The following is a 57,671-nucleotide window of genomic DNA, read 5'->3' as shown; positions in this document are numbered from 1 at the left end:
TTGAACCATCGTAGGTCCGATGGTCGAACCGATGGAGGCCTTCAGCTTCGTCAAGGTATCATAATAGGAGCCCTGATAGACAGCCTCCACCTGGATATCCTTATGAGTGGCATTAAAGCCGTTCACCAGCTTGTCCACCACTTTGCCGTTATCGCCGCTCATCGAGTGCCACCACAGAACTTTTTGAACCTCCTGCACGGGCGAATCCTGTCCGTCTCCGGGCTCCGAGCCCCGAACGACGGCTTGTTTGCCCCATATCGAATAGGAGATGCCTACCAGACTGAAGAGCACAATAATAAATAAAAGATACACCGGTATCGAAATTGTACGTTGGAACGGTTTCATGTTATCCCTCCTATGCCTAATCATCATAGGAGTCATATGTTATTGCACTATTAATGCCGTGTAAATGGATTGTAAATTATCCGCTAGAGCCTCAGGAGGAAGAGCGGTCGAGCTTCCTTGAGATACTCCTGCGGAACTCACCGGGTGAAACCCCGTACAATTTGTGGAACAATCGGTAAAAGGATCTTGACTCCATACCAACATTCTCAGCAACCTGTTCAACCGTCATTTCTCCAGCTTCAAGTAAATAAGCCGCCTGTTCCAATTGTACTTTTAAAATATATTGATAAACGGAAAACCCTAATTCATTCTTGAATAATCGATTCAAATGCTGCGATGTGTAGCCGAACATGCGCGACAACTCTTTCAAAGTAGGCTTGCTGGCGTAATGAATAAAAATATAATTTACAAGCTTCTCAATGGTTATTTGGGGATTGCTTACGCTTCTGTGTATACCTGCCGTTTGAAATTTAGCCTCCGCCAATACCGAATAGATGATTTCCGACGTTTGTAATGTCCTGCTTCTGGGGTCGCCTTCAGATCTGCATAGCACATCAATCAACGTTAATAGTCGATTAGGCGAGTTAATCATCGTCAGTTTGTTCAATTTTAAGCGAAATTGCATAAGGAGCGCCAGGTTGCATCCGAATCGTACCGCAGCAATTTCCCACATTTCATCCAGAGGTCGATACTCATAATTGGTTTGAGGCGTGACAATAAGCATCTGATTAGCCTGAATCATACATTCCGGTTCATTGTTAATGCGAATCTTTCCTCTCCCTCGTATACAAACAATGATTTCGCAATGATCCCCTCCCACGTGATATCGCCATGTCGGGTTGAGAACATAGCCTGCCGAGCTCAGGCGGAATGGAAGAGACAGATGCGGATAGCCTAACTCTGAATAAAAATCTTGTGAGAAGAATGGAATGACCCCCCTTATGTAAATACCGCTTTGAAGCTTGCACCCAATCGATGATGTGTCTACCTTTCGTTTAACGAAAGCATAGCATTTTAAACGAACTGATATGGATTCATTTTTATGCAATTATTTCAATTTTTTTCGATTTTCTGAACTTTTTGACCAAATAGATACAGCATGTCTTCTCCGAGACATGCTGTACGCTATTTCTAATTCAATACCATAACATTAATTACTTACGACTACCCTGGTGCTTGTTGTTTTGCCGTTAGGCGCAACTGCTGTCAGCGTAAAGCTTCCGCCAGTGATGCCTGAATTGTAAGCAACATTGACCAGATTATCTACACCTTCCGAGCTCGCTGAGAGACTCACTGTCAATCCTTGTGAAACATCGTTAATTGTATAGATCACAGGAACTATTTCCTTATATATCGCGATATTCTCGTTTTTGAATTCATCGCCGTACTGATCTTTCACAGCCACATCGCCCATAAGTCTCCAAGCGAGTGCGCCGTCGGCACCTTGCGTTTTAACTGTAATACCGTCGGTGTCGATGACCGTTGATCTTGGGAACGTCTTGCTCGCACTGCTTGTAATCGATTGAATGGCGATAGGATCGCTCTTCACCGTTACGGAGGTTGCCAAGATCTTCGACTCTCCTAAGGCATTCGTATATACCACTGTAATATTTGCTTTGCCGGCTTTATTGCCCAGCACATAGGCTTTGCCTGCCGCCACACTCGTACGAGCTACGCTGTTGCTGTCGGACACCGCGGAAGTGATCGTATTGAGAACCTTCACCTCGGCCGCCGATTCATCCTTAGCTGAAAGCGCCAGCTCCGCGGCGAATTTATTCGATGAGCCGATCACTTGAGCTGCAGCAATATTTTTGACGGTGCTATCGTCCAACGCTCCGAACAACTCCCTCGGGCTGTTTAAGCTATAGGTTAATTGGACTTGAGCAGGATCGATGACAGTGAATTTCTTCGTCACCGAAACGACAGCGTCATTGATCACATTTCCGGCAGCGCCTCCCGTGAACTCTCTTTTGCGGAGGTTGAACTTCACGGATAAGGAAGAATTCCTCGCTGAAGCCGTCGGCGTAAATTTAAACTCCTTGTCGCTGAATTGCCCGATCGTCAGCACCTGAGATCCGGAAGCAAGCGTCAAATCGCCCGAGTAGGTACCGGCATAATCCGATGAAGGCGTAACCGTCGCATACACATCGTAGGTAACCGCTCGGCCATTGTCCACGAGCTCGATCATACTTCCCGATTGATTCGTAGCAAGCCCGGTGATTGTATCTCCGTATTGGTCGATCAATTGAAATTTCCCGTTAACGGTGGCTGTGTCTACCACTTTCTCAGCAACATTGGTTGCAGATTTGAAGCTAACGGGATAGCGGGCCGCAACGAGCGGGATATTGATTTGCGATTGGCTGTTGACACCGACTCCGAACATCGCAATAAACACATTAGCGTTGCCTTTCCCTTCCACTTTCTTCACATACAATTTCCCTTTATTCGGTCCTTCCGTTACAATGAGCCCTTTGGTATCCAGCATTGTTGCCGGCACGTCCGTAGAAGGGCCGGTTATCAAGTTATTGGAGAGCGAGATGGTGAACCTGCCGTCCTTCGCATTCTGTGCAATATCATCCGCCGTTAGAACGGCGCCCTCTGCATCATACGCCGTAATTTGGATGTATTTATTGCTGTCTCCATAAGCCCATGTATCGCTCGGTGAAGCTAATTCCACCTTATGTGCTACTGCCGTTGATTTGAGAGCTATTTTGGCCGTAGCTGTCGACCCTCCACCATATACGGATAGGGTATATTCCCCGTTTGTTTCAATTTTTGAAGTTACTTTAACAACTACATCATCCATACCGTCGCCATTCTCGTCCGTGATTTGCGCATTCAACTTCTGTTCATAAGGCGTGAGCGAAACCGTTGGGGGAATTAGCGCATCGGAGTCTTTGGTAATGACAGTGCCGTACTGATCGTATTGCGTTAGGGAAGCAACCGCCGTTTCGCCGCTCGCGGATAATGCTGTTTTCCCGCTCTTGTATGTGAAAGCGCCTAGCTCAACCTTGGTCAGGATCGGACGGTCGCCTATCTTAAAGCTCTTGTTCACCGTCATGTGCTGTTCATTATCATAGATGCTTACAGTCACCTGACTGTTATTCGAGATTAATGCCGAATCACTCGTATTTAATTGAACGAATAATTTCCCATCCTCTGTTTTCAACAACGTCGGTGCTTGGGTTGTAGATGCGATAACCGTATAGTTCCCTGCTTGGAAAGTGGCTGTCTCGCCAAATTGATTCGTTGGTTTCACTTCGACGCGAACTTTCGGAGACTTCGCAATCGTGTCGCTCGCGCTCACGAACTCAATCTTGGTTAATTTCTCAACTTGTCCTTTAAAAGATCCTTTGGCTTGATCTACGGCTTCGGCGTCCAATCCGCCTAAGGTAACGGAATAGTCGCCATCGATAATCTTCACATCCGTGAGCGTCAAAGTTGCAGAGCGCTTATCCTCCGACCATTTTACCGTTGTGGCAATGCTCGTGGTCCCTCTCATTAAAGCTAAAGTTGCTTTCGCGGTATCTATGTCACGGTCGAAAACGACGGATACCGTTTTGGCACCGGCTTGTTTAACTTCTTTCACAGAAGCTTTGGCAGGTTTATTCGCATTGGCGAATACCTGATCTGCGAGATAGGAGCCGTTAACAAGATCGGTTCGAGTCGCGTTCCTGGCACCGTCCGTGCCAAGATCCACCCCGTTTGCCTTCGCAACGTCCAGATAGCCGTTATACCAAGGACTTGTCGACTTTACCTCGGAAGCTTTGCCCAGACCTTTCACGAACAAAGCGGCCAATTGGCCTATTGTCACTTCATCCTTCGGGCTATAGGTCGTATCGTCTATACCGTCGATAATCCCTTTGGATTTAGCCGCTTCGATGAAAGGAATCGCCCAGCTAATCGACTCATCGCTCTTATCGACATCGGCGAAGCTCGAGAAAGCCTTTTCATCAAATGGTAAAGCAAAAATCTTGGCTACGAGTTTGGCGGCTTCCGCCCGAGTCATACTTCCCGTAATGTCAAAGTTTTCGCCTTTCCCCTCCATGTAGCCCTGCTTGAGCAAGACGTCGATTCTCACTCTCAGATCGGCATCTATATTCGCCAGATCTTTGTAATCGGCAGTCGTTTTCACCACCGCTGTCGGTGTAGCATTCTGTGGATCTGCGGCTATCGCGGCAGTTGAAAACAGGGACCATGCTAGCACGACTGAAGTAATAGCTGTTAATCTCCTCTTCATAAACGTGTTCGTTCCTCCCCCATAATGGTTACAACGTCGATATCAAATAAGCGATATTTCGACTGAATACAACAAGTTTATCGAAATATGGGGGTTTACGTTATGTATAGAGTGAGCATAAAAGTGGTGATTATGAAGATGAAATCTTCATTTTATTCATAGAATACCTCTCTTTCTGACATGTTATTTAACTGAAAAGATATCTATAATATGGACATACCTATCGGTATTACAGCGCCTTCTCCTCCTTTGAATGCGCTTTCCCAAACTCCCCTTACAGGGAGTTTTTTTATTATGCTGTCGGACCGAGCCCCCAAAAAAAACTCCTACGAAGTAGGAGGTTTGGTAGAAAACTATTCCATTTTGAGCTTCGTTCCTTCCGGTACGATCTGCACCCAGGTGTTGCCCGGCAGCAGCGGCACTTCCTTGCCGCTATCGTCGAAGGCGCGCAGGAGTCCGTTCTTGCGTTCCCATGTGATCTGCTGGGACTTGCCCTCTTGCAGGATGACGCCTTTGTTCGGGCCGAAAACGTCGACTTCACGGCGCCCCTCTTTGTCTACGATCTTATGCTTGCTCTCCAGAACGAGCAGGTTCTTGGCCTGCAGCTGCTTGCCGCTTTCTTTATCCAGATGAGGCTTGCCTTCCATGGAACGCATATACACTTTCTCTTGCGCATTGTACTCATACGAAGCGAAGTAGCCTTGGATATACGGGATAAAAATATAATGAACGGCCGGCCCGGTCAGCTTGCTTTGGCCGTCCTTGGCGAACGTCAACAGCGGCCCGTTCCACTCCGAGCGGAACTTGCGGGCTTCGGCGCCCTGTTTCATTTTGGCCACGGAGGTGTAGAGATTGTGCGGTGCTTTACGTTCGGTCGAGCGCCAGTAGAAGGCGCCGTCGCCGTACACCTCGTCGAGGTGAGCCAGCTTGCGGCCGGCCATTATGTCCATTGCTTCCTGGCTCCAGCCGGCGTGGACGATGACCGCATCGAGCGCGTCGCCGATCTCCACGAAATACGGCCGGATGCTGCGTACGGGACCGATCACTTCCGCCTCATGGCTCTGGAACACGGACACGAATCTAGTAATCTCGCCCTCGGCGAGAATTTCGTAGACGATGTCCGCTTGATCCAGACCGGTTTGCGGGCGGGCTTGCGGCGCATTCTCGACCATGACCATGAAGGGCCTGCTCTTCACCTCTTGGGCGGACGGAAGTCCGGTCAGCGGGAATTTGTACGGCAGCTCCGGATCCGCCGCCGAAGCGGCGGGCTTGGAGGCGGGCGCTGAAGCTGTCGGAGTCGCTGCAGCCGTATCCGGGCTGACGGAAGGCATCGACGCAGGCGTGTCGCTGCAGCCGATGAGCGTAATCACCGAACAGCCGAGAACGAGCCAGGCGCTGAGGAATTTGGTACGGCGGGATAGGGACAATGATTTCATCGATAGGCACCTCTTCTCTTCTTCTATTGTTCTACGAGATATATATGCTAGGCAATAGATATGTAGAAGTATTTTCGGATAAGTGCTCGAGCTGGGGATGCGGTGGATAACATGTTGATGAGCCTCGTTATGAAACTGGCGTGAGTGATGAACCTGTGGATGGACGCGTACGGCTGCCGGTAGAATCCACTAAAGACCTGCTAACTCATTATATAGACGCTGCTCCGCTGTGTACGGTTGGGATAAGTGTGTGGACGACTTGAGGCGGATGAAGCAGGTAGTCTGGATAACTCGAAGGTCTATCGGGGTCTTGTGATTATGTGGACGATTGGAACTGACGGCGGATGGAGTTATGAACATGTGGATGAGTGCGCCAGCCTCGATAATTAGGTATAGTAAGAAATGTGGATATGTGCAGATGCGGCTAACAGCTCGCCGCCGCGACCGCAACAATCCGGCATAGCGAAATGAAGGAGGCGATGCTCCATGACTGAGCCTGACAACAAAGCCGAAGCCGTCATTCTCTTCGACGGCGTCTGCAATCTATGCAGCGGAGCCGTGCAATTCATTCTGCGGAACGACCCGAAGGGCTACTTCCGCTTCGCGTCGCTGCAGTCCGCTGCCGGGCAGAGGCTGCTGGAGCGGCACGGGCTGCCCGTGTCCACGATCAGCACCATCGTGCTGATCGAGAACGGGCGCGCCTACACGCGCTCCTCGGCCGTGCTGCGCATCGCCCGTCGGCTCCGCGGCGCTTACCCGCTGGCGTACGCAGCCATCGTCATTCCGGCGCCGCTGCGGAATCTCGGCTACGACTTCGTCGCGCGGAGCCGCTACCGCTGGTTCGGCCGGGCCGAACAGTGCATGCTGCCCAATCCGGCCTACAGGCAGCGCTTCCTGGAGTAACGGCCGCTGCTGCAACAGCTGCCTCCCGCGGACGCGGCGGTCGTTCGCGGCTAGCTGGAGCTTAACGCCTGCCGCCCGCCGAACATCCAGCAGCTGAGGCTGAGCGTACTCATCTGGAAGCTGTGATGCAGCAGCTTCGCCCGGCGCGCCTCGTCGGCCGCCCCAAGCGCCAGCAGCAAGGGCGCGAAATGCCCCGGCGACGGCACCGCCTCCGCGGCATGCGGCGCTCGTTCGTCGTATCTCAGCAGCGCCTCGAGATTCCACGTGTCGAGCTGCTCCGCCAGCCACTCATCGAACGCCACCGCCCACAGCTGCGGCACCGGATCGTTCCGGTCCAGCCTCCGCAGATTGTGCACCGTGCCTCCGCTGCCCAGAACGAGCACGTCCGCCTCCCGCAAAGAACCGAGCGCCGCACCGATGCGGTAATGCTCTTCCGCCGCCAGACGCGGATTCACCGAAAGAGCCACGACCGGAATCTGCGCAGCCGGGTACATGTGCGACAGTGGTCCCCACACGCCATGATCCAACCCCCACTCATCATCGAGCTCACAGCCGATGCCTTCCGCTTCGAATAACTGCCGAATCTGCAAACTGAGCGTCAAATCGCCCCGTGACGGGTATTTCATGTCATGAAGCTTTGGCGGATACCCAGCGAAAGTGTGGAGAGTCCGCGGATGAACCGCCGAGCTTATTCGCTGTACAGGGCTCTCCCAATGTGCGCTGAAGACAGCGATAGCTCTCGGCAGAGGAAGGCTCTTCCCCAGCTTCTGCAGAAACTCGGTGTAAGCATGCTGCTCAATCGCCAATCCCGGCGTCCCATGCGCTATATAAAAAGCCGGCAGCATCACCGCACCTCCTCCCGTCTGGAAATTCATTGCCAGTATTCTACATTATACGCTATCCGCCAGAAATAAAACCTCTTCCCGCGCATAGGCGGCGACAGAGGTTTGGTCTGTACAAACACGGGAACCGAAAGTCGCGGCGGAACGGCTCGGCAGACGAGTGCCGTCTGCCCATGCATGAAACCCGCGGCTCCTGCCAAAACTATCCTTAAGATTAACCCTGGGAGGCAATCGCATGAGTAACCTCTGGACGTTCATTCAGCATCACTGGATTTCACTGGCGCTCATCCTCGGCGCCATTCTCGCCGTCTGGTACGTGTACAAGAACAAAGACAAATACATCCGCGGCTCAAGCGGCAAGTAACACTTCAGCACGCCGAAGCCCGCATCAAGCAAAAACACAGCCCCTTTCCCGCAAAGCAATCTGGCAAGAAAGGCACTGTGTTTTTTTTCATTCCTATTTCAAAGCTTTCATCGCAATATCCGTCCGGTAATGCTTCCCTTCGAAATGAATCCGGTCCGCATCCGCATAAGCTTTCTGGCGGGCTTCGATAATATCTTTGCCGATTCCGGTGATACCCAGAACGCGTCCGCCATTCGTCACGATCTGCCCGTTCTCCAGCGCCGTTCCGGCATGGAACACCAAGGCATCCTGCACGTTCTCCAGGCCTGTAATCGGCAGACCTTTCGGATAAGGGCCCGGATAGCCGCCGGAAGCGACGATCACGCACACCGCTGCATCTTCGCTCCACTCGATCGGCTGCTCAGCCAGCGTTCCTTTGTTGATCGCCAGGAAGATATCCAGCAGATCCGTCTTCAACCGAGGCAAAATCACCTGCGTCTCCGGATCCCCGAAGCGCGCGTTGAACTCGATCGTCTTGACGCCGTCCGGCGTCAGAATCAGACCCGCGTACAGCACGCCCTTGAACGGACGGCCTTCCTTCACCATCGCATCCGCCGTCGGCTGCACGATGTTCACAAGCGCTTCCTGTACAATGGACTCAGGAACGTGCGGCAGCGGCGAGTAAGTGCCCATTCCGCCCGTGTTCGGCCCTTTGTCGTTATCGAAAACAGGCTTATGATCCTGCGAAGGAACCATTAAGCGAACCGTCGATCCGTCAACGAAAGCAAGTAGCGACATCTCTTGGCCAGTCAAAAACTCTTCAATCACGACGCTCGCGCCGGACTTGCCAAACACTTGATCCACCATGATGTCGCGCAGCGCCGCTTCCGCTTCTTCCATCGTTTGCGCGACCGTCACGCCTTTGCCGGCAGCAAGGCCGTCGGCTTTGATGACGATCGGAGCCTTTTGTGAACGCAGGTAAGCCAGCGCAGGCTCATACGCGTCGAAAGTTTCATAAGCGGCCGTAGGGATGTTGTATTTCTTCAGGAGCTCCTTCATAAATACTTTGCTGCCCTCGATGATCGCGGCATTCGCGCGCGGTCCGAACGCTTCGATCCCTTTGGACTCCAGGTGGTCCACCAGACCCGCCGCTAATGGATCGTCAGGAGCGACCATAACCAGATCAATCGCCTGCTCCTTCGCGAACGTGCTGATCTCCTCAAATTGCAGTTCCGTAATCGGCACGCATTCCGCCAACCCGGCGATGCCGCCGTTCCCCGGCGCGCAGTAAAGCTTGCTGATCTTCGGGCTCTTGCTCAGCGCCCATACAATCGCATGCTCGCGCCCGCCTCGTCCAATTACTAGTACACGCATCTATGCCACCCGTCCCTTTCATAGGGAATGCCCACGGTCCCTATTGAATCGTGAGCATTCGCTGTTGTTTTAGTGTTTGAAATGACGTACGCCCGTCATAACCATCGCAATCCCGTTCTCGTTCGCCACGCGGATAGACTCTTCGTCTTTGATCGATCCGCCCGGTTGAATGACCGCCGTGATGCCTGCTTTTGCCGCCATTTCCAGCGTGTCCCCCATCGGGAAGAACGCGTCGGAGGAGAGCACCGCGCCTTTGGACTTCTCGCCGGCTTGCTCAATCGCGATTTTGGCCGCGCCGACACGGTTCATTTGCCCTGCGCCTACGCCAACCGTCATATCGTCAGCGACAAGTACGATCGCATTGGATTTCACATGCTTAACGACTTTCCATGCAAAAAGCAGCTGCTTCATCTCTTCTTCCGTCGGCTGACGCTCGGAAACGACCTTCAGATCGGCTTCCGTCAGTTGGTAAGCATCGCTATCTTGCACGAGCATGCCGCCCTCAACCGTTGTCACGACTGGCTCTGCCTTGCGGCCAGCCACTGTATCTAAGCCGACTACTTTCAGCAGGCGGATATTTTTCTTTTTGGACAGGATCTCAAGCGCTTCCGGTGTAAAATCAGGCGCAATGACGATTTCCAGGAAAATCTCATGCAGCAATTGCGCGGTCGCTTCATCGATCGCACGGTTCGCAGCAACGATGCCGCCGAAGATGGACGTAGGATCCGCTGCGTATGCTTTCTTATAAGCTTCCAGTACGTTCGTCCCGATGCCTACGCCGCAAGGATTCATATGCTTAACCGCAACGACAGCAGGCTCGCTGAACTCTTTGACGATTTGGAGCGCTGTGTTCGCATCGTTGATGTTGTTGTAGGAAAGCTCTTTGCCGTGAAGCTGCTCCGCCGTTGTGATGTTGCCGGCAGCCGCGTTCGGCTTGCGGTAGAAGGCCGCGCTTTGGTGCGGATTCTCTCCGTAGCGAAGCTCCTGCATTTTCTCATACGTAACCGTATAACGCTCTGGGTAAGGCTCGCCCACTTGCTTGGACAAGTAGTCGGCAATCAAAGCATCGTAAGAACCGGTGTGGCGGAACACTTTGGCCGCAAGGCGTTTGCGTGTTTCGAGCGTCGTATCGCCTGTTTCCTGCACTTCTTCCAACACCTTCGCATAGTCAGCCGCATCCACGACGACGGATACGAATGCGTGGTTCTTCGCTGCGGAACGAAGCATGGTCGGACCGCCGATATCGATATTCTCGATCGCGTCCTCGTAAGATACGTTCGGCTTCGCAATAGTCTCAGCGAAAGGATACAAGTTCACGACAACCAGATCGATGTAGTCCAGGCCGAGCTCTTTCATGCTCGCTTGGTGCTCTTCGTTGTCACGAACGGCCAGCAGACCGCTGTGAACAGCCGGGTGCAGCGTTTTGACGCGGCCATCCATGATTTCGGGGAAGCCTGTCACTTCGGAGATCCCGATAACCGGCACTCCTTTGTCCTTCAACAAACTTTGCGTACCGCCTGTAGAAATAATCTCAACGCCCAGCTTTGCCAACTCGCTCGCAAACTCAACGATCCCCGTTTTGTCGGATACGCTGATCAGTGCTCTTTTGATTGCCACGATTCTTCCTCCCAGAAAATGAATTTATAGTAGTTAACGATGTGAAATAAATGCTCTTCTCCGCTACAGCCGCACGCTCACCCTGCGGCCATCCAGGCTGACGCGATTCTCGCGCAGCCAGCGGATGACCTGCGGCAGCAGCACGTGCTCGGCCGCATGAATCCGCTCCGCGAGCGATTCCGCCGTCTCGTGCTCGTGAATCTCCACGGCCCGCTGCGCAATGATCGGCCCGGAGTCCAGCCCGCCGTCGACGAAATGCACGGTGACGCCGGTCTGCTTCACGCCGTACTCGACGGCTTGCTCGATCGCCCGCACGCCGGGGAACGACGGCAGAAGCGACGGATGCACGTTGATCATTCGGCCGTAGAACGGCTCCACCAGCACATTCGTAATAATGCGCATATAGCCCGCCATCACGACCAGATCCACCTGCCGGTCCTGCAATTCCTTGAGAATAACCGCTTCATAAGCCTCACGGTTCTCATACTCCTTCGGGCGGAACGCGAATACCGGCACCTTCGCTTCCTTCGCACGCTCCACCACGTAAGCCTGCGGACGGTCACAGACAAGAAGCTCGATGCTGACATCAAGCTTCCCCTTCTGTACCTGATCTACGATGGCTTGGAAATTCGAACCGCTGCCCGAAGCGAAGATCGCTATCCGGTACGGCTGCATTACACCACAGCTCCTTGAAACGTCACCACACGCTCGCCTTCTGTAACGACGCCCAAGCGGTAAACTTTCTCGCCTTGCGCTTCCGCAGCGGCAATCGCCTTCGCCGCGTCGTCGGCCCCAACGATGATGACCATCCCGATCCCCATGTTGAAGGTACGGAACATATCGTTATTGGAAATGGCGCCCTCACGCTGCATCAGCGAGAAAATCGGCAGTATCGGCCATGAGCCGTATTGGATCTCTACGTTCACGCCATCCGGCAGAACGCGCGGAATATTTTCGATGAAACCGCCGCCTGTAATATGCGCCATTCCTTTGATCGCTACATCTTCGAGCATCGCCAGAATCGGCTTCACATACAGCTTCGTCGGCTCCAGCAGCACGTTGCCCAGCTTATCGCCCAGCTCTTCTACATGCCCCTGAAGCGTGTACCCTTTCTCTTCCAGCAGCAGCCTGCGCACAAGTGAGAACCCGTTGCTGTGCACACCGCTCGATGCCAGTCCTAACACCACGTCTCCGGGACGGATCGTTGTACCGTCGATGATCTTTTTCTTGTCGACGATTCCAACCGTAAAGCCGGCAATGTCATACTCCCCTTCTGCATACATGCCCGGCATTTCCGCCGTTTCCCCGCCGATGAGCGAGCAGCCCGACTGCGAACAGCCGTCAGCGATCCCTTTGATGATCGATTCGATTTTCTCCGGCACGACTTTGTCGCAAGCCAGATAATCCAGGAAGAACAGCGGCTCCGCGCCCTGAACGATAATATCGTTCACGCACATGGCGACCGCGTCGATGCCGATCGTATCGTGCTTATCCATTGCAAAAGCAATCTTCAGCTTCGTGCCCACTCCGTCCGTACCTGATACGAGCACAGGCTCCTCATACTTGTCTTTGTTCAAGCTGAACAGCCCGCCGAAGCCGCCGAGGTCAGTCAACACTTCAGGACGGAAGGTCCGTTTGACGTGTTTTTTCATCCGTTCTACTGCTTCGTTTCCCGCCGCGATATCGACTCCAGCCTTTTTGTAAGCATCCGACACTTCGCAACCACTCCTTATTTTTGTCTATGTAGAGGGAGGCCCGCAGGCCATCCCGCTCTATTTAATCGCAAGCACAGCCAACCTTCGTGACATCCACGATTTCCGTCGGATAGCTGTTATCGAAGCAAGCCGTACAATAGCCGCTTTCCGACCCTGCCGAACCTTGACCGATAGAATCTAACAAGCCTTCTTTGGTTAAAAAATGCAACGAATCCGCATTAATCGCTTTGCGAATCTCCTCGATGGAGTTCATCGCGGCGATCAGCTCTTTGCGGTCCGGCGTATCGATACCGTAGTAGCACGGATTCATGAACGGCGGCGAAGAAATCCGCACATGCACTTCCGTCGCGCCGGCTTCGCGCAGCAGGTTGACGATCCGCAAGGACGTTGTGCCGCGAACGATGGAATCATCGATCATGACGACGCGCTTGCCTTCGACCACTTTGCGAACGGCGCTCAGCTTCATTTTGACACCTTGCTCGCGAAGCTCTTGACTTGGAATAATGAACGTCCGGCCCGTGTAGCGGTTCTTGATCAAGCCCAGCTCATACGGGATACCCGTCTGCTCGGCGAAACCGATCGCCGCCGAAATACTGGAATCCGGCACACCTGTTACAACATCGGCGTCGACGAACGCTTCCATCGCCAGTCTCTTGCCCATCCGCTTGCGCGCGGAGTGAATGTTAACCGTATCGATGTCGCTGTCCGGACGAGCGAAGTAGATGTACTCCATCGCGCAGATCGCACGACGGCCGCTGTCCGTGAACCGCTCCGAACGGAAGCCGTCGCGGTCAATCACGATGATTTCCCCCGGCTGCACATCACGGAAATACGTGGCTCCCACCGCATCGAAAGCGCAGGACTCGGAAGCGAACAAGTACGCTTCTCCCAGACGGCCGATCATGAAGGGACGAAGTCCGTTCGGATCGAGCGCCGCAATCAGCTTGTCCTTCGTAACAATCAGGAACGCAAAGCCGCCGATGACTTGATTCATCGCATCTTTGACCGCGTCCACGATATCATCGTGCTCCGAACGGGCGATAAGATGCGCCATTACCTCTGTGTCGCTCGTCGTTTGGAAGATCGAACCCTTGCGCTCAAGCTCACGCTTGATGATGTTGGCATTATCTAGGTTACCGTTCGTCGCAATCGCAAGATCGCCTTCCCGGTATTTGAAAACGAGCGGCTGCGCGTTCGCCAGCTTGCTCTCGCCTGCTGTGGAGTAACGCACATGCGCAATGGCCGTGGAGCCGCAAAGAGGCGACAAATTGTCATTGCTAAATACCTCTTTGGCCAGTCCCATGCCGCGGTAATAATTAAACTTCCCTTCATCTACCGTACAAATGCCTGCGCTTTCCTGCCCGCGGTGCTGCAGGGCGTGAAGCCCGTAGTAGCACAGAGAGGAAGCTTCGGGATGTCCGTACACCCCGAAAACGCCGCACTCTTCATTCAGCTTGTCAAACAATCCGCCATGGCCGCCTACACCTTCGTTGAAATACTCGCCTGTCCAAAGCTCATGCTGTTTGTCCCCAAGTTGTACCTTGGGAGCAGCCGGAAGCTTCAGGGCCTCGGATTGTTTTACGCCATTAGACATGGGATCGCATCCTTCCAGACTTTCGCCAGCTCGCTTACAGGAGACTGGAGACGCTGTTCGTTGTTGATTTTAACGGTCAATTCAGAACCGGTGACTGTTCCAATTTCTTGGTACGGCACGCCTTGGGAAGCCACCCAATGCTTCAGGGCATCGGCTTTATCCGGCGATGCGCTTAGCAGAATACGGGATTGCGTCTCGCTGAACAGCGCGATATCAGGACGAAGCTCGGAAGCGACGTTGATCTCAGCGCCTACGTTGCCGCTGATGCAGCTCTCGGCCAGAGCGACCGCTAAGCCGCCTTCGGACAAGTCGTGCGCAGAAGCGACAAGGCCTTCTTGAATCGCTTTGAGTACCGTATTTTGCAGACGTTTCTCCACTTCCAGATCAAGCACCGGAGGACGTCCTTCGGTTACACCGTGAATCACATATTGGAATTCGCTGCCGCCGAGCTCCGCTTTCGTCTCGCCAAGCAGGATGATGATGTCGCCTTCTTGTTTGAAGCTTTGAGTTGTGATGTGGTCGATGTCATGCACCAGACCGACCATCCCGATAACCGGAGTCGGGTAAATGGCACCCTTCGCGTTCTCGTTGTAGAGAGACACGTTACCGCCGATAACCGGCGTATCCAGGAAGCGGCAAGCTTCCGCCATCCCGTCTGTGGACTTCTCCAGCTGCCAGAAGATTTCCGGCTTATCCGGGCTGCCGAAGTTCAGGTTGTCCGTAACCGCAAGCGGCTCGGCACCGGAACAAACGATGTTGCGCGCTGCTTCGGAGACGGCGATCCGACCGCCGACTTCCGGATCGAGATACACATAGCGTCCGTTGCAGTCGGTTGTCATCGCGAGCCCTTTGCGCGTGCCGCGAATCGTCACAACCGCTGCATCCGAACCCGGACGCACCGCCGTATCCGTACGAACCATATAATCATACTGGTTGTAAACCCACTCTTTGCTTGCTACCGTCGGGGACGCAAGCACCGATTTCAGCGCATCCGTCAGCTTCGTTACCTCCGGGTAACGAGTCGTGTCGATCGCTGCGCCTGCTTCATAATAAGCCGGAATCTTGCTCGGCTTATTGTAGACCGGGCACTCGTCCACGAGCGCGCCGACCGGCATGTTCCCCACGACTTCCCCGTGGTGGATCAATTTCAGGTAACCGTCGTCGGTGACCTTGCCGACTTTCGCGCAGTGCAGACCCCAACGCTCGAAAATGCCCTTAGCTTGCGCCTCATGCTTAGGCTCAACTACGAAAAGCATACGCTCTTGCGACTCGGACAGCATCATTTCGTAAGCTGTCATGCCTTCTTCGCGCTGCGGAACTTCATCCAGGTAAAGCTCCATGCCGTTGCCGGCTTTACTTGCCATCTCGGCGCTGGAGCAGGTCAGACCTGCAGCGCCCATATCTTGAATACCGAGCACGATGCCGGAATTGATGAGCTCCAAGCAAGCTTCAAGCACCAGCTTCTCCATGAACGGATCGCCGACTTGCACCGCCGGACGCTTCGCTTCGGATTCAGCCGTCAGCTCCTCGGATGCGAATGTCGCCCCGTGGATCCCGTCGCGGCCTGTTGCCGGGCCGACGTAGAAGACCGGGTTGCCTACACCTTTGGCCACACCGCGTTGGATTTTGTCGTGGTCGATCAGACCTACGCACATTGCGTTAACGAGCGGATTGCCTTCATAGCTCTCGTCGAACATCACTTCGCCGCCCACTGTCGGAATCCCGATACAGTTACCGTAACCGGCGATACCGGATACAACGTGCTCGAACAAGTATTTCACGCGGTCATTCTGCAATTTACCGAAACGGAGTGAGTTAAGTAGTGCTACAGGGCGCGCGCCCATGGAGAAAATATCACGAATAATTCCGCCCACACCTGTCGCTGCACCTTGGTAAGGCTCGATTGCCGAAGGGTGGTTATGACTTTCAATTTTGAAAACAACCGCTTGGTTGTCCCCGATATCTACAATCCCTGCGCCTTCGCCGGGTCCCATCAGAACGCGAGGTCCTGTGACCGGGAATTTGCGAAGCACGGGTTTGGAATTTTTGTAAGAGCAATGCTCGGACCACATAACGCTGAATACGCCGATCTCCACATAGTTCGGGTTGCGTCCAAGGAAGCCGCAAATTTTGGCATACTCTTCGTCCGTTACGCCCATTTGCTTGTAAATTTTCTGTTCCGCGATTTGTTCGGCTGTCGGTTCCTTAGCGGATAGCTGCTGCGTCATGTTTTTCCCTCCAAGCGCTTAGAATTGATGTGAACATTTTCTTGCCGTCGGCGGAGCCCAGAATTTCGTGAATGGCACGCTCAGGATGGGGCATCATACCAACTACATTACCAGCTTTATTGGAGATTCCCGCAATATCGTCAACGGATCCGTTCGGGTTAGCCCCCGCTTCATAACGGAACACGATTTGATTGTTTTCTTGCAGTTCTTTCAGCGTCGCGTCGTCGCAGTAGTAGTTGCCTTCACCGTGGGCGATCGGAATGTTGATCAGTTCGCCTTCTGCGTAATCGCGCGTGAAGGCTGTGTTGTTATTCTCCACTTTCAGCAGCGCCTGGTGGCAGCGGAACTTCATGCCTTCGTTGCGCAGCAAAGCGCCCGGCAGCAATTTGGCTTCCGTCAACACTTGGAATCCGTTGCAAATGCCTAGAATGTATTTGCCTTCTTCAGCAGCCTTCGCTACGGCCTTCATCACGTTCGTGAATTGCGCGATCGCTCCGCAGCGCAGGTAATCCCCATAAGAGAATCCGCCCGGCACAAGGATGCAGTCGTATTTGGACAAATCGTCCGCCGTATGCCACACATAATCAACCGGTTGACCGATCGTATCTTCTACCGCCTTATAACAGTCAATATCACAGTTTGAACCCGGAAAAACAAGAACCGCAAAATTCATGACGTTTCCTCCCTCTAAGAGTTTTGCCTTTGGCAAAACTTGCTTCGTATGCCTATCCTCTGGTTTCTGTTACGCCAACTCGTAGCGGTAGTCCTCGATCACCGTGTTCGCGAGCAGCTTCTCGCACATTGCTTTCACACGCGCTTCCGCTTCCGCTTTATCCGTCGTTCCCAGCTCAAGCTCCAAATATTTGCCGATACGCACTTTGCCGACTTCCTCGAACCCCATCGAATGAAGCGCGCCTTGCACCGCTGTTCCTTGCACATCCAATACGTTCTGCTTGATTGTTACGTAGACCGTTGCTTTCATTTCCCAATCTCCTCCTCGTATGTGCTTGCTTTGCTTATTATTTTTAATCGACCAAACGCCGCAAAATCTCTTTGTACCGGTTCGCCGTCTCTTCAACAACCGAAGCCGGAAGCTCATCCGGTTCACTGTTCTTGTCCCAGCCGGAATTCGCCAAGTAGGTACGGACAGGCTCTTTGTCCATGGAATCGATCTCGATATCCAAGGCGTACTTGTCTTCCGCCCAGTAACGCGAGGAATCCGGTGTGAAAATCTCATCAATAATAATAAGTTCACCGGCATAGAAGCCGAATTCGAACTTCGTATCCGCTAAAATGATGCCCTTCTGCTCACAAATGGAATGAGCCAGCGTGTACAGCATAATACTGCGCTCTTGCAGCTCGTAGGTCAGCTGTTCGCCGACCAAGCCGATCATCTGCTCGATGGAGATGTCTTCGTCGTGGCCTACATCATTCTTGGCTGCCGGCGTGAAGATCGGATCGTTCAGACGCTGATTCTTCCGCAACCCTTCCGGCAGCTTGCGCCCGTTGATTTCGCCCGTTTTCTCATACTGTCTCCAGCCGTTGCCTGTGATGTATCCGCGAACGACGCACTCGATGGAGATGCGCTCCGCTTTCTTCGCAACAATAATGCGCTCTCTGAGAAGCTCTCTCGCTGCCGCATCCGGAAGCACATCTTGGAGCTGTTCCACGTCTGTATGAACGATATGATTTTTCATATAACCGCTCGTCACGCCGAACCAATACTTGCTCAGCGCGTTGAGCACGTAGCCTTTGTCAGGAACGCCCGGCTTCAGAATATAGTCGAACGCCGAGATCCGATCCGTGACGACGATCAGATAATTTTCGCCCAAATCGTACAGCTCGCGCACTTTCCCTTTGTGAACCAGAGGCGCCTTAACGAAATCAACCGCTGAATCAAGAATGTTACTTGCCACGGACAACCCTTCCCTTCTCTCCCAGAATGCCTTCTATTTCAAACCTAAGCGGTCGAAGATCGTGTCAACATGTTTCAAATGCCAGCTCGGATCGAAGCAATCCGCGATTTCGGCCGGGCTTAGCGCTTCTGTAATCGTACGCTCATTCTCTACGATTTCGCGGAAGGAACGCTGTTCTTCCCACGCTTGCATCGCTCTCGGCTGCACCGTATCGTAAGCTTGCTCACGGGAGAAGCCTTTGTCGATCAGCTTCGTCATCACGCGGCCGGAGAACGGCACATCGTACGTGCTGCGCATGTTGCGCTTCATGTTCTCAGGGAATACCGTCAAGTTCTTAATGATGTTGCCTAGACGATTCAGCATGTAGTTCAAGAGCTGCGTCGCATCCGGCAGGATCACACGCTCAACGGAGGAGTGCGAAATATCGCGCTCATGCCACAGCGTCACGTTCTCGTAAGCGGAAATCATATGACCGCGAATGACACGGGACAGGCCGGAGATGCTTTCGCAGCCGATCGGATTGCGTTTGTGCGGCATCGCGGAGGAACCTTTTTGACCTTTGGCGAACGGCTCTTCCACCTCGCGGAACTCACTCTTCTGCAGGGCGCGGATTTCCGTCGCGAATTTGTCTAACGATGTAGCGACTAGCGCCAATGTCGCCATGTACTCGGCATGACGGTCGCGCTGCAGCGTCTGTGTGGAGATCGGAGCCGGTTTCGTGCCCAGCTTCTCGCACACATATTGCTCAACGAACGGATCGATGTTCGCGTAGGTGCCGACCGCACCGGAGATTTTGCCGAATTGCACGCCGTCAGCGGCAAAGCGGAAGCGCTCCAGGTTGCGTTTCATTTCTTCGTACCACAGCGCCATCTTCAGTCCGAATGTCGTCGGCTCGGCATGAACGCCGTGCGTTCTGCCCATCATGGCTGTGTTTTTATGCTCAATCGCTTTGTTGCGAAGAATCTCGATGAAGTTCTGAATGTCTTTGTCCAAGATCTCATTGGCTTGTCTCAGCAAGTAGCCCAGCGCCGTGTCAACCACGTCTGTGGATGTCAAACCGTAGTGCACCCATTTGCGCTCAGGTCCCAGCGTCTCGGATACCGCTCTTGTGAAGGCAATGACGTCATGACGCGTTTCTTGCTCGATTTCGTAGATGCGGTCAATGTTGAAGCTGGCGTTCTCACGCAGTACTTTCACATCTTCCTTCGGAATGACGCCCAGCTCGGCCCAAGCCTCGCAGGAAAGAATTTCAACTTCCAGCCATGCTTGAAACTTGTTCTGCTCCGTCCAAATGCTCGCCATCTCCGGGCGTGTGTAACGTTCGATCATCGTACCGTTCCTCCAATAATGTTCATTTACTTACTTTCCCAAATCCGGGTGCGTTCTATCCAATTCAGTGCATGCTGGACATCGTCAGCCAACAGATTGATATGTCCCATTTTGCGTTTCTCTTTCGCTTCTTTCTTGCCGTAGAGATGAACCTTGGCGCTTACACCCAGCTCGGTGTCCTCCAGGAAGCCTGGTTGATCGATGAGACCGCTGAGCGGCTCGATATGTTCACCCAGTAAATTCACCATCACAACCGGCGTCAGCAGCTCGGTAGAGCCTAGAGGCAGGTTGCATATGGCGCGAACATGCTGCTCGAACTGCGAGGTGCGGCACGCTTCCATCGTGTAATGACCGGAATTGTGCGGGCGCGGCGCAAGCTCGTTGACGTAGAGCCGGCCGTCCTTCGTCAGGAACAGCTCTACGGCGATCAATCCGATCACGCCGAGTCCTTCGGCGATGCGAATCGCCAGTTCCTCGGCTTCCTGCTGTACGTCCGCCGGAATGCGGGCAGGCACGATGGATTGATGCAGGATGTTATGTACATGTATGTTCTCCGCTGCCGGGAAAGCTTTCACTTCGCCGCGCGGGCTTCTTGCTGCAATGACGGATAATTCCTTGTCGAAATGAATGAATTGTTCGAGAACGAGCTCGGTCTTGGCCTTACTCAGCGTCTCATAAGCTTCTTCCACTTCATCTAGAGAGCGGATGACCCACTGACCTTTGCCGTCGTAGCCGCCGGTGGCCGTCTTGAGCACACACGGTGTGCCGAACTTGACGACAGCGTCCTTCAGCTCAGCCGCGCTCTTCACTTCCGCATAAGGAGCGACCGGTACGCCCGCCGCTTCAATGGCTCTCTTCTCCCGAAGACGATGCTGGGTCGTATATAAAAGCTCGCTTCCTTGGGGAACATAGGATTCATTCATCAGAATGCTCGTCACGTGGGCGTCCACGTTCTCGAATTCATACGTGATCACGTCGGACCGTGCCGCGAGCTTCCGCGCCGCTTCGACGTCGTCGAAGCTCGCCTGAATCTGTTCGTCGGCGACTTGTCCGCATGGCGCATCTTCCGTCGGGTCAAGCGTCACGAACCGGTACCCCATGTTGCGTCCCGCCAGGGCCAGCATGCGGCCTAACTGCCCGCCGCCCAAGATGCCGATCGTGCCGCCCGGCTTGATGACTTTACCGCTTGGTGCCTCCGTCATAACAAGTCACTGCTTTCAATGACCGTCTGCGCGATGCGCTCGCGGCGCGCTCTTACCTTCGCTTGCAGCTCCGGATCGAAAGCGCCGAGAATTTGCGCCGCCAGCAGGCCGGCGTTCGTCGCTCCTGCGTGACCGATGGCCACGGTCGCAACCGGAATGCCGCCAGGCATCTGCACGATGGACAGCAGGGAATCGAGTCCGTTCAGCGTGGAGGTCTTGACCGGAACGCCAATAACCGGCAGCTCGGTCTTAGCTGCTACCATCCCTGGCAGATGCGCCGCTCCGCCCGCTCCGGCGATAATCACTTGGATGCCGCGGCCTGCTGCTGCGGCTGCATATTCAAACATCAAATCCGGCGTTCTGTGTGCGGAGACAACCTTCTTCTCATAAGGCACTCCCAGCTCTTCCAGCATGTCGCATGCGTGCTTCATCGTTTCCCAATCCGACTGGCTTCCCATTATGACACCAACACGTACCGTCATCATTAACCCACTCTCTTCAAATAATGGTTACTATGATTAAACCCTTTAAACCAAAAAATGCCCAGAGCTAGAATACGCGATTCTATCCGCTGGACAGCAAAAGAACCGAATGCAAAAAGACCATCATCTTCCTATGGTTCCCCTCATTCGCTTCCTCGTAGTCCAAAAATTTATGGTTTTTGGGTAGAAACTTTCAGGCCCTATTCCTGATTTTATACGAGTTGTTTCGACATTTTCAATTAGTGCGGCTCTCTAACCCGCTTCCCTAGTTTACTACCAACTAACGTGTCGTGTCAATTTCAAAAAACGAACGATTTGCAACTTTATCTTTTGTATAGTTCGTTTTTTGAAGGTTTTTTCCCAACAAACGACAGTTGTGGACTTTCATCCGCTTTCACTCCTTTCCGCACCGTTATATTCGTTCGGTATTCGGGTAATTCATAGAGAAAAACCGATTATTTTTTTCGACAAAAACGAAAGATGCTGCAAACTTTTCTTGTTGCTTATCGTCTAAGATACTAGATGAAAAACACGAAGGAGCGAGTTCCATGAATAAGAAGATGTTCACAATCAAAGTTGCCTTAGCTGCTGCGCTGCTGGCCGGATTCTCCGGTTCCGCCCTCCTGCCGCAAACGAGCGTTCGCGCTGAAACGTATAGTGCCGATCAAGAGGTCCAATTGGCTCCTCTGCGCATTCAGATCGGCGATCAACTGCTGGATGTGCCCGGCGGCAAAACCAAAGAAGGCGACACCTATGTCGGACTCGCCTTTCTTAGCAAACAGCTCGGTCTAACCACTTCCTGGGACAGTGCGACCAAGACGGTTACCGTCAGCAGTCCCCATAAAACGATGAGCATGCATAACCAAAGCACCGAGTATGCCTTGAATGACCACAAATTTTACGCTCCGCTGCCCCCTGTGATTATTGAAGGCACGACGTATTTGCCGCTGCGTTTGCTTCTGGAGCAGATGGGCTACAAGATTGGCTATATCGATCAAAGCCACATCGTCACGATCGCGCCTATTCAGGAGAACGAGCTGAAATTGACGAACAAATCCGATTCCCTTACGAAAAGCGATAACCGCCGCATTACCTTGCAGTATCCGCAAATTGAGGGTTGGGCCAATACCGCGGCCAGCGACAAGATCAATGCCTTCCTCCAGGCGGAAGCGGATAAATATAAAGCGGCGGCGATCCAGCAGCTGAATGATCTTAGCGAGGTGATCGGCAGTACGGAGCCTGATTTCCCCAATACGTTCGATGTGAATTACAAAATCACTTACAATCAGGATCATAAGCTAAGTCTATACTTCATTGTTTACACGTTTTCCGGCGGCGCTCACGGGTTCTATGCTTGGGATTCCCACACCTTCGATCTGGATACGGGGAATGAGCTGACGCTGCAGCAGGTTGCTTCCAATAATCCGCAATACAAGTCTATTATCAATGAGGAGATTAAAAAGCAGCTGAAAGAGCATGATTATGAGCTCATCGAGCCGTTCGAGTCCATTCGGAACGATCAGGGCTTTTATTTGAAAGATGACACTGTTGTCGTCTACTTTGGGCTGTATGAATACGCGCCTTATGCGCTGGGTATTCTGGAGTTTCCGGTTCCGCTGTCGGCATTTAAATAAGCGAAAGCGCCCCAACGACTACGCGAGGCTGTGAGAGAGCCTTCAGATAGCGTTGGGGCGCTTTGGCGTTTCATTATGAGCTTAAAGCCGCTTCATACTGCATGGAGCTTCCGCTCATGGCCAGTTCCTTCACCAAGCCCAGCTGCTTAAACACATGCAGCGAGCTGTTGATCGTCATCGCATTAATCGTCGGATACTTAGCGACTAACGCTTCGCAGATTTCCTTAACCGTCGTATAGCCGTTCTGGTCATACAAATAAGTTAATAACGCTTGGCGCTGCGGTGTTAAAGGAATATTTTTGGCGCGCATGCGCTGCAGCGCTTGATTCAAATCGTGCCTTGCCATGGTGGAACCCTCCTCTACGGTGTTATATGAAAAGGCATCTCTGCTCTTAGTGTTTCAAATGCTGCAAGTAGCCCGAAATATCGACGTTCAGCCCTGCTGCGAGCGCTTCTCCCAGCTTGGCGTCGGCTCGATAAAAGTTGCAGATCGCGAGCAGCTTCGACTTCTCGTGAACGGAAGCCAGATCACCGACCAGATTGGCGATGAAGTTCGCCTGTTCCTGCTCGCTGAAGCTGCGGAAGGTGTCTCCGGCTTGGGCGAAATCGTTCGTTTTCGCGATCTTCTGCCGGCCAGCCGTACCGGTCAGCGGGATAGAGCTGTCACGATACGCCGGCGCCTCCTTCGGTTCGGCATGGCGAGTCGGCTCGTAGTTGACGCTGCCGGCTTGCGGCTTCATTTGCATGGCGCCGTCACGCTGATTGTTCTGTACGGTGGCGTATGGGCAGTTCACCGGAATCTGCAGGTAGTTAGCGCCCAGCCGGTATCTCTGCGTATCCGGGTAGGAGAACAGCCTGCCTTGCAGCAGTTTATCTTCGGACGGCTCGATGCCCGCCACCAGCACGCTTGGCGAGAACGCCGCCTGCTCGACCTCCGCGAAGAAATTTTGCGGATTGCGGTCCAGCGTCATGGTACCTACTTTGTGCAGGGGGATGAGATCCTCCGGCCATACTTTCGTCGGGTCCAGCGGGTCGAAATCGTACGCATCCAAATCTTCCGGTTGCAGCAGCTGCACGTGCAGATCCCATCTCGGGAAATCGCCGCGCGCGATGGCGTCGTACAAATCTCTCGTGGCATGGCTGAAATCTTCCGCCTGCACAGCCGCGGCTTCTGCTTTGCTCAAGTTGCGTACGCCTTGATGCGGCTTCCAGTGATATTTGACATAAACGTAGTTGCCTACGGAGTTAATCCATTTGAAGGCATGGACGCCGAAGCCGTTCATCTCGCGGTAGTTGGCTGGTGTTCCATAATCGGAAAAGACCCAAGTCAACATATGCGTGGATTCCGGCGTAAGCGACATGAAATCCCAGTAGCGATCCGGTGTCTGCACATTCGTATCCGGAGCCGGCTTCAAGGAGTGCACCATGTCCGGGAACTTCATAGCATCGCGGATGAAAAATACCGGAAGATGGTTGCCGACCAGATCATAATTGCCTTCTTCCGTATAAAACTTAACCGCGAAGCCGCGAGGGTCGCGGGCCGTCTCCGGCGAGCCCTGACCGTGGATGACGGTCGAGAAGCGGACGAACACCGGCGTTTCTTTACCTTCTTCGCCGAGGAAGGCGGCTTTCGTGTAGCGGTTCATCGCTTTCTCTACTTTAAATGTGCCGAAAGCTCCAGCACCGCGCGCATGGACGACGCGTTCCGGAATTCGCTCCCGGTCGAAATGAGCCATCTTCTCTAGCAGATGGTAGTCTTCTAATAATGTAGGACCGTGCTGACCTGCCGTCCGTGAGTTCTGGTTGTCGCCGACGGGGGCGCCTTGGTTGGTTGTGATGTAGTTGTGTGTACGATGGTTATCTGATGCCATTTACATTCTCCTCCGCTATGAGAAATAATAATTCCTTATTTATAATTATTATAATATAGGTTTCATTTTAATCATATCGAGAATGATTGTCAATAGCTCGTTAACGTCTAAGCACTGCTTGCCAGACCCTGATTCTATGCCTTTACCCCAAATCTACTCAAAGCAAATCAAATCTAATCTACTCCAACTACCTCCCCGCACGTCACTCTGCCCCTATCACTACTCACACCGCCCCCCATTTCCACTCGCATCACCACCTGAATCCATTGCACCGTCCCGTATCTATACTCGCATCACCCAGTATCTGATCGGTATCCACTGTACCGTCGTGCATCTACATCGCCTCAATATCCATGCACCTACGTATCTACACTTGCATCCCCCAATACCCACTGCACACACAAACTATACTCGCATTCCCCAATATCCACTGCATCCACGCATCTATACTCGCATTCTCCCAATATCCACTGCACCCACGCATCTTTACTCGCATTCTCCCAATATCCATGCACCTACGCCTAGTACTCGTCCCCTATAACAGGAATTCCTCCCGTTATTTCGACTCGCCCCCCGGCTTCCTGCATGATTACATGGAATTTCTCCCGTTAAATTTTGAATTTCCTTGGGAGAAGAGCTAATCAAGCGCAAAATAACTGGAGCTTTTCCAGTTACACACCCATTTGTGCCTCATTCCCCCCGGAATAACGGGAGGAATTCCTGTTGTCCCCCTGCCACCGGCGGCGGCTTTCAGACTACGCCATCGCTAATTGCTTCCGGGTTCCTCTGCCGACGCTTGCTTCTGGGCTCCTCTATCGCTGCTCGCTCCCGGGCTCCTCTATCCACGCTTGCTTCCGCGCCCCACCATTGACGCCCACCCGTCGATGCATCCCAACTCATGCAGCTTCTCCCCGCTGCACCACCCCAAAAAGCCGATCAACCCCACCGCTCACGCGATGAAATCAATCGGCTTCCTTTTACTCCCGGAGCAGCCTCGCCAGCGGCAGGCCCAGCTCCTTGATCCCTTCAACCACCAAGCGGGCGATCTCTGTCGCGCCTGCTTCCGAGAAGTGCGTATCATCCGTCACACCGTCCGGATAATTCGGGTGCTCCCCGGGCTGCAGCCAGAGGAGCAGTGCTTTGGTCCGCTCTGCGCCCAGCGACTCGAAGAGCCTTTTGCTCTTCTCAGCGAGGTCGATGAGCGGAACTTCCAGCTCCGCGGCTAACCGCCTGACTGCAGAGGGATACTCCCCGTGCGTATCGGCGAGACTGCCCTGCTCATCGAAGCTGCGCCGCTGCACGGGAGTGATGAGTACCGGTAAGGCGCCTCTTGACCGTGCACCTTCCACATACCGACGCAGGTGATCCAAATAGGTCGTATACGGTTCCGTATATCTTTTTTCATCCTCTTTCTGATCGTTATGTCCAAACTGAATGAAGAGATAGTCACCTGGACGAATCTTGCTCCAAATGACGTTTAAGCGCCCTTCTGTGATATAGCTTTTGGAACTTCGGCCGGAAGCAGCCGCATTGCAAACCACAGCCCCGCTTCCAAACCATCGATCCAACACCTGCCCCCACCCCATACGCGGATAAAAGGATGACTTGTAGCTAGACATTGTAGAGTCTCCCGCCAGGTACAGCTTGACCGGCTGGTCCTCCGGTCCCTTCTCCTTCGTATCTATCCTCTCACCTACTCCTATATTCCCACTTCCTGCTCCAACTGGACTCCATCCATCCTGCCCCGCCAGAATGCGATTAACGTCATATGCGGCAGCTTCCTCTTCCGAGAGCTGCTTCGACCACTCCACCCGGCAGTCGGTATCCGCTCCGGGCCCGCTATTTCCGTACTCGGCGTATACGATAGTCGCTACGCTCTCCCGCTCGTTCCACGGGTCCCAGCCTTCCCTCTTAATATGCGGTCCAAGCCAGCAGCGCAAGAAAGCGGTCTTCGCATAATTCCGCCACGGCCGCCCAAGCCCGACGGATTCCGCCGGAGCTTCCCCCGTCAGCTTGCAGCGGACGAACACATAACCGTACGCCACCTCCTCCGGCGTGGATGCCGCCGTCACCCAGCCTTTGCCGGCAGATTCGATCTCGCAATCTTGAAACACGGCCGTCGCGGAGCCGAAAATAAAATCTACATCGCCCCGAATATAGCATCGCTCATAGTATTGCCGAACAGGGCGCGGCGGTACGCCTTCCCGCGGCCCCCCGAAAGTAGAGCGGTCTCTCGGCTTCAGCGGCAAAGGACCGGTAAACAGCGTATCCTGATGCCCAAGGAACCGGCAATCCCGGAAGACGACGCGATCCCCGTCCGCATAAGCGGCCAGCGCTTGTCCGACATCTTCCCCTCGGCCTGCTGTATTCTCGATAGTCAAATGCTCAATGGTCACATCATCCGCACCGACGAAGGCCGTGTAAGAATTGAAGGTATGATACGGCTCTCCATTGGGGAAAAGCTTCTTGGCATAGTCGTCATACGTGACGATCGTTGTCTCCGCTGACTCCCCGATTACCGAAATGCCCGGCTTCGTAATCCGCAGCTTCTCTTTATATACGCCGCTCCGGACATAGATAACGGTATGCCCCTTCCTTGCCCCTTCCTTCGCCTCCATCTCAATTCTCACATCAGTGTTTCCAATTGTCCCCATCTCGATTTTTTCATCCGTCCCTGCCATCACCTCTTGCGCAACCCTTGCATCTATTCTTCCAATCGTTCCCACATCGGTCGTTGCCCCGGTCGTCACATTCGCCCCTACCCTCGCACCTATCTCCCCGCTCGCGCTCCCAACCGCCTCAGCACGATCGAGCGCATCCTGAATACGGGTATAATCCCCGCTCCCGTCCGCAGCTACTATAATGATCATGATCTAACATCCTTTCTCGCGGCTCTAAAACTATCGAATTGTTTCTGAATCTCCGCTATCACATGATTAATGCCTGCATCCTTCAGCTTCACCCTGAAACTCCCCATCGTAGCCGCCCAATCTCCCTTCGCGTCATAGAGCAGCGGCAAATACTCGGTAATAATCACATTGAGCTGGGCAATTTCCGATTTGATCGGAGACAGATCCGGCACGAAGCCCAAGGTCGGCGAAGCCGTCGCCTCCTTATCCCAATTGCGCAGCTCTCCCCTGTAAGCAGGAGAAATATATTTGCTGAAGCGGACATAGCGAATATCGTTCCAGGTCCAGCTGATCGGCATGTACTGCTTCTCAGGCGGGATACCGTCATAATCGATCGCGCCGTCCGGCGTCAATTTATAGTTCACATCCTTGATCCCATATGTAAAAAGATCGTAATTCTCCTGACTGCTCCTCAGCCAATTGAGGAATGCGACGGATTCGTTCACATGCTGGCTCGTTGAAAACACGGACAAAATATTATCCGCCCCCGTGAACAAATATTTCGGTTTCTCCGGGTGCAGATACACGTTCTCCAGCTCCCCGTCGGGGTTCATCGCCTTGAAAGCATCGATCCGTTCCGTCTGCTTCAGCACCACGCTCCAAGTGGCGGCGACCTTCCCCGAGTTGAAGGCAAGCTCCGGATCCGGGTACCGCGAGGTGTCGGAGGGGCCGTACGGCACGTACCCTTTGTCCTGCCACTCGTGCATCTTCTGCATGATACTGCGGAAAAAGTCCGATTCGTACGTGTTCCTCACCCTCAACTGGGGATCGGCCGGATCGATGTATACCGGTGCGTTCAGATAGCCGCCGGCCAAGAACGCCACATCGCCATACTCCCGGAGCAGGAACCGTCCTGTATCATAGAAATAAGGCGTTATCGCCGGCTCGTACTTATGCATCGTCTCCAAATATAAGTCCATATCCGCGACGGTTTTAATTTCGGGCAGACCGTATTTCTTCCGCAAATCCCCCCGGATTTGCACGAAGCTCTGAAACTCCGATATCGGCATGACGCGGGGAATCCCGTAGATCTGGCCGCCTATCGTGACCCCTTGGAAAGCATAGTCCGGCGTACTCTCAACAATGGCCTGGCCATGGTCGCGGAGTGCCGTATCCAACGGGGCAAGCACCTTTTTGGACACATAGTCCGCTATGTTCGAATAAGCCGATAAAGCGATGTCATACGATTCGCCGCTGGCGGCAATTAACCAGACTTTATTCCAATACTGGTCATAAGGGATGTAGGTAATATCCAGCTTAATCGGCAGTCCGTCCTTAGCCAGCTTAGCCTCCACAGCTTGAAGAACTTCCTTCTGAGCGGCGGGCTCTTCCAAGGGGAATAACAGCTTGAGCGTCGCCGGCTGCAGGGCCGTTGTCACCGGCTGCTGACTTGCGCCGCCTGTCCCCTCATCCTCTTGCATGCCGTAGCGGACAGCGAATGCGAGCCCGACGGCAAACAGTACGACCAACCCTACATACAAACTCCTTCTCATCCGCTGCCGCTCCCCTGTGTCTGAAATCGCTTTCCCCTTATTTTACGATAAAAAGCGCTCCGCCGCCGCTCCATTTTTCCCCGCACCTTCATATACGGATAAACACAGCAGGCGCATAATGGCCGCTGTGTTTATTCTTTCTTTATTTCTTGCCGGCGGCCAGATAACGGTCGTACTGCGCCTGTCTGCCTTTGACCACATCTTCGACACCCATGCTTCTCAATGTCTTGATGTAGCTGTCGAACTTATCCAGACTCTCCTTGCCCGTGATGAACTTGATATTCATCTCATTGACATACGTTGTGATATCAGGCATGACGGTGTTCTCGGTGCTGGCTTCCGCCGGCAGGGCATAGACGAATGGGAACGGAGCCTTGATATATTTCTCCATCTCCTTATCGATCTTGGCATGCCACGGAGCTACCAGCACATCGGTTGCTTCGACCGACTGCTCGATCGGCAGGTTGACCGGATTGATGCCGAACTTCTGAATGAAGTCGTTGTCCTTGCCTTTCTCGGTGAACTGCTTCTTACCGTCAACGACCTCATACGTCTGCCCCTGAAGTCCCCATACGTAGACCTCCTTCGCTTCCTCACTGCTCGCGTAATCTAAGAATTTGAACGCCAGCTCCGGATCTTTGGCATTCTTGGAGACGCCGAAAATACCGGTAATCGGGTTACGGCCTACATAATAGGGATCCCCATGCGGCCCTTTGAAAGGCGCAATGCCTTTAATCAGCGGTTTGGCCGGATCGTAATCCTTGAACAGCTTGCTGTACACCATCGATGTGTACCAGCTGAAGTTGAAGGTTGCTCCCGTTATATTCTGGGAGAACTTCGACGTGATTTGATCGGCGGTCACACTCGCGAAATCCGGCTCCAGAAGCCCCTCCTTGTACAGTCCGTTCAAATAAGTGAGATATTCCTTATAATTCGGTTCGTAATAGGAATAATGAACTTTCCCGTCTTTATCCGCATAGAAATTGTTGGCCAGATCCAGCCCGAAGACCGGGCCGAACGCATTCGCCAGCTGGCCTCCCGCCACGGAGAAAGGTATCTCGTCCGCCTTGCCATTGCCGTTCGGGTCGCCGGACTTAAATTTGCGCAGCATGTCGGTAAACTCATCGAGTGTAGCCGGCTCCTGCAAGCCCAGCTTCTCCAGCCATCTCACATTCACCATGAAGGTGGGCATATAGTTTTTGGTGACGGCCAGCTGCGGCAGATAATAGATCTTCCCGTCCGGCGTCGTCAAACTCGCCTTCAGCGCAGGGTACTTCTCGAACAACTTTTTAATATTGACGCCGTACTTCTCGATGTAATCGTTCAGCGGTTTGAACAGGCCGCCTTGAATGTTTTTCATCGTTTGATCCTGATCCAGCTGGTAGATGATATCCGGCAGATCGGCTCCCGCTGCCAAACGCGGAGAGATCGCGTCCTGATATGTGGACGGCGGCAGCAGCTCCCAGTTGACGGTTATTCCGGCACGCTTACTGATTTCTTGCACGATAGGCGCCTGGTTCAAGTCCACATTGTTCGTCCAGGCATTGGTGGCCAGTATGCTGAGTGCAGCCGTTTTATCGGTGATCGGCCCCTTCCCCGTATAATTGAAGCCTGATGGCGCAGCGGGTGCAGCCGTACTCGAACCTCCCGTTCCGGTAGAGACGGCCCCTTGAGTGCCCGTACCTCCTCCACTCGTGCAGGCCGCCGCCACCAGCGTGAACAGTGCCGCAATCAGTGATACGCTTGCCGTTGTTTTTAGCGTTTTTTTCATATTCATACCCTCCCCCTGATGGTGAACGAATCTTCTCAACCTTTGACGGCCCCCAATGTAATGCCGCGTACGAAATATTTCTGAATGAACGGATAAATCGTAATAATCGGTAAAATACTGACGACAATCGAGACATACCGGACCTGCAGCGTTGACACGGCCAGCGCCTTAGCGGCTGTCTCTCCGCCCATTTTCTGCATAATTTCCGGCGATGCCATAATGAGCACCCTGCGCAGGAAAATTTGCAGCGGCTGCAGCTCCGCTTTTCCCAAATACAGCAGGGCATTAAAGAAGTCATTCCAATGAGCGACCGCATAATACAAGGTCAGAACGGCCAACGTCGGTTTGGTGAGCGGCACGGCGATCCGGAACAGGAGCGTAAAATCTCTGGCCCCGTCCATCGTAGCGCTTTCAAAAATCTCATTCGGGATATTCTCGAACGCCGATCGCAGGATCATCACGTTGAACGTGCTCACCAGCACCGGCAGAATCATCGCCCATCTCGTGTTGTATAAACCCAGCTCCGTGATGATCATGTAGAGGGGAATCAGCCCCCCGGAGAAATACATCGTAAAGGCAATGTAGAAATTAAGCTTTCTGCGCAAGAAGAAATGCTTTCTTGACAGCGGATACGCCGCCAAGCAAGTAGCCACCAGATTGAACACGGTACCTACCACCGTATACCAGACCGTATTATAGTAGGAACGCCAGAGCTCCGAATACCCCATCACCATTTTGTAACCGTCGAAATTCAAATCAACCGGAAACAGCGTGACCAGCTTGTTGTCGATCGCCTCCACCGAGCTCATAGAGATGCTGACCACGTACACAAAAGGATACAGCGTCACCACAACCGCGATGATGACCACGCTGTACACAAGCACGTAGAAGCTTCGATCCGTCCACGGTTTCACCATATGGCCCCCTCCTCTCTCCTCTCTCGATCCCGCTACCATAGCGACATATCGTTTACCCGGCGGCTCGCCCGATTAGCGGCATACACTAAGATGAAACTGATAACCGAATTGAACAGCCCCACCGCCGTGGCGAATCCGAAGTTCTGCGACTCGATCCCTTGCCGGTACACGTAAGTAGAGATGACGTCGGCGGTTTCGTACGTGGCTCCGTTGTACAGCAGATACACCTTCTCGAAATTTACGCTCATGATCCCGCCAATGGAGAGCAGCAGCAGGATGACGATCGTCGGCTTCAAGCTCGGCAGCGTCAGATGCCACACTTCTTGGAACTTGTTGACCCCGTCGATTTTGCCGGAATCGTACATCTCCTGATCGATCCCCATAATCGCTGCGATATAAATGATCGAGGAGAAGCCGAAGCTTTGCCAAATTCCCGACGCCGTGAAAATCGTGCGAAACCATTCGGGCGCCATCATGAAGTTGATTTTCTCCATCCCCATCGAACTCAGCAGCGTGTTCACGATGCCGTCCGTCGGAGACAAGAAATTAATGATCATCCCGGCGATGACGACAGTGGATATGAAGTGCGGCAGGTAGGTGACCGTCTGGGCGAAGCTTTTGAACACACGGTTCCTGAGTTCTACGACGCATATCGCGAACACAATCGGGATCGAGAAGCCGATCACCAGCGGGTAGAAGGCCAGCAGGAATGTGTTACGCAGCAGCCGCCAGAAATATCGGGAATGCACGAACTGGTTCAGCCACTTCAGGCCTACCCATTCCCCTCCGAATATGCCATGTCCGGGCGTAAAGTTTTTGAAAGCAATCAGAATGCCCGGCATGGGCAGGTAGCAGAATATCAAATAGTACAGAAACACCGGCAAAAACATGAGCAGCAGCCATCTGTCTCTGCGGATCAGCTTGATCAGCGGCGTTTTGGAATCTCCCACATCGTTCCTCTCCTTTCGTTGGACATCTCCTTCTGCTTCTAAATCCAATTCTAGCAAACGCCGTTCGCCCCCTAAATCCAACATTTTTTCGATATGTGACACTTTCTTATGGATGTTGATGCCAACACGGGGACAACAAAAAACCGGCGCCCAAGCGCCGGCAACAATCATTTTATAGCGGTGTCTCCGCTCTATAGATAGGAAACGTCAAGCTAACCTTCGTCCCTCGGCCCGGTTCGCTATGAATGCGCACCCCGTACCCCTGGCCGAAACGGATCTGGATGCGGTCATGCACATTCCGCAGCCCATAGCCGGCGGTCTCCATGCGCAGCACCTCTTCGGCCAGCTCCGGACTCATTCCGGGACCGTTGTCCTCAATGGTGAAGGTAAGGTCCTCGCCGTCCCGGTACCCCCGCAGCACGATGCGGCCTCTGCCCTCGCCTTTGCGCAGCTTATCGATGCCGTGCTCCAGCGCATTCTCGAGAATGGGCTGGAAGACCAGATTAATCATATCGTAGCGCAGCAGCTCCTCATCGACCTCGTAGTGAAAGTCGAAATTGAAGTTATGCATAATGCTTTGGATGTGCATGTAATCCTTGGCGTTATCCAGCTCGTTCTTAACGGGAATGAAATTTCTGCCTTTATTCAACACCGTCCGGTAAAACCGGGATACCGTATTCGTGATCTGGCTGATCTCCATGGCATCGATTTCGAGCGCCTTCCAGTTAATGATGGATAGCGTGTTGTACAGAAAATGCGGGTTAATCTGCGTCTGCAGCGCCTTCAACTCCGCTTCCTTCTGTGTGATTTTGCTTTGGTACACTTCTTCGATCAGCGTGTTGATATTCGTCAGCATCTGACCGAAGCGGTTCGTCAGCTGCCCGATCTCATCCTTGGAGCCGCTCGACACATCGATCTTCAAATTCCCGTTCTCGACAATCATCATCTTCTTATTCAGCCTGATAATCCGTTTCACGAACGTATTGGAGAACATCCAAATAATGAGCAGCAGCACGGCCAGACAGACCGCCATGATCAGCAGCGTAGCGCTGACGATGCTCTTGGCATTGACCGCAATCCCGTTCTTCGGCGTCACGTAGACGAGCTTCCAGCCGGTCTCCGGCATTGCCTCTGCAATATACATATACTCAGTCCGATTGCTGGTTAGCGTGCCGATCTTCTCCCCGCCCTCCAGCGAGCGCAGCGCTGTCTGCGGAATATTTGCCGCCATACCGATATGTCTGGATAGGATCGGTGTTCCTTCCCGGTCCAAAATGAATATGCCGTAAGCTCCCGCATGAATATCATCCAAATCCTGAAAGATGCTGTCCCCATCGATGCTCAGAAACAACACGGAAGACGGCCTCACGTCGCCCGCTTCATCATCGCCGACGAAGGGCCGGATGGCGAATACCTTGCCGTTTTTGATATGCCACTGCGTCCCCTTCGTCTTCGCGTCCCGGCTCGCCCACTCCAAATCGGCCGTCAAGCCAATCGGCAGTATATACTCGCCGCGCAGAAGCGACTGGTTGTCCGTGAACACGGAAATTTGCAAAATATCCGAATTGAAATCCAAAATATTGCTGAAGAACGGATCCACGTAATCCCGGTACAAGTCCGGGAAATTGCCCTCGCCCGCGATGAAGATCCGTTTGAACACCACGTTTTGCGTGATCGAATTGATGATGGCCTCATGCTGTTTCGCCCGGTAGTTGATCGTCTCGGCAATCTGGCTGATCGCGCCGTCGAGGTTTTGCCTGGCCTGCTGCTGCAGCAAGCTGCTCGCTTGATGATAAGAGAACAGCCCTAAGACAAGCACGGGAATAATGGAAACGATCATATAGGAGATGAACAGCTTCTGCTTGAACCTCAAGTTCTGGAAGTAGGCTAGGAATCGTTTCATATCAGCCGGTCATCTCTCGGAATTTAGCGGGGCTGCAGCCGCGATAATGCTTGAACGTTTTGCAGAAGTAGGAAGTGTTCATGAAGCCCACCTGCTGGCTGATATCGGCAACGGTCAGATTCGTGCTCCGCAGCAGCTCCTCCGCCTTTTGCATGCGAACCAGCGTAATGTATTTCACAATCGTCTGGCCCACTTCCTTATGGAACAAATAGCTCAAGTAGGTCTGGGTGAGGAATACCCGGTCTGCGATCCATTTCAAGCTGATATCCGACATATAGTTGTCCTCAATGAGCTTCACAATATCCTTGATCACCTTCTTGCCGTGTTCCGGACCGTGCCCCTCCTGATCGCTGCCGAGCAATGCCATGACGGCGTGGACCTGCTCCTTTAATGCCGTTAACGATTTACTGCCGAAAATAGTTTCTACAACCGATTTGAACGCCGGATGATCATGCTTCTCAGCCTTTTCCCATATTTTCTTGGCTAGCTCGATGCACATATATTTAATATAGATGGCGGAGTGCTGCCCGCTCCCGTCAATCGTCTTAAAGAACAGCTCCACGCCCTTCCGGAAGCCGAAGAGATCCTTCATCTCCAGATGCCAATACACGGTCTCCATCAGCTTCGGAATCACGTCCGTCAAATCTTCTTTCCCTTGACTCTCGTCGGTATACAGCACCGTGCTTTCTTGGTAGAAGAACTTGTATTCGAGCACGTTCTCCATCACCTTGAACTCCTGTGCAAGATCACCCTCCGCCTCTGTCAGGCGTCCCGCGACCAAGGTGAACATCCCTCCGCGATGAGTATGAAGGCACTCCTTAAGCTTGAGCCCGACAGGCTCCAACTGCTCCTTGCAAAGTCCACGGTCATGCAGGAAAAAGAACAAGCTTTGATGCTCATTCAAATTCACATAGTGAAAAGGCGTCGCTATCGCCGCTTTCACCTGTGCCGGCAGTTCATCATGCTCGGCATCGAAGACGGGCTGCGTGAAATCCACCAGCAGCATCTGCACGGCTGTATGACGCATATCGATCCCGGACAGCGCGAGCTTCTCGGTCAGCCAGCTCTCCTGGCGATATGAGCTCTGAATCAGCTCCAACAAGAGCTGCTCCTTCTCCTGCTCCTGGTCTTTCTCGCAAAGCTCGATAACCCGGTTGAATTCGCGGATGAAATCACTCACATCGACCGGCTTGAGCAGATACGAGAAGATATGGTAATGAATCGCCTTCTGGGCGTACTCGAACTCGCCGTATGCGCTGAAAATCATCATGTGCAGATCAGGATACAGCTCCCGTGCCCTTCTGCACAGCTCCAGCCCGTCCATGAAAGGCATTTTAATATCCGTAAACAAAATATCAATAGGCCGGGACGCTAGAATGTCCAGCGCTTCCTCGCCGTTCTCCGCTTCCAGCACGTTCAAGGGCAGCTTGTATTTGTGAATGAGCCGCTTGATCCCTTCCCGCTCGATGTGCTCGTCATCTACGATGAGAATTCGAAACAAGGGCATCAGGCCTCCTGCGTGTTTTCCCTTCATCTTATCAAACAACCGCCGCCCTGAACATTCAACATTTTTTCGTTCCATGTGACTATTTTATGGAGTTGCTTCTTCGAGATAAGCGCCAAACGTCACTTCCCTGAACCTTTCCTTCCAGGGAGAGACCGCTGCGAGCCCCTCATATAGTTCCTGGGCCTTCTGCACGCAGACCGACTGCACCACTTGTCCGTACTCCAGACAGCCGGAGTTTTGGATCAGCCGGACGAACGCCTCTTCATCGTGCAGCAGCTCATGGACCGTGATGCGGCCGTCGTAGTAATCCTGGAAGGAGCGGAACGTCTCGTCCTCCACCTGCAGCAGATACAGGATGGGGAGCGTGCGCTTCTTCGCATATAAATCGTTCTTCTTATCGTAGCGCAGGAGATCGCGCATATCGTTCTGAATCTGATGGATCAGTCCGATGCAATCCGCCAAATCGTTCAGCTGGCTAACCGTATCCTGCGGGCATTCGAGCGTCATGTGCCCCATGAGGCACGCCAAGCGGAACAGCGAGCCGGACTTCTCCTGCGTCATCTTCATATAGTCGTCAGCCGAATCAGCGGCATTGACGACATCCTTGTGCTGCCCGTTGATCGATCGGCCTATCGCCCTCGTCACCTCAACAAGCCGTTCCGGCTTGACCTGCAGATGTCCCATTTCGCCGAAAAAGCCCATCAGCAGCGCCAGCACGGCATTCAGCGCCTCGGCTTGCGAGACTCGCATCCATGGCTTGTCCTCTTGATCCTGATCCTGCAGGTCGTCGACGATGTCCAGTATCAAATTGGCCAGCTCCGCCAAAGCCGCGTACCGGTCAATCTGCGGCGAATTCCCGCCCAGCATGTAATGGGTGCAGAGCGTAACCTTGGCCCATGCGCCGTTCTCTTCCGCCTTGTCGGCAATGAAAGATTTCAATAGCTCATTCAAAGACATGACATCTATGTACTCATCAACCAAGCGAATCATATGTTCATTTATACTCTGCTTCAAAGTTGGTTCGCTCCGCTTCTGTCTGAGTTCTCACTCATCTCTTGTAGTATTGAATCCGGGTTGATGACGTTGGACGACATTGCTCATGCAGTGATAACCTCCTCGATCGGAATCCACATCTTGATGCGCGTCCCTTGCCCTATCGTTGATTGAATATCGATGTGCCCGCCGATATGGATAATTCTGCTTCTCATTTGTTCAATCCCCATTCCTGATGCGCCGATCTCCTTCTGGGAACCTTCCTTGTAGGTAAAACCGACACCGTCATCCTCATAGTTCAGGAAGAAATGTTGACCGGCTTCGTCGATTGAAAACTGAACTTTCTCCGATTGCGAATGCTTCTTGGCATTATTCAAAAGCTCCTGTACGATTCGGAAAATATGCCGCTTCGTCGGTAAATCTACATGTTCAATCCTAGCTGCATCCTGCGTTTCAAACACAAGATCGAACGGTGCCGTATACGCTTCCTTCTCTATATACATTCGCAGCGTCTGTATGAGCCCAAGCTCCTTCAACAAATGCGGATTAAGCTCAAAACAGCTTTGGCGCAGACTGGCATTGATCATATCTACGAAATTGTTCATATTATGGAGCTGATCGAGGTCCGATTTGTCCAAGGTGCCCTTCTCAGAAATCGAAGAAATTCTTCTTTTCAGGAAAAAGAGGTCCTGCATCGTCGTATCGTGCAAATCATTGGCAATTCGAACCCGCTCCTCTTCCTGCAGCTCGAACATCACCTTCCGAAACCACTGAATGTCCTGCGCGGTCGATTCGTTAGGGAGCTGCGCGGCAACCTGCTGCAAATTGGAGGTTAGTTTGCGAATCAAATGCACATTTTCCAGGCTGATTTCCAAATAAGAAGTGATGAGCTGGAGCCACTGTTTCTCCTCCTTGGAAATTCGCATATTCGTTTTTTTCCTCGACATGATGAGATAGCCGGTATATGCCTCATGCCCCGTCATCTCTATACTTGTATAGTCGGGATGATGAAGCAGCGCGGACTCCCGGACTAGCCGCTCGATTTCAAGCGTATCCACTTCACCATGCGCAATAATTTCGATTTCATCCTTATGTTGGAAAACGATGACGCCTCCTAAGACTTGCAGCGTATTCACAATGTCCACAAGAATAATATCCTTCAACTCTCTCAGCGTGGAGATAGCGCCCAGATTCTTCGAAATCTTCTTCAAAGCGGATTGCAGGACGTGCTTCCTCGGGAACAGGAACGGCTCGAGCCGTGTGGTCCAGTATTCGGCTGCGTAGAGCAATAGAGACACAAGAATAATAGATCCAACGAAAACAAATAGAATTTGCTTCTGATTAACTTCATGGCTAAACAAAAAAGCATACATCCCTGTAAAAAGACTGACCGGAATAAACGACACCAACCCGGCGAAAATAAATCGCCGTATAACCAATCCGATGTCATATAGCTGATTCGAAGCAATTAAGTAGATAAACGAGATAGGAAACAAAATGATCGTCCAACTTGTATAGATTGCATCGATGACCCAGATATCAAGCAGCAATTTCGGTAGAAAAGAAAGACAGATAATCGGAAATATCGAAATAAATAATGAAAAACAAACGCTTTTCACTATGCTGGACAAATAAGTTTGTTGATTGCGAACCTTCAAATACATAAAGGCAATCACACATAGACTTATCAAGAAGCCGATGATAAAAGCGCTTAACGTAACAATCCCGTCAAGATGATATAGATTGATCATGGAGGGCAATAAGTATAGCCCCCTGCACAACGCTACAGCAAGTAAGCCGGCATAAATATATTTGAAATACGTTGTACCGATTTGTATTTCTCCTTTTTCTTGAAAAAAGGTGATGATGAAATGCAAGAACACAAAAGGCAATATCATCATAAAAGTGGATATGACAATCTTACCTAGAACATCGCCCCTTATGGATGCCCCCAGGCTCATATAAATAGCGGCCATCGTAAAAAAAACGACAGAAAGTAATTTGGCCGACGGGGAGTGCCTGAGCCTCAACAGAAGCAAACAAGCCAATAAGAGACAAACGAATTCCTCTGCTAACGGAATCATGTCATACAGCGTTGTGCTATTTTTGAAAATGGCATATTCCAGATCTACGCCGTCCCGGGAGATCAGGATCTGATTTGCCTGTTCGACAGCACCCCATTTGATCACATACTCGGACTCCTCCGGAGGCTTGCCATCGACCAGCTTGACAATGTCACCTACGGCCAAACCCAATTTCTCGCTTACACTCTGCGAATGAGCGCCTATGATTTCCCATTGCCCGTCTTTATTTAAATTTACGTTGATTCCAATATACGGCGTATGAAAGGTCAGGTAAGAACACCAAATTTGCACAATTAAAAAAATAACGACAAAAAAACCAAATAAAAATATTTTTCTAGCATACATGCATTCTGTCCTCCAAACATTTGGTATAATAGTCTAGTAGTAAAAATTTGTTGAAGGGAGTCTTATCATGCTGACAATCCAACTAGGTTCCAAGCTGCAAAATGTTGTTCACACGCTCAAAAATTTGGAATTGGTTCAAGCCGGGAATTCTCTGGCAACTGCGGCTGGCGCACTTTCCAAAGAAGAATCCAACGCGGTCTTGAAAACCTTTACAAACAGAGAGAAGAAACAAACAGAGCCCATTTGCAACTGGTTTTAATGTCTTTGTCTTATTTTACCAAATGGAAAGAAGATTGTATAACCAGCTTTTGGCTGTTATGCAATCTTTTTTTCGTTTCAGCGTACTTTCTTTTGCACGTTTATGCAAATCCTTTGCATCTCCATGCAAAAAGTTTGCGTTCAATCGCTTTATTTTTACGGTGTGATCAAGCTGCTCAAATAATATGATAATTCGTATATATATGGTAATTCATTTCGTATCTACTCCCCAGGAATCGGAGGCGTTCGGGGTATGAAAGACAAAACAATGAGCCGGTGGAATACCTACGATCCCTACTATATTCAACTTGCCGATAAGAAGATCGTCGACATCGTTATCACTCGCCATGCGCACGCCCGGTACTGCGCCCGTATAGGCAGCGAGACCTCCACGCTGGAGGAGATCTGCGCCCTTCTGTGGGAGAAGCTTAAGAACGGCCAAATCTCTTCTTACTATAGAAACGAAGAGGATGTCTATGTGGTCGATGACGATATGCTGTTTGTCGCCCAGTTCCCGCTCGACGAGTCGGAGACGGACCTGCTAGGCAACCCCTTACATAAAATGATCGTCGTCACCTTCCTCGGCCTCATGTCGCAAACGATGGAGCTGCGCGATCTTAGAACTTACTACTCCTGGCTGCGCCATTCACGCCGAATGACCTTGGTCAAAAATAGCCGTAAACGAAAATAACGCGAAAGAGGTAGGAGGAAGTTGCTACAAACATTGAGCCGTCAGGGTCTTATCGATGCTTACTTATCGGCTATGGATCTACAGCTGGAACAAGCCTTCGTGGACCTGCTCCGGCAAGAGCTTCATAGGCGGAATATTGCCCTCGAGGGACTAACGGCCTCCGGCTCTGCGTAGCTTGCAGCAGCGGTGCCTTGCGAAATAAAGCACGGCGAATGGAAAAGCACCCGCCTTAGCGGGTGCTTTTCTTCTTCCTCATCAAACAACCTATTGTGCTCGTACGTCCACTCGGTTACCAAGTAATTCTAACGGACACAACGGCCGTTATCCTCCTGATGACCGCATTGTTTCAAACCTAACGGACACCAGAGACCTTATTTGGCGATTTCAGAGTGAAATTGGATCTGAAATAGGCAAATAGCGTTACTGGTGTCCGTTAGAATCTTCAAACAGCGATTATTCCGCAAATAAGCGCTCCTGTGTCCGTTAGCATTTAACCAAACGAGTCTTGGACGTGCCTTCGCTCGCATCAATAGAGCTTGGAGCAAGTCTCAAGATGACCCTGGCATGCCCGAACCAAGCAGAGGCAGCCTTACCGTGGTCCGGGATCCCCCCCGCAGATCCCGCTGCTGCCAAGCAACGCTCCGGTCGCCAGCACAGAAGACGCAGCTTCATCAGTCTCATCAGCCTCATCTATAGCTCTCTTTTCATCGATAACCCGCATCTTTCCACCGCCCGGAAAATCCCCTCATACCCTGTGCACCTGCACAAATTGCCGCACAGTGCCTGTTCAGCCTCCGCCCTCGTCGGGGCGGGATTGCTCTCCCATAAGGCCGTTAACGTAACGACCATACCGGCAGTGCAATATCCGCACTGCAGCCCGCCCTCCTCCAGCATCGCTCGTTGAACGGGATGCAGCTCATCTCCGCCTGATATCCCCTCAATAGTCGTCACCTGCTTGCCGGCCGCCTGATAGGCCATCAGCAAGCAAGCGTTAACGGGCTTGCCGTCTAGCAACACCATGCAGGAGCCGCATCGTCCGATTTCGCAGGATACTTTGGTGCCGGTCAGCCGCAGGTCGTCCCGCAAAATATCCGACATCCGCTTGGAAGCAGGAACCGGAATGGCGATCTCCTGTCCATTAATGGAACATGCCAGCACATACGTTGTATTAGTCAATGGCCTCCACCCCTTCCAGCCAATCGATGGATTGCACGATCTGTTCCGGTGAGATCGGGAGTCGGTTCACCCAGATGCCGGCCGCCTGCCGGACCGCTGCCGTAATGGCCGGCGCCAGCCCGACGCTGCCGATCTCGCCGACTCCACGCGGACCGAAGGTATCCCCTTCGGGCAGCTCTTCGATGGCATCCACCCGAATCGTATGCGGGCTGTCCCGAAACGTAGGGATCAAATACGTATCCAGATTGTGCCGCACATAAGCACTCTCCTGCATCACGGCATCCTCGGTCAGCGTGAATCCGAGCGCCATCACGCTGCCTCCCTCGATCTGGCCGAGGAAGCCCATCGGATTAATGACAGGCCCGGCGGCAATCACGTGATCGGTGGCGATCACCTTCACCCGCCCTGTCAGCATATTGACTTCCACCTCCACGACCGCTGCGGCGTAGGTGTACAAATAATGTGCCCCGACCTGCCCCTCCGGCGTCGTCGGGTAATCGAACGCCGTCTGCACGGCGATCGGCGTGGCTGCCGCTTCGGCTGCCGCCGCCACCTGCGCGTACGTCACAACCGGTCCGCCCGCTTCATCGCCCTTGCGATGAATGCCGCCTGCGCCGGTTGTCAGCTCGTCGGCGGCGACGCCCGCAAGCGCAGCCGCCTGCGTCAGCAGCGCCTGCATAAGCGGCGGCTTCAGCCGCTGCAGCGCGCGCCACATCATCGTGGTGGCGCGCGACGCCGTGCTCGAACCGCTGCTCGGCACGCGGTCGGTATCGCCGATGACGATGGAGATATCGTCCTTGGCGCAGCCAAAGCAATCCTGCAGCATAAGCGTCAGCGCTGCATATAGCCCTTGCCCGAACTCCTCGAAGCCGAAGGAGGCCTGCAGCTTGCCCTCCGGCGTCAGCTCGAGACGCCCGCCCGAATGATCCGGGATGCCGAGCCCGAGCCCGGCGCCGTGCATCACCATCGAAGCGCCGACGCCCCGCCGAATCCATGGGCCCGCTGCTGCATCCGCTGCATCCGCTGCATCCGCTGCATCCGCTGCCGCCCCTGCTCCTGCTCCTGCTCTTGCTCCCGCTCCCGCTGCGCCACGCTTCGCCCATAACGGCGACTCCTGCACCTTGCTCCAGACTTGGGCGGCGCCTTCGGTCGGGACGATCTGCTGGCCCATCGGTCCCGGATCGTCAGGAGCCCTCAAGTTCAGCCTGCGCAGCTCCCAAGCGTCCATGCCGAGCTTCTCGGCCAGCCGTTCGATCTGGCTCTCCACGGCGAATATCACCTGATTGCCGCCAAAGCCCCGGAACTCTCCGGATACGCCGTTATTCGTATAAACACTGGTCCCCTGCACATCCACATGGGGAATTCGGTAAGGACCGATGGCATGTTCCGTAGCAAAATTCAACACCTCGCAGCCCAATGTCGCATAAGCGCCCGTATCCGCCAGGATGCTGACCTGGTGAGCGACAAGCCGGCCATCCGCATCCGTCCCTGTCTTCATGCGTATCCGCATCGGATGCCGTTTGATGCCGGCGATGACGGATTCGGCGCGGGAATTGTGCATGTGGACCGGAAGTCCGGTCCGAAGCGCCAGGATAGCCCCGAAGGGCTGCAGATTCAGCTCATCCTTCCCGCCGAAAGATCCTCCGATCGGACTGGACACCACCCGAATCCGCTCCTCTTCCATAGCGAGAATGCGAGCAAGCTGCATCCGGTCCTTATAGCCGTGCTGTGTCGGCGAATAGACCGTCAGTCTGCCGTCCTTCTCCGGAATGAATAAGCCGCCTTCCGTTTCCATGTACGTGTGCATTTGTCTAGGCGTATAGTACGTCTCCTCCACGATGTGCGCACATGCAGCGAAGGCGAGCTCAGCCTCGCCATGCTGCAGCGAAGTTCGATGCAGCAGATTGCCCTCCGGGTGAAGAAGCACCGTCCCTTCGTCCAATGCCGTCTCCGGATTATCGACGACGGGAAGCGGCTCATAGACGACCTCGATCAGGCTCAGCGCATATTCCGCAATGTCTTTCGTATCGGCGGCGACAGCCGCCACGGCATCCCCGACATACCGCACCCGGTCTTGACACAACACGGGCTGATGCGGGAAGGCAATCCCGAACAGATTCAGGCCGGGCACATCCTCCGCCGTGATGACAGCACGTACGCCGGGAGTCTGTCTCGCCTTGCTCGCATCGATGGATAGAATCCAAGCATGGGCGTGCCGGCTTCGCAGCACTTTGCCGTACAGCATGCCCGGCGCCGTCATATCCGTCAAATATTGCAGCTTGCCGGTTACCTTATCTTCACCGTCAGGCCGGATGATCCACTTGCCGGCATGCGTCTCACGATTGAGGAGCATCGGCTCCGCCCCCTTTTCGCCAAGCTTTATAGCATTCGGATACGATGAGATTCGCCGCCGTCAACTTGCGGTAGGCTGCGCCGGCATAGTCGTCGGCAACCGCCTGGAAGCTCTCCGACACGCCTTTGTGCAGCGTCTTCAGAACCGCTTTGCTTAGCCTCTTCCCGACGATGTCCTCCTCCAGCTCGAAGAATCTCGCCGGCACCGCATTGCCTCCGCCTGCGCTTAGAGCTATAGCGGTAACCGTACCGTCCCCCTCCAGCTGCAGCTTCCCGGCAACCGTGACAACCGAAGGAGTGAACGCCTCCCGACGTCCCACTTTGGAATAAAACGCATAGCTCCCCGAGTCAAGAACATCATCCGCCTCCTCTGACGGCACAACAATCTTCGTTAGCACCTCGTTGTTCGCAGCTTGCTGAACTTCGAGCCACTCCCTCAGCGGCAGCATGCGTTCATTGTACCCATCCGACCAGACCAGCCCTGCATTCATAATGAGCAGAACAGGAATCAGATCTCCTGTCCGGGTCATCACATTGCCCCCAATGGTGGCTAAATTGCGAACCGAAGGAGCTGCGATCTCGGCACAAGCTTGCACAAGCACTCCGCATCGCTGACTTATCAGCGGATGTTCCATCAAGTCCGCCAAGCAAAGGGCCGGCCCTATATGAAGTTGACCTGAAGCGTCAATCGTTAATCCGGATAGCGCAGGAATACGGCTCAAGCTGATCAAGTGCTTCGGCAGCATGGCAAGACCGCTCTCCCATCGCGTGCGGAGCCAGGTTCCGCCTGAGATCAGAACGGAGGCATCCCCCCATTGGCGCTTCAACTGCATGGCCTCCTCTACGCTTACCGGCTGCCACACGGCTGGCTGCTGCTCCGGCAGCTGGTGCAAAGGAATTGACATGAACCGAACCCCCTTAGCTTTAGACAATATGTTCACGCGCGCTGCTATTATGATCCGCCATTAAATTAGATCAACTATAAACAATCTCCAAATTTTAAGTCAACTAAGTTGACACTACTTTGTGTTTTTGTATAAAAAAATAGCGCACCATTAGTAATAATGCACTTTTCGTTTCCTTTATGTTATTGAAATTTACATGGAATGGTGCGTATATATGCGCTTCGCCTCTTCATACCGTTCTACGGTGTCTACGTCCATGAATTTCAGTTGCTGTTTCTCCTCAATGATCTGCCCGCAGTACTCCGAGGAACGCAAGAGCGCTCGCGCTCCGACATCACCCTCCAAGGCTGCGGCAGCAGGCCACATCCGGGGTCCCATAATGAGCGGTGGCTTCGGCAAACCCCGGTCCCCGCTGGCTACATAGTCAAGCTCCGCGTATCGGCTGAAGGCTTGCGTAAGCCCAAGCAGCATGGGACAGTCGATGAACGGCTGATCGGCCAGCAGCACCATGATGCCCTCAGCGCCCATCGCGGCAGCCTCCCTAATCCCTGTGCGCAGCGAATGGGCCATCCCCTGCTCCGCATCCGGGCAAACGACGAGCCGGCAGCGCCCCAGCATCCCGTGCGTCTCGGCAGCCCCGGGCAGCCAATCTAGCGGGTCGTCCCCGCGCACGACCACAATCACGGCGTACAGCTCGGAATGGAGCGCCTGCAGGAGGGCGGCGCCGCCAAGCCGCACGCCCGGGGCCAGCTCCAGCGACTGCTTCGCCGTCCCCATCCGGCGGGAGCAGCCGGCCGCCAAGTAGACGCCGACGACCTTCCTCTTCGTGAGCGTTACTACCATGGCCGGCAGCTGGGACCGTCACGCATAGGGTCGACCGGCGAATTCCAAGCTCCGTCCGTGCGTATGCCGCGCTTCGTGCGGATCAATTCCGCCACGATGCTGACAGCATTCTCCTCCGGTCCCTCGGAGCCAATGTTCAGTCCGACCGGATAATGGAGCCAAGGGGGGCGCTCCGCTCCATCCAGCAGCTTCTCGGTACGTACTCTCGAGCCCATAATGCCGAGATACTGCAGCTGCCCATTCAGAACTCCACGGACGAAATCCGCATCCTTATCGAACTGATGACTCATGACAACGACATAATCGTCGGGACGCAGCGCCAGCTGCTGCACCAATGCCTGCGGGAAAGCCGCAATCGTCTCGGCCCCGGGGAATCGTTCGGGCGTACAGTAGGCATCCCGCCAATCCGTCACGACCACGCGAAATCCGCTGCCGGCAGCCAACTCCGCAAGCGGCACGGCGTCCGGGTTCGCACCGAAGATGATCAGTCTCGGCTTCGGCAAGAAGAGATGGCTGTACGCCGGAATCGGCATTTTCCGTCCGCTCTCCTCTTCCGCTGCTTCATAGGCGCCGGACAGCTTATAAACAATATCGGAGTACCCCTTCCGGAATACCCGCTTCAAGCGCACAGCCTCCCCGCGCTCCAAACCGGCTCTGATCGCGAGCAGCTGCACCAGGAGCTCACCGGTCACAGGCTCCAGCAGAATGCGAATGAGCCCGCCGCAACCGATCGTCTCTCCCCAGCCGAAATCGTCCGCAGGCCGCATATCGTACTCCACCATTTGCGGCTTGCGCGACTCCCACACGAGAGGCGCGTACCCGGATAGATCGGCTTCCAAGCAGCCGGGCGATATGCTGCCGAGCATGCTTCCATCCGTCATCAGCAGCATCATGGCTCCTTGTTTGCGGTAAGCGTGGCCTTCTACATGAATGACGGTCGCCAGCACGACCGCCTGCTTGTGACGCTCCATCTCTCGTAAAATGTCATAGGCTTCCATCCTGCACCGCACCTCACTTCTCGTCTCGCGTTCCGCCTTCCCGTTACCAGCCTATCGCCGACCCGTCGCCCCGAGGATCAGCAGCGCCGCTCATCAAACCGCTCTCATCGATGACAATGCCCTGCGCCTGCCCCATCATGCCATCCCAAGGGCTCACGAGCTCCACCCGGTGCCCCCACTGCTTAAGGCGGGCATAGACTTCGCCGTCCAAGCGCTGCTCCACCTTCAACGCATCTCCGTCTTCGCCCCACGTCCGTCCGTATACCCACCGGGGGAGCGATATCGCCTCCTGAATCGATAAGCCGTAATCGAGCACCCCTGTCAGAATGGACAGCTGCGTCTGCGGCTGGCCTTCCCCGCCCTGCGTGCCGAACAGCATATGCGGCTTACCCGCTCTGCTCACGATCGCCGGCATCAGCGTATGAAACGACCTTTTCATCGGCTCCAGCACGTTGGCGCAGGACGGGTCGAGCGAGAAGAAAGTGCCCCGGTTCTGCAGGATAATCCCCGTGCAGCCGGGCACGTAGGCAGCGCCGAAGTCGAAATACAAGCTTTGAATGAAAGAGACCGCGTTCCCCTCTCCATCGACCACGGCCGCATATGCCGTATCCTGCCCCATCGCCGGCGACGAATGTGCGCTAGCCACGGGCGGCTCCGCCTGTATCGCCTCCCACAGCTCTCTGGCGTACTCCTTGGACAGCAGCCTATCCAGAGGTATTTCTTGGAACCGGGGGTCTGTCAGAAACTGATCGCGATCTTTGAACGCCTTCTTAATCACTTCCGTCATGATATGATAAAAATTCGCCGAAGCTCTGGGAATCGCACTGACCTCTATGTTTTCCAGCATATTCATCATCATTAGCGCAGTGAACCCTTGCGAGTTCGGAGGCATCTGATAAATTTCGTACCCCCGGTATGTCGCAGAGAGCGGTTCCACCCATTCTCCGGCATACTGCAGGAAGTCTTCCTCACGCAGCAGCCCGCCGTCCCGTTGAACAGCCTCCGTAACGGAGCGCATGATCTCCCCTTCGTAGAAAGCGCGCCGGCCATCCTGCTGAATAAGGCGAAGCGTCTCTGCAAGCTCTCTCTGAACGAGGCGGTCCCCTTCCTTCAGCAGCTGGCCATCGGCGATATACAGCGCGCTAAGCTGCTCCGACGCCCGAATGAGGGCTTCGTCCTTCTTCATCCAGAGCAGCAGATTGCGCGAAACCGGAAATCCGTTCTCCGCATAGGCAATGGCCGGCTCCAGCAGCTGCTCCCAGGGCAGCTTGCCGTATTTCTCCCATACCTGCCACCAGGCGTCAACCATGCCCGGCACCGTAATCGCGCTGAGAACGCCTCTTTGCGGAATCTCCTGCAAGCCTTGGGCTTTATAAGCATCCGGCGTCGCCAGCTGTGCGGATTTGCCACTGCCATTGAAGCCCGAATATATGCCCGTGGATCCATCGTACATCAGGAAAAAGGCATCTCCACCGACTCCCGTCATATGCGGGTAAACGACACCGAGCGCTGCGCTAATCGCGATTGCGCTATCGAATGCATTGCCTCCCTGCTGCAAGATTGCGCTTCCCACACTGCTGGCCAAATAGTGAGGCGTGGCGATCATGGCACGTTCCGCTCGCGGCATGATGTTTAGCATGTCGTTCCCTCCTCTGCGGAAGCATAGCTGCGCAGCGCTGCCTGCAGCGCTTTCCCGACGTTCACATCGGCGGCGCGGTGCCAGAGCAGAACCGCTTCCAGAGCGCCTAGCACGTGGAGGACATTTTTCTGATTGCAGCTGAACCCCATCGTTCCTATCCGCCATATACGGCCTTTCAGCGGTCCGAAGGAGGAAGCGATTTCGATACCGAAGGTGTTCAGCAGCATCGCGCGCACAGATTCTCCGTCGATCCCATCCGGAATACGAATACAGGTAACGACCGGCAGCTTGCAGTCCGGGTTCCCGTATAGCGTCAGTCCCATGGCCTGCAGGCCGGCGACTAGCGCAGCTTCATGAAGGCGGTGTCGTTTGAAGCGCATCTCCAATCCTTCCTCAAGGACCAAGCGCAGCCCTTCCCGCAAGGCGTACAGCATCGAAGTTGCTTCCGTATGATGATTGAGCCGCTTCGGGCTCCAGTAATCCTGCAGCATGCCGAGATCGAAGTAGTTGCTCGCAACGGGCTTCGTGCCGGATGCAACCGAATCTTGCTCCCGCAGGCCGCGTTCGATCGTCTTGCGGCGCAACACCTTCGCCTCGACCCGGCTGTTATAGGTGATCGGCGACATGCCCGAAGGAATGGACAAGCATTTCTGCGTCCCGCCGATGACGGCGTCAAGCTGCCAGGCATCGGTTTCTACCGGGACGCCGCCGATCGTGGCGACTGCATCCACAACGAGCAGCGCGTCCACTTCACGGCAGGCCGCTCCGATGCCGTCGAACGGCTGCATACAGCCCGTCGATGTTTCGCCGTGAACCATCGTCACGATGTTCGGCCGTTCCCGGCGAATAGCGGCGGTGATCTCCTGCGGATCGAATACCGTTCCCCACTCCCGCTCCATGATGACAACATCGGCGCCGCACCGTTCGGAGATTTCGACTAGCAGGTTGCCGAACCGTCCGTAGATCGGGACAAGCACCTTGTCCCCCGGTTCAATGACACTCACCAGTATAGCCTCGATACCTGAACGGGAGGTACCGTCGATCGGATAGGCCCACTGATTGCTCGTTCGGAAAACATCGCGCAGCATTTCCATCGTTTCATTCATTAAGGCCGTAAACTCCGGATCGAATTGTCCCAGAATCGGATAGGACATGGCACGAAGTACCCTGGGGTCAACCTCGACGGGTCCGGGAGTCATGATCGTGCGAAGCGAGGGAGATAAGTCTTTATATGTTTTCATCTGCTTTACCCCCATAGCCGTATTGGTATAACACAAGTACCAGCGTCCGGAAACCCGCGATCAAATCCTCGGCTGCCGTATACTCCGCAGGATTGTGACTGATGCCGTCCGCACTCGGCACGAAAATCATCGCCGACGGACATACCGGCCCGAACATCTGAGCATCGTGACCCGCCCCGCTCGGCAGCCGCATATGCGGAAATCCTTCGGCTTCGCAGGCGGATTCGATCTCGGCCATCATACCGGCATGCATAGCGACAGGCGGTGCAAAAACATGCTGAACCGTATCGATGGTAAGCCCACGTCGCTTGGCAACCTCCTCCAGCTTGGTTAGCAATGTCAGGCAGAACCTGCGCATCGAAGGCTCGTCGGTATGACGAATATCGAGCGTGAATTCCACTTCGCCCGGAACCACATTCGAGGACCCCCGCTTCACTTCCAAGCGTCCTACGGTAGCCACAAGCGGTTCGCCGGCCTCCAGCGCCAGCCGCTCTGTTAGCGCCACCATTTCGGCTGCTCCGGCCAATGCATCCCTGCGCATCGTCATCGGCGTCGTGCCTGCGTGATTCGCGCTGCCTGCAACGACGGCGGTCATGCGAATTTGTCCCACGATGGCGGTGACGACGCCGATTTGTTTCTTTTTATAGGTCAGTACGGCGCCCTGCTCAATATGAACTTCGAGATAAGCGCCCAAATCATCGCGCTTGGCCGGATAATCCCCGGCATCCGCTGCTGGGAAGCCCGCTTGCTGCATAGCCTCCAGCAGCGTGACGCCGCCGGTGTCGGTCAGCTCGCCGGCCAGCCGCATCGACCTTGCCCCGGTCACGTGACCCGAGCCCCAATAGGCCAGCGGGAAGCGGCTCCCCTCTTCTTCGCAGAACGAAACGGCGAGCAGTGTCCGCTTCGGCGGCCCGTATGCCGCGTGCAGGTACCCGAGCGCCATCATCGAGGCGACCACGCCGTAAGCGCCGTCATACTTCCCGCCGTTTTTGACCGTATCGATATGCGACCCGGTCAGAACGGGCTTCAAGCCGGCCTTCGTGCCCGGCAGTTTCCCGAACAAGTTGCCCACAGCATCTAGACTTGCTTCCAGCCCTAACTGCTCCATCCCGGCGGCAACCGCGCGCTGTGCTTCCAACCACGGCTCCGTGTAGAGCAGCCGGGTCACCCCGCCTTCGGCGTCAGCTCCGTAGGCGGAGAGCTCTATCAGCATAGCGAGCATGCGCTCTCCGAAGCGATCCAGCAGCTCCTGTTCCTGTGAATCCGGCATCCTGCTTCACCTCCCGCCGGCGAAGGGTGCCGGACGCAGCCATGCTCCTTGCGGCTGCCCTATCGTCCCTTCGCCAAGCCCATACACCCGGATGCCGCGACAGAACGTCGCTGTCACCCGGCAGCCGAACGTCCGCCCTGCATAGGGACTATGCCGGTGGCGGTACAACAGATCCTTCTCCTGCAGCGTATAGCTCAGGTTCAAATCGACGACCGCGAAGTCCGCATCCGCACCGATTGCGATCGCTCCTTTGCGCGGATAGAGGCCGAACCGCTTGGCCGGCTCCAACGACAGCATCCGCGAAAGCGCGGGCAGCGTCATCCCCCGGCGAAGATGTCCTTCATCCAGCATCAATTCCAGGGAGCTTTGCGCCCCGGAGATGCCGCCCCACGCTTCGAAGAAATCCCCTTCCTTCATGGGCGATGGGCACGGGGAGTGATCCGAAGCGAGAATGTCCAGCTTGCCGGCGGTCAGCTCTGCCCACAGCCGGGCTTGATCCTCCGCCGTGCGCAGCGGAGGCGCGCACTTCGCCACAGGGCCCAGCCGCTCCAGATCCGCGGACGTCAGGGTCAAATAATGCGGGCATGTCTCCACCGTGACGTCCATGCCTCTGGCCTTCGCCTGCGTGATGGCCTCCACCGCCTCCGCGCTGCTGATGTGCACGAAGTGCAGCTTGCAGCCGGTCTTCTCTGCATAACCGAGCGCCCGGTTCACCGCTTCAAGCTCGGCTGCAATCGGGCGCGTCGCCACGTAATCGAGCGCACCGCGCCTGCCTTCCTCCAGCGCTATGGCTGCTCGCTGAGAGGTGATCTCCTCGCTCTCCGCATGGAGGGCGAGCACGAGTCCCAGGCGGCTGATTTCCTGCATCCCCTGATACAGCGTTGGGTCGTCAACCTCAGCGAAAATATCTTCTCCCTCTCCCCCCGGGCAGGACATGAACGCTTTGAACCCGATGACGCCCGCCTCCGCCAGCTCCTGCAGGTGACCGATATTCCCGGGAACAAGTCCGCCCCACAGCGCATAATCGATCAGAGACTGCCCTTCCGCCGCTTCCCGCTTGAGCTTCAGCGCGCTGAGCCGAACCGTGGGAGGGACCCCGTTGAGCGGCATGTCGAAATAAGTGGTGCACCCGCCTGCAGCCAGCGCAGCCGAGCCGGTGACGAACCCTTCCCAATGGCCGAGAGCAGGTTCATTGAGATGGACATGGACATCGATCATGCCGGGCAGGATGTGCAGGTTCTCCGCATCAAACACCGGCGTATGCTCCGAGCACACCAGGTTGTCGCCCAGAGCGGCAATAATGCCTCCGCGAATACCGATATCCGCCTGCCGCACTTCGTCTGCAAGGACGAGAGTCCCCTTGCGAATAACGAGGTCGTAATGTAGATCCATGCGAGCTCCTCCTCGATACGGAATGGTGTTGACCTATATACGAGGTCTGCTAGCTGCCCCGGTATGTGTTGTATCCCCACGGCGCAATCAGAATCGGCACATGATAGTGCGTATCCGCAGAAGCTACACCGAACCTGATCGGCACCCGATCCAGGAAAGGCGGATCCGCCATTTCAACACCGGCTTGCCGATAATAGTCGCCGACATGGAAGAGCAGCTCATACGTCCCCGGCTGGAAAGCTTCCCCGCCCAGCATCGGTCCCGGCAGCCGTCCGTCAGCGTTGGTATGCTCCGTGCGAAGCAGTTCGGCCGCTCCATCATGCAGCCGGTATAAGTCTATGCGCACATTCTGAGCGGGGCGGCCTTGGCTGATGTCCAGTACATGCGTTGTCAGTCCTGCGCTCATAGGCTCTCCAGATCCTGTCTGGTCATGGAGAAGCCTTGGAAACCGTAAGGCGGTCTAGGCTCCGTGAACACTTTGCCTTCCCCTGCCGACGCTTGCTCCAGAACCGTCTCCCACGTCCGGTTGTTGGATTCGAAACGGATTTCTTTCAATTGGGGGAACCTGAGCAGAGCGCGTTGTCCGATGCGGTAGATGAGATTTTGAATCGACGGCGAATGCTGTTCATGGAATACGGTATGCGCAATGTCCCGGATTTGCTCGGCGGCAACGTAGCGTCCCAGATCGGAGTCCAGCGCATTCTCTATCTCTTCGTAGCTCCAGGCGATATCGAGGAAAATAAACAGAGGACGATCATAGGACTCCGGGAGCGTCGTATACTCATCTCGGACGAATCCCGCGAAGGAGCTTCCTTTGACCTTAATCAGCTTCAGATCGGCAACGCCGCCTTCATGGGCCGCTACAGCGATTCCATCATGGGCTCGCGTCAGCTCGACCATGGCCTTCGGATGCTCGTTCTGGCCATAGCGGTAGACGAGATTGCCGCTTTCGAAGCCGCCCTCCCCCGGCACCGGAAGCACATCGAACGAGACTTGATCGGCGGTCATCTTCACGCCCGTCATCTGCGGGTACGTCTCCAGCAGCTTGCGGCACGCGAATGCGAGGAACCCCTCCGCCGTAGCTCCGTCATATTCTCCGGCTTTGCGCAGAATGAAATTTTTCATAGAGTCGGTCGCCACGACCAACGTGTTGTCTCCCGCGGCGAATGAGGTGATAAACGACTCGCCGCTAACTGCAACCTTGATATTCATCCCGAAGAGCACATTGTCCCGCCCCGTAAAACCCGATTCTGGAATTAGCGTCAGATTCGTCAGCGGCTTGGCATAAGAGCGATACACCCATACGTCGCCTTTTCCGTAGTACATCATTCTCTCGGTCCTATTCGTCATTGCATTTCCCTCCCCTTCCTTCGCCAGTATGTCATCCAGACGCAGACGCCCGATTTTGCAAACCTCCTGCAGCGCCTTGCTTCTCTCCTCCTTCGCTTCCCGACGGATTCGAAGCTTCAGCGCTTCGCGAATCGTCTCTTTCGTCTGCCCCTTAACAGCCATAATGAACGGAAAGCGGAAGGCCTCTGTATATTGCTTGTTCAGTTGAAGAAACTGCTCATATTCATCCGGCGTTAGCTGATTAAGACCGGCCCCAGCCTGCTCTTGTACGGATTGGTCCGTCATACGAACCCTCGTTCCCAAGTCCGGATGTGCCCTAAGGAGCGCCAGCTGTTCAGCCGGGTCCGCCTGCCATACGGCCCCTTCCAATGCGCTGATGAGGTCCTGCCGTGCGGCGAAAGGCCGTGAACGATAGGCGCGTTCAGCCACCCATGGCGAGTGCTCAAACAATGGACCGAAAGCTTCGACAAACTTCTCCTCATTCAATTCATTCACTTGCTGCAGCATTAGCGGCACGACCCATCACCTCATTGTCGATGTAAATGTTATCCATTCTCGTTCAAGATTTGTTTCATTGTAAATGCGGCATCCCTATGGGTCAATTTATATGAAAGAAGTTTGTAAACTTTCATAACACACGTAACTTTTTTTGTGAAATAAGCAAAATCGCATCAAACAGTCACAAAAAAGCTGACCACTCGGTCATCCCTGAAACATTCCGATCCTCTAAAGGCAACTGCTTCTCCATGTACACTCATTCTGCATTCTCCTCGGGTATAATTAGTGATCTTGTCCCGCTTGATTCGTCCATACCGAACTCACCCGTATCTCATTTCATATAGAAGATTCATATGAAAGATGGCCTTTACAGTTCCTGTAGTTGCAATCTTCACGGGCGGGGCGGCTTCCGGTGGTAACTCCCAGCAGCGGCAAGCCCGGATGAGATATTGCGCGCTCGAACGAAGCGTGGGGCAGCGGTTTCTCCCCCGGTGTAAGGTGCGGTATGACGTTTACTGCGGCAGGCCGTTTTAACACACCAACTATGATCAACAGCACCACCGACTATGGGCTGTACGGGCATATCGTTATGAGCGACCAGGCGCTAGATACGTACGCGCTTGCGCATGAGGCCGGTCACTGTTTGTTCGGCCGGTTCTTAAACAACAGCAACCCGAACAGCTTTTCGATTAACGATCCATCCAATCCAGGCAACGACCACAGCAATAATCCTCAGAACCTGATTTTCCCAACCATCCCAAACAGGGATCCGTTCATCTTCGCTTCGCAGTGCACCACCGCTCGAAATAGCAAAATCGTCCTGCAAAACGCGTCCAACGCGCGGGGGAAAATAATCAAAAGCAATCTGAGCATGATGAGAAAACTGAACGGCATGATCATCAAAAAAATGAGATCTATGAAAAAAAGCGTCGTGCACATAAGAAAAAATAAAACGACAAGGTATCGCCGTGACGGTGGTACCTTGTTTGTCGTCTAAGACATTGTCCAGCTCCTTCGCCTTAAGGCGCGCTCTCTTATGTACGGCCCCATGATCGGCCATGATGAGTTGCACGTACGAAACGCCTAACAGATAGAAAAGTGCAGCCAGCCCGGCTAATGGACACAGCTGCGCTTATTGGATCGCTGTGGGCGCTAGATAAATCTAACGGACACACATGACGTTATTTGCCCATTTTAGTATGATTTCCGCCTGGAAATCCGCAAATAACGTCCCCCGTGTCCGTTAGATGCGATACGAGGCTGTATTCGCGGCGATAACGGCCGTGGTGTCCGTTAGGATTAAGTGCCGGCATGACCTTCCGCTCCCTTACATCCTCCCCGGCATAAGCCCCTCATACCGTCTTCTCCCGATGCCGCCATACTCCTCGCCGCTCCACTCTGATATCAAAAAAGCTGTCCCAGAAACGTCATAACAGACGATCCGGAACAGCTTTATCAGGATAAGAAGATAGCTCCATACACAAACCCGACTACGATGACAAGCGCAGGATGAATTTTTACCCTTTGAATCAGATAGAAAGCGACTGCCGCTATACCAAAAAACTGCCAGTACCCGATCGCCTTCGTAGACTCTACCAAACTGCTCCAGGTTACCAGCACCATCATGATCGCGATAACCGGCTGAACGAGCAGCGTCATTCCTTTAATCACCGGGGATTGCTTATATTTCTGCAGAATATTCAATAAAATGATGAGAGCAATAATCGATGGTACTGCCGTTGCCGCCACTGCGGCCAACACGCCGATCCATCCGCCGATTTGGAATCCGACGTAGGCAGCGATTTTCGTCGCGATCGGTCCAGGCAGCGCATTCCCCAGAGCCAGCATATTGGAGAATTCCGAGCTGTTCATCCAGCCGTGATTCGACACGATTTCTTGATACATCAGCGGGATAGAGGAAGGCCCTCCCCCATATCCGAACACGTTGGAGAGAAAAAAGCTAACAAGTAAATGCCACCAGTCCATCATGCGCCCTCACCTGTCCCCAACTGCTTCTTCTTCCACTTCTCCTTGAGCTTATGATGAAATGCGCCGTATAGGAGGAAAAGAAAAATAACAATCGCCGGATGCACGGAGAAGGTTTGCAGCAGTAAGAAGGAAATCACGAAAAAGGTAATCCCGGCCGCCCAACCTAACCCTTTGATCGCCTTCTCTCCGAACTCGTAAGCCATTACGCCCAGCATGACGGCCACAATGGGCACAACAGCCGCGATCATCCCTTTGATTACCGGAGACGTGCTGAAAAATTGAATGAACGCGTACAAGCCGACCATCGCCACACAAGTTGGCACAATATGTGCCAGTACGCCTACCGCCGCGCCTCCAACGCCTTTGAGCCGATAACCTAAGTACCCAGCCAGCTTCGTGGCGATCGGTCCCGGCAGTGTATTGGCGATTGCCAGCACCTCCATGAATTCTTCATCCTTCATCCACTGAAAGCGTGTCACCGCTTCGTAACGAATCAACGGCACGATCGACGGACCGCCGCCATACCCCAAAATCCCCGTCCTCAGCATAGCCATGCCAATCTGCATATAGGTATTCCCCACGCGTATCACTCCTATCCCGCACTTATTGTAATATAAGTTTAAATGTTTTTATTGATTCTATCCCTATCTTTGTGAAAAATGACAATATTGCTTATGCCACTTTGGAACGACTTCGCCGGTATTGTCTGAACCGCTGACACAGTCACACAGGGGTAGCAGACGTCCGGTTCTTAATATCCCTTCCCCTGCGTGTTAAAACAAAAAAACCTTCCTGAGATTTCTCTCAGAAAGGCTTTCTCTCGTGCTTGGCGACGTTCTACTCTCCCAGAACCCTGCGGTTCAAGTACCATCGACGCTGGAGGGCTTAACGGTCGTGTTCGAGATGGGAACGCGTGGATCCCCTCCGCCATCATCACCAAACAGTCAAAGCGTGTTTGCGCCCTGAAAACTAGATACGAAACTTACGTAAAGTCGAACATTAGGTATATTAGGATAAGCCCTCGACCGATTAGTATTCGTCAGCTGCATGCATTGCTGCACTTCCACCTCGAACCTATCAACCTCGTCGTCTACAAGGGGTCTTACTAGTTGGGAAATCTCATCTT

48 protein-coding genes, 2 rRNA genes and 1 riboswitch (1 of these 51 running past the window's edge) are annotated in these 57,671 nt (G+C 53.9%); of the genes, 6 read left to right on the top strand and 44 right to left on the bottom strand.

Translation table 11 applies throughout. The features are described from left to right. The 4 genes from PUT07_RS30605 to PUT07_RS30590 all read right to left on the bottom strand — a co-directional run. A protein-coding gene (locus PUT07_RS30605; protein ID WP_274472578.1) for an ABC transporter substrate-binding protein crosses the window boundary here: on the bottom strand, positions 1–345 show its beginning. The gene continues 1,041 nt to the left of window position 1, outside the view; only the first 345 of its 1,386 coding nucleotides appear in the window; the start codon lies at positions 343–345; the stop codon falls past the left edge of the window. 91 nt (positions 346–436) lie between these two features. Continuing rightward, positions 437–1,165 carry an AraC family transcriptional regulator gene (locus PUT07_RS30600; protein ID WP_274472577.1) on the bottom strand — a complete coding sequence of 243 codons (729 nt, stop codon included), beginning with the start codon at positions 1,163–1,165 and terminating at the stop codon, positions 437–439. A 330-nt stretch (positions 1,166–1,495) separates the two neighbouring features. Beyond that, a complete protein-coding gene (locus PUT07_RS30595; RefSeq protein ID WP_274472576.1) occupies positions 1,496–4,585 on the bottom strand; it encodes an S-layer homology domain-containing protein in 3,090 nt (1,029 codons plus the stop codon). A gap of 353 nt (positions 4,586–4,938) precedes the next feature. Further along, positions 4,939–6,021: a DUF3048 domain-containing protein gene (locus tag PUT07_RS30590; RefSeq protein WP_274472575.1), complete on the bottom strand. Its 1,083-nt coding sequence runs from the start codon at positions 6,019–6,021 to the stop codon at positions 4,939–4,941. 486 nt (positions 6,022–6,507) lie between these two features. On the opposite strand from PUT07_RS30590, the gene PUT07_RS30585 reads away from it, so the two are divergent. Continuing rightward, on the top strand, positions 6,508–6,924 hold the full coding sequence (locus PUT07_RS30585) for a thiol-disulfide oxidoreductase DCC family protein (RefSeq protein WP_274472574.1): 417 nt from the start codon (positions 6,508–6,510) through the stop codon (positions 6,922–6,924). A 50-nt stretch (positions 6,925–6,974) separates the two neighbouring features. Here the strand turns inward: PUT07_RS30585 and PUT07_RS30580 are convergent, their stop codons facing one another. Further along, positions 6,975–7,769, bottom strand: a complete 795-nt coding sequence (locus tag PUT07_RS30580; RefSeq protein WP_274472573.1) for a DODA-type extradiol aromatic ring-opening family dioxygenase — start codon at positions 7,767–7,769, stop codon at positions 6,975–6,977. A gap of 232 nt (positions 7,770–8,001) precedes the next feature. Between PUT07_RS30580 and PUT07_RS30575 the strand changes: the two genes are divergently transcribed. Beyond that, the gene (locus PUT07_RS30575; protein WP_274472572.1) at positions 8,002–8,130 is read left to right on the top strand and encodes a hypothetical protein; all 129 of its coding nucleotides are present in this window, start codon (positions 8,002–8,004) and stop codon (positions 8,128–8,130) included. Positions 8,131–8,223: 93 nt separating this feature from the next. Here PUT07_RS30575 and purD read toward each other — a convergent pair whose 3' ends face one another. The 12 genes from purD to purE all read right to left on the bottom strand — a co-directional run bounded on the left by purD (position 8,224) and on the right by purE (position 21,566). After that, positions 8,224–9,483, bottom strand: a complete 1,260-nt coding sequence (gene purD / locus PUT07_RS30570; RefSeq protein WP_274472571.1) for a phosphoribosylamine--glycine ligase — start codon at positions 9,481–9,483, stop codon at positions 8,224–8,226. A 69-nt stretch (positions 9,484–9,552) separates the two neighbouring features. Continuing rightward, positions 9,553–11,100, bottom strand: coding sequence for a bifunctional phosphoribosylaminoimidazolecarboxamide formyltransferase/IMP cyclohydrolase (gene purH / locus PUT07_RS30565; RefSeq protein WP_274472570.1), 1,548 nt, complete (start codon positions 11,098–11,100; stop codon positions 9,553–9,555). A gap of 63 nt (positions 11,101–11,163) precedes the next feature. Beyond that, complete coding sequence (purN, locus tag PUT07_RS30560) at positions 11,164–11,775, bottom strand: phosphoribosylglycinamide formyltransferase (protein WP_274472569.1); 612 nt, start codon at positions 11,773–11,775, stop codon at positions 11,164–11,166. After that, positions 11,775–12,815, bottom strand: a complete 1,041-nt coding sequence (gene purM / locus PUT07_RS30555) for a phosphoribosylformylglycinamidine cyclo-ligase (protein WP_274472568.1) — start codon at positions 12,813–12,815, stop codon at positions 11,775–11,777. Before purM ends, purN begins: the two co-directional genes overlap by 1 nt. 61 nt (positions 12,816–12,876) lie before the next feature. After that, positions 12,877–14,409 carry an amidophosphoribosyltransferase gene (gene purF, locus PUT07_RS30550; RefSeq protein WP_274472567.1) on the bottom strand — a complete coding sequence of 511 codons (1,533 nt, stop codon included), beginning with the start codon at positions 14,407–14,409 and terminating at the stop codon, positions 12,877–12,879. Further along, the gene (purL, locus tag PUT07_RS30545) at positions 14,394–16,637 is read right to left on the bottom strand and encodes a phosphoribosylformylglycinamidine synthase subunit PurL (RefSeq protein ID WP_274472566.1); all 2,244 of its coding nucleotides are present in this window, start codon (positions 16,635–16,637) and stop codon (positions 14,394–14,396) included. Before purL ends, purF begins: the two co-directional genes overlap by 16 nt. Beyond that, positions 16,615–17,310: a phosphoribosylformylglycinamidine synthase subunit PurQ gene (purQ, locus tag PUT07_RS30540; protein WP_274472565.1), complete on the bottom strand. Its 696-nt coding sequence runs from the start codon at positions 17,308–17,310 to the stop codon at positions 16,615–16,617. Before purQ ends, purL begins: the two co-directional genes overlap by 23 nt. 69 nt (positions 17,311–17,379) lie before the next feature. Next, on the bottom strand, positions 17,380–17,619 hold the full coding sequence (gene purS / locus PUT07_RS30535) for a phosphoribosylformylglycinamidine synthase subunit PurS (protein ID WP_079414612.1): 240 nt from the start codon (positions 17,617–17,619) through the stop codon (positions 17,380–17,382). 43 nt (positions 17,620–17,662) lie between these two features. Next, complete coding sequence (locus PUT07_RS30530) at positions 17,663–18,559, bottom strand: phosphoribosylaminoimidazolesuccinocarboxamide synthase (protein ID WP_274472564.1); 897 nt, start codon at positions 18,557–18,559, stop codon at positions 17,663–17,665. Between the two features lie 27 nt (positions 18,560–18,586). Further along, complete coding sequence (gene purB, locus PUT07_RS30525) at positions 18,587–19,882, bottom strand: adenylosuccinate lyase (RefSeq protein WP_274472563.1); 1,296 nt, start codon at positions 19,880–19,882, stop codon at positions 18,587–18,589. Positions 19,883–19,908: 26 nt separating this feature from the next. Next, a complete protein-coding gene (gene purK / locus PUT07_RS30520; protein ID WP_274472562.1) occupies positions 19,909–21,084 on the bottom strand; it encodes a 5-(carboxyamino)imidazole ribonucleotide synthase in 1,176 nt (391 codons plus the stop codon). Continuing rightward, positions 21,081–21,566 (bottom strand): 5-(carboxyamino)imidazole ribonucleotide mutase, encoded by a 486-nt coding sequence (gene purE / locus PUT07_RS30515; RefSeq protein ID WP_274472680.1) that lies wholly within the window; start codon positions 21,564–21,566, stop codon positions 21,081–21,083. Before purE ends, purK begins: the two co-directional genes overlap by 4 nt. A 138-nt stretch (positions 21,567–21,704) precedes the next feature. Then, a riboswitch (purine riboswitch) is annotated at positions 21,705–21,806 on the bottom strand. Between the two features lie 308 nt (positions 21,807–22,114). On the opposite strand from purE, the gene PUT07_RS30510 reads away from it, so the two are divergent. Further along, positions 22,115–23,200 carry a stalk domain-containing protein gene (locus tag PUT07_RS30510; RefSeq protein WP_274472561.1) on the top strand — a complete coding sequence of 362 codons (1,086 nt, stop codon included), beginning with the start codon at positions 22,115–22,117 and terminating at the stop codon, positions 23,198–23,200. A 73-nt stretch (positions 23,201–23,273) separates the two neighbouring features. Here the strand turns inward: PUT07_RS30510 and PUT07_RS30505 are convergent, their stop codons facing one another. The 11 genes from PUT07_RS30505 to PUT07_RS30455 all read right to left on the bottom strand — a co-directional run bounded on the left by PUT07_RS30505 (position 23,274) and on the right by PUT07_RS30455 (position 39,943). After that, positions 23,274–23,546 (bottom strand): Fur family transcriptional regulator, encoded by a 273-nt coding sequence (locus PUT07_RS30505; protein ID WP_274472560.1) that lies wholly within the window; start codon positions 23,544–23,546, stop codon positions 23,274–23,276. 46 nt (positions 23,547–23,592) lie between these two features. Then, positions 23,593–25,071 carry a catalase gene (locus PUT07_RS30500; RefSeq protein WP_274472559.1) on the bottom strand — a complete coding sequence of 493 codons (1,479 nt, stop codon included), beginning with the start codon at positions 25,069–25,071 and terminating at the stop codon, positions 23,593–23,595. Positions 25,072–26,048: 977 nt separating this feature from the next. Then, on the bottom strand, positions 26,049–27,941 hold the full coding sequence (locus PUT07_RS30495) for a pectinesterase family protein (protein ID WP_274472558.1): 1,893 nt from the start codon (positions 27,939–27,941) through the stop codon (positions 26,049–26,051). Next, complete coding sequence (locus PUT07_RS30490; protein WP_274472557.1) at positions 27,938–29,473, bottom strand: ABC transporter substrate-binding protein; 1,536 nt, start codon at positions 29,471–29,473, stop codon at positions 27,938–27,940. The genes PUT07_RS30495 and PUT07_RS30490 overlap by 4 nt, the downstream gene beginning before the upstream one ends. A 142-nt stretch (positions 29,474–29,615) precedes the next feature. Further along, positions 29,616–31,244 (bottom strand): extracellular solute-binding protein, encoded by a 1,629-nt coding sequence (locus PUT07_RS30485; protein ID WP_274472556.1) that lies wholly within the window; start codon positions 31,242–31,244, stop codon positions 29,616–29,618. Positions 31,245–31,279: 35 nt separating this feature from the next. Further along, positions 31,280–32,161 (bottom strand): carbohydrate ABC transporter permease, encoded by an 882-nt coding sequence (locus tag PUT07_RS30480; RefSeq protein WP_274472555.1) that lies wholly within the window; start codon positions 32,159–32,161, stop codon positions 31,280–31,282. Between the two features lie 32 nt (positions 32,162–32,193). Next, entirely contained in the window at positions 32,194–33,111 is a 918-nt protein-coding gene (locus PUT07_RS30475; protein ID WP_274472554.1) for an ABC transporter permease, read from the bottom strand. Positions 33,112–33,283: 172 nt separating this feature from the next. After that, positions 33,284–35,014, bottom strand: a complete 1,731-nt coding sequence (locus tag PUT07_RS30470; protein WP_274472553.1) for a sensor histidine kinase — start codon at positions 35,012–35,014, stop codon at positions 33,284–33,286. 1 nt (position 35,015) lies between these two features. Continuing rightward, entirely contained in the window at positions 35,016–36,515 is a 1,500-nt protein-coding gene (locus PUT07_RS30465; RefSeq protein ID WP_274472552.1) for a response regulator transcription factor, read from the bottom strand. Between the two features lie 90 nt (positions 36,516–36,605). Further along, a complete protein-coding gene (locus tag PUT07_RS30460; RefSeq protein WP_274472551.1) occupies positions 36,606–37,535 on the bottom strand; it encodes a polyprenyl synthetase family protein in 930 nt (309 codons plus the stop codon). An 83-nt stretch (positions 37,536–37,618) separates the two neighbouring features. Then, positions 37,619–39,943, bottom strand: a complete 2,325-nt coding sequence (locus PUT07_RS30455) for a sensor histidine kinase (RefSeq protein WP_274472550.1) — start codon at positions 39,941–39,943, stop codon at positions 37,619–37,621. 67 nt (positions 39,944–40,010) lie between these two features. On the opposite strand from PUT07_RS30455, the gene PUT07_RS30450 reads away from it, so the two are divergent. The 3 genes from PUT07_RS30450 to sda all read left to right on the top strand — a co-directional run bounded on the left by PUT07_RS30450 (position 40,011) and on the right by sda (position 41,066). After that, positions 40,011–40,202, top strand: a complete 192-nt coding sequence (locus tag PUT07_RS30450; protein WP_274472549.1) for a hypothetical protein — start codon at positions 40,011–40,013, stop codon at positions 40,200–40,202. 252 nt (positions 40,203–40,454) lie between these two features. Next, positions 40,455–40,892 carry a hypothetical protein gene (locus PUT07_RS30445; protein ID WP_274472548.1) on the top strand — a complete coding sequence of 146 codons (438 nt, stop codon included), beginning with the start codon at positions 40,455–40,457 and terminating at the stop codon, positions 40,890–40,892. A 21-nt stretch (positions 40,893–40,913) separates the two neighbouring features. Beyond that, positions 40,914–41,066, top strand: coding sequence for a sporulation histidine kinase inhibitor Sda (gene sda / locus PUT07_RS30440; protein ID WP_274472547.1), 153 nt, complete (start codon positions 40,914–40,916; stop codon positions 41,064–41,066). A gap of 516 nt (positions 41,067–41,582) precedes the next feature. Here sda and PUT07_RS30435 read toward each other — a convergent pair. The 16 genes from PUT07_RS30435 to PUT07_RS30360 all read right to left on the bottom strand — a co-directional run. Beyond that, positions 41,583–42,068, bottom strand: a complete 486-nt coding sequence (locus PUT07_RS30435) for a (2Fe-2S)-binding protein (protein WP_274472546.1) — start codon at positions 42,066–42,068, stop codon at positions 41,583–41,585. Continuing rightward, entirely contained in the window at positions 42,061–44,421 is a 2,361-nt protein-coding gene (gene pucD / locus PUT07_RS30430) for a xanthine dehydrogenase subunit D (RefSeq protein WP_274472545.1), read from the bottom strand. Before pucD ends, PUT07_RS30435 begins: the two co-directional genes overlap by 8 nt. After that, positions 44,405–45,325, bottom strand: a complete 921-nt coding sequence (locus tag PUT07_RS30425) for an FAD binding domain-containing protein (protein WP_274472544.1) — start codon at positions 45,323–45,325, stop codon at positions 44,405–44,407. Before PUT07_RS30425 ends, pucD begins: the two co-directional genes overlap by 17 nt. A gap of 192 nt (positions 45,326–45,517) precedes the next feature. Next, a complete protein-coding gene (locus tag PUT07_RS30420; protein WP_274472543.1) occupies positions 45,518–46,168 on the bottom strand; it encodes a nucleotidyltransferase family protein in 651 nt (216 codons plus the stop codon). After that, a complete protein-coding gene (locus tag PUT07_RS30415; RefSeq protein ID WP_274472542.1) occupies positions 46,162–47,166 on the bottom strand; it encodes an XdhC family protein in 1,005 nt (334 codons plus the stop codon). The genes PUT07_RS30420 and PUT07_RS30415 overlap by 7 nt, the downstream gene beginning before the upstream one ends. A gap of 43 nt (positions 47,167–47,209) precedes the next feature. Beyond that, positions 47,210–48,805, bottom strand: coding sequence for a gamma-glutamyltransferase (gene ggt, locus PUT07_RS30410; protein ID WP_274472541.1), 1,596 nt, complete (start codon positions 48,803–48,805; stop codon positions 47,210–47,212). Next, on the bottom strand, positions 48,799–50,046 hold the full coding sequence (locus tag PUT07_RS30405; protein ID WP_274472540.1) for a pyridoxal-phosphate-dependent aminotransferase family protein: 1,248 nt from the start codon (positions 50,044–50,046) through the stop codon (positions 48,799–48,801). Before PUT07_RS30405 ends, ggt begins: the two co-directional genes overlap by 7 nt. Then, complete coding sequence (locus PUT07_RS30400) at positions 50,033–51,316, bottom strand: M20 family metallo-hydrolase (protein ID WP_274472539.1); 1,284 nt, start codon at positions 51,314–51,316, stop codon at positions 50,033–50,035. The genes PUT07_RS30405 and PUT07_RS30400 overlap by 14 nt, the downstream gene beginning before the upstream one ends. Positions 51,317–51,322: 6 nt before the next feature. Beyond that, positions 51,323–52,708, bottom strand: coding sequence for an allantoinase (locus PUT07_RS30395; protein WP_274472538.1), 1,386 nt, complete (start codon positions 52,706–52,708; stop codon positions 51,323–51,325). 49 nt (positions 52,709–52,757) lie between these two features. Continuing rightward, positions 52,758–53,114: a hydroxyisourate hydrolase gene (gene uraH / locus PUT07_RS30390; RefSeq protein WP_274472537.1), complete on the bottom strand. Its 357-nt coding sequence runs from the start codon at positions 53,112–53,114 to the stop codon at positions 52,758–52,760. Beyond that, the gene (gene pucL / locus PUT07_RS30385) at positions 53,111–54,565 is read right to left on the bottom strand and encodes a factor-independent urate hydroxylase (protein ID WP_274472679.1); all 1,455 of its coding nucleotides are present in this window, start codon (positions 54,563–54,565) and stop codon (positions 53,111–53,113) included. The genes uraH and pucL overlap by 4 nt, the downstream gene beginning before the upstream one ends. Before the next feature lie 649 nt (positions 54,566–55,214). Further along, positions 55,215–55,628, bottom strand: coding sequence for a hypothetical protein (locus PUT07_RS30380; protein ID WP_274472536.1), 414 nt, complete (start codon positions 55,626–55,628; stop codon positions 55,215–55,217). A 383-nt stretch (positions 55,629–56,011) separates the two neighbouring features. Further along, positions 56,012–56,545, bottom strand: a complete 534-nt coding sequence (locus PUT07_RS30375) for a chromate transporter (RefSeq protein ID WP_274472535.1) — start codon at positions 56,543–56,545, stop codon at positions 56,012–56,014. Beyond that, positions 56,542–57,111 (bottom strand): chromate transporter, encoded by a 570-nt coding sequence (locus PUT07_RS30370; RefSeq protein ID WP_274472678.1) that lies wholly within the window; start codon positions 57,109–57,111, stop codon positions 56,542–56,544. Before PUT07_RS30370 ends, PUT07_RS30375 begins: the two co-directional genes overlap by 4 nt. A 258-nt stretch (positions 57,112–57,369) precedes the next feature. Continuing rightward, a 5S ribosomal RNA gene (gene rrf, locus PUT07_RS30365) occupies positions 57,370–57,486 on the bottom strand. 68 nt (positions 57,487–57,554) lie between these two features. After that, positions 57,555–57,671, bottom strand: a 23S ribosomal RNA gene (locus PUT07_RS30360); the annotation flags it as partial.

The sequence above is a fragment of the Paenibacillus sp. MAHUQ-63 genome, from assembly GCF_028765165.1.
In the GTDB taxonomy this organism is placed as follows: Bacteria; Bacillota; Bacilli; order Paenibacillales; family NBRC-103111; genus Paenibacillus_E.
Note: the sequence above shows the minus strand (reverse complement) of the source record. Positions and strands in the feature narration are given on the sequence as shown.

Bases quoted from the DNA above. Each gene is read 5' to 3' on its own strand.
- PUT07_RS30585 (WP_274472574.1), top strand. From the start codon at position 6,508: ATGACTGAGCCTGACAACAAAGCCGAAGCCGTCATTCTCTTCGACGGC.
- PUT07_RS30595 (WP_274472576.1), bottom strand. From the start codon at position 4,585: ATGAAGAGGAGATTAACAGCTATTACTTCAGTCGTGCTAGCATGGTCC.
- purB (WP_274472563.1), bottom strand. From the start codon at position 19,882: ATGATCGAACGTTACACACGCCCGGAGATGGCGAGCATTTGGACGGAG.
- PUT07_RS30485 (WP_274472556.1), bottom strand. From the start codon at position 31,244: ATGAAAAAAACGCTAAAAACAACGGCAAGCGTATCACTGATTGCGGCA.
- PUT07_RS30490 (WP_274472557.1), bottom strand. From the start codon at position 29,473: ATGAGAAGGAGTTTGTATGTAGGGTTGGTCGTACTGTTTGCCGTCGGG.
- PUT07_RS30480 (WP_274472555.1), bottom strand. From the start codon at position 32,161: ATGGTGAAACCGTGGACGGATCGAAGCTTCTACGTGCTTGTGTACAGC.
- PUT07_RS30375 (WP_274472535.1), bottom strand. From the start codon at position 56,545: ATGATGGACTGGTGGCATTTACTTGTTAGCTTTTTTCTCTCCAACGTG.
- ggt (WP_274472541.1), bottom strand. From the start codon at position 48,805: ATGCTAAACATCATGCCGCGAGCGGAACGTGCCATGATCGCCACGCCT.
- PUT07_RS30445 (WP_274472548.1), top strand. From the start codon at position 40,455: ATGAAAGACAAAACAATGAGCCGGTGGAATACCTACGATCCCTACTAT.
- PUT07_RS30420 (WP_274472543.1), bottom strand. From the start codon at position 46,168: ATGGTAGTAACGCTCACGAAGAGGAAGGTCGTCGGCGTCTACTTGGCG.
- PUT07_RS30470 (WP_274472553.1), bottom strand. From the start codon at position 35,014: ATGAAACGATTCCTAGCCTACTTCCAGAACTTGAGGTTCAAGCAGAAG.
- purQ (WP_274472565.1), bottom strand. From the start codon at position 17,310: ATGAATTTTGCGGTTCTTGTTTTTCCGGGTTCAAACTGTGATATTGAC.
- PUT07_RS30415 (WP_274472542.1), bottom strand. From the start codon at position 47,166: ATGGAAGCCTATGACATTTTACGAGAGATGGAGCGTCACAAGCAGGCG.
- PUT07_RS30395 (WP_274472538.1), bottom strand. From the start codon at position 52,708: ATGGATCTACATTACGACCTCGTTATTCGCAAGGGGACTCTCGTCCTT.
- purN (WP_274472569.1), bottom strand. From the start codon at position 11,775: ATGCAGCCGTACCGGATAGCGATCTTCGCTTCGGGCAGCGGTTCGAAT.
- PUT07_RS30580 (WP_274472573.1), bottom strand. From the start codon at position 7,769: ATGCTGCCGGCTTTTTATATAGCGCATGGGACGCCGGGATTGGCGATT.
- PUT07_RS30510 (WP_274472561.1), top strand. From the start codon at position 22,115: ATGAATAAGAAGATGTTCACAATCAAAGTTGCCTTAGCTGCTGCGCTG.
- PUT07_RS30405 (WP_274472540.1), bottom strand. From the start codon at position 50,046: ATGAAAACATATAAAGACTTATCTCCCTCGCTTCGCACGATCATGACT.
- PUT07_RS30590 (WP_274472575.1), bottom strand. From the start codon at position 6,021: ATGAAATCATTGTCCCTATCCCGCCGTACCAAATTCCTCAGCGCCTGG.
- pucL (WP_274472679.1), bottom strand. From the start codon at position 54,565: ATGCTGCAGCAAGTGAATGAATTGAATGAGGAGAAGTTTGTCGAAGCT.
- PUT07_RS30370 (WP_274472678.1), bottom strand. From the start codon at position 57,111: ATGCAGATTGGCATGGCTATGCTGAGGACGGGGATTTTGGGGTATGGC.
- PUT07_RS30455 (WP_274472550.1), bottom strand. From the start codon at position 39,943: ATGTATGCTAGAAAAATATTTTTATTTGGTTTTTTTGTCGTTATTTTT.
- PUT07_RS30400 (WP_274472539.1), bottom strand. From the start codon at position 51,316: ATGCCGGATTCACAGGAACAGGAGCTGCTGGATCGCTTCGGAGAGCGC.
- PUT07_RS30495 (WP_274472558.1), bottom strand. From the start codon at position 27,941: ATGATCATTATAGTAGCTGCGGACGGGAGCGGGGATTATACCCGTATT.
- purE (WP_274472680.1), bottom strand. From the start codon at position 21,566: ATGACGGTACGTGTTGGTGTCATAATGGGAAGCCAGTCGGATTGGGAA.
- uraH (WP_274472537.1), bottom strand. From the start codon at position 53,114: ATGAGCGCAGGACTGACAACGCATGTACTGGACATCAGCCAAGGCCGC.
- PUT07_RS30505 (WP_274472560.1), bottom strand. From the start codon at position 23,546: ATGGCAAGGCACGATTTGAATCAAGCGCTGCAGCGCATGCGCGCCAAA.
- purD (WP_274472571.1), bottom strand. From the start codon at position 9,483: ATGCGTGTACTAGTAATTGGACGAGGCGGGCGCGAGCATGCGATTGTA.
- purF (WP_274472567.1), bottom strand. From the start codon at position 14,409: ATGTCTAATGGCGTAAAACAATCCGAGGCCCTGAAGCTTCCGGCTGCT.
- PUT07_RS30450 (WP_274472549.1), top strand. From the start codon at position 40,011: ATGCTGACAATCCAACTAGGTTCCAAGCTGCAAAATGTTGTTCACACG.
- purS (WP_079414612.1), bottom strand. From the start codon at position 17,619: ATGAAAGCAACGGTCTACGTAACAATCAAGCAGAACGTATTGGATGTG.
- purL (WP_274472566.1), bottom strand. From the start codon at position 16,637: ATGACGCAGCAGCTATCCGCTAAGGAACCGACAGCCGAACAAATCGCG.
- PUT07_RS30500 (WP_274472559.1), bottom strand. From the start codon at position 25,071: ATGGCATCAGATAACCATCGTACACACAACTACATCACAACCAACCAA.
- pucD (WP_274472545.1), bottom strand. From the start codon at position 44,421: ATGCTCCTCAATCGTGAGACGCATGCCGGCAAGTGGATCATCCGGCCT.
- purK (WP_274472562.1), bottom strand. From the start codon at position 21,084: ATGACGGAGGCACCAAGCGGTAAAGTCATCAAGCCGGGCGGCACGATC.
- PUT07_RS30575 (WP_274472572.1), top strand. From the start codon at position 8,002: ATGAGTAACCTCTGGACGTTCATTCAGCATCACTGGATTTCACTGGCG.
- PUT07_RS30425 (WP_274472544.1), bottom strand. From the start codon at position 45,325: ATGTCAATTCCTTTGCACCAGCTGCCGGAGCAGCAGCCAGCCGTGTGG.